General features: G+C 76.5%; 49 protein-coding genes, 1 tRNA gene and 1 pseudogene (2 of these 51 running past the window's edge). 29 read left to right on the top strand and 22 right to left on the bottom strand.

Annotated elements, in window-relative coordinates:
* The 3 genes from ACFVVL_RS12290 to ACFVVL_RS12280 form a co-directional block, all read left to right on the top strand.
* Positions 1-334, top strand: partial view of an RrF2 family transcriptional regulator gene (locus tag ACFVVL_RS12290; protein ID WP_380292105.1) — the 3' portion only. It extends 140 nt beyond the left edge of the window; the window shows 334 of its 474 coding nt (coding positions 141-474); its start codon lies beyond the left edge, outside the window; the stop codon is at positions 332-334.
* Between the two features lie 143 nt (positions 335-477).
* Complete coding sequence (locus tag ACFVVL_RS12285; RefSeq protein WP_387673862.1) at positions 478-1614, top strand: MFS transporter; 1137 nt, start codon at positions 478-480, stop codon at positions 1612-1614.
* Positions 1611-2333, top strand: coding sequence for an HD domain-containing protein (locus ACFVVL_RS12280; protein ID WP_387673860.1), 723 nt, complete (start codon positions 1611-1613; stop codon positions 2331-2333). The genes ACFVVL_RS12285 and ACFVVL_RS12280 overlap by 4 nt, the downstream gene beginning before the upstream one ends.
* A 34-nt stretch (positions 2334-2367) precedes the next feature.
* Here ACFVVL_RS12280 and ACFVVL_RS12275 read toward each other — a convergent pair whose 3' ends face one another.
* Positions 2368-3681: a serine hydrolase domain-containing protein gene (locus ACFVVL_RS12275; RefSeq protein WP_387673857.1), complete on the bottom strand. Its 1314-nt coding sequence runs from the start codon at positions 3679-3681 to the stop codon at positions 2368-2370.
* Between the two features lie 279 nt (positions 3682-3960).
* On the opposite strand from ACFVVL_RS12275, the gene ACFVVL_RS12270 reads away from it, so the two are divergent.
* Positions 3961-5367 carry an MFS transporter gene (locus tag ACFVVL_RS12270; protein WP_387673854.1) on the top strand — a complete coding sequence of 469 codons (1407 nt, stop codon included), beginning with the start codon at positions 3961-3963 and terminating at the stop codon, positions 5365-5367.
* Positions 5368-5650: 283 nt separating this feature from the next.
* Entirely contained in the window at positions 5651-6130 is a 480-nt protein-coding gene (locus ACFVVL_RS12265) for a ricin-type beta-trefoil lectin domain protein (RefSeq protein ID WP_380292095.1), read from the top strand.
* Between the two features lie 27 nt (positions 6131-6157).
* Here ACFVVL_RS12265 and ACFVVL_RS12260 read toward each other — a convergent pair whose 3' ends face one another.
* Together ACFVVL_RS12260 and ACFVVL_RS12255 are read right to left on the bottom strand one after the other, a co-directional pair.
* Complete coding sequence (locus tag ACFVVL_RS12260; RefSeq protein ID WP_387673850.1) at positions 6158-6544, bottom strand: ArsR/SmtB family transcription factor; 387 nt, start codon at positions 6542-6544, stop codon at positions 6158-6160.
* Between the two features lie 133 nt (positions 6545-6677).
* Complete coding sequence (locus tag ACFVVL_RS12255; protein WP_387673847.1) at positions 6678-8204, bottom strand: FAD-binding protein; 1527 nt, start codon at positions 8202-8204, stop codon at positions 6678-6680.
* Between the two features lie 318 nt (positions 8205-8522).
* On the opposite strand from ACFVVL_RS12255, the gene ACFVVL_RS12250 reads away from it, so the two are divergent.
* The 3 genes from ACFVVL_RS12250 to pgm all read left to right on the top strand — a co-directional run bounded on the left by ACFVVL_RS12250 (position 8523) and on the right by pgm (position 10798).
* Positions 8523-8602, top strand: a tRNA-Tyr gene (locus tag ACFVVL_RS12250).
* Positions 8603-8706: 104 nt separating this feature from the next.
* Entirely contained in the window at positions 8707-9006 is a 300-nt protein-coding gene (locus tag ACFVVL_RS12245) for a YciI family protein (RefSeq protein ID WP_387673844.1), read from the top strand.
* Positions 9007-9145: 139 nt separating this feature from the next.
* Positions 9146-10798, top strand: a complete 1653-nt coding sequence (gene pgm, locus ACFVVL_RS12240) for a phosphoglucomutase (alpha-D-glucose-1,6-bisphosphate-dependent) (RefSeq protein WP_380292103.1) — start codon at positions 9146-9148, stop codon at positions 10796-10798.
* A gap of 105 nt (positions 10799-10903) precedes the next feature.
* On the opposite strand, the gene ACFVVL_RS12235 is transcribed toward pgm, so the two are convergent.
* From ACFVVL_RS12235 to ACFVVL_RS12225, 3 genes are all read right to left on the bottom strand, one after another.
* Positions 10904-12415, bottom strand: a complete 1512-nt coding sequence (locus ACFVVL_RS12235; RefSeq protein WP_380298569.1) for an oxidoreductase — start codon at positions 12413-12415, stop codon at positions 10904-10906.
* Between the two features lie 256 nt (positions 12416-12671).
* A complete protein-coding gene (locus tag ACFVVL_RS12230) occupies positions 12672-16373 on the bottom strand; it encodes a tetratricopeptide repeat protein (protein WP_387673840.1) in 3702 nt (1233 codons plus the stop codon).
* 78 nt (positions 16374-16451) lie between these two features.
* A complete protein-coding gene (locus tag ACFVVL_RS12225) occupies positions 16452-16784 on the bottom strand; it encodes a trypco2 family protein (protein WP_387673837.1) in 333 nt (110 codons plus the stop codon).
* 360 nt (positions 16785-17144) lie between these two features.
* Between ACFVVL_RS12225 and ACFVVL_RS12220 the strand changes: the two genes are divergently transcribed.
* On the top strand, positions 17145-17783 hold the full coding sequence (locus ACFVVL_RS12220; protein WP_387673834.1) for a hypothetical protein: 639 nt from the start codon (positions 17145-17147) through the stop codon (positions 17781-17783).
* 63 nt (positions 17784-17846) lie between these two features.
* Here ACFVVL_RS12220 and ACFVVL_RS12215 read toward each other — a convergent pair whose 3' ends face one another.
* The 3 genes from ACFVVL_RS12215 to ACFVVL_RS12205 all read right to left on the bottom strand — a co-directional run bounded on the left by ACFVVL_RS12215 (position 17847) and on the right by ACFVVL_RS12205 (position 22519).
* Positions 17847-20621, bottom strand: coding sequence for a hypothetical protein (locus ACFVVL_RS12215; RefSeq protein WP_387673831.1), 2775 nt, complete (start codon positions 20619-20621; stop codon positions 17847-17849).
* Between the two features lie 65 nt (positions 20622-20686).
* Positions 20687-21499 (bottom strand): hypothetical protein, encoded by an 813-nt coding sequence (locus tag ACFVVL_RS12210; protein ID WP_387673828.1) that lies wholly within the window; start codon positions 21497-21499, stop codon positions 20687-20689.
* Positions 21500-21667: 168 nt separating this feature from the next.
* Positions 21668-22519 carry a hypothetical protein gene (locus ACFVVL_RS12205; RefSeq protein ID WP_387673825.1) on the bottom strand — a complete coding sequence of 284 codons (852 nt, stop codon included), beginning with the start codon at positions 22517-22519 and terminating at the stop codon, positions 21668-21670.
* Between the two features lie 304 nt (positions 22520-22823).
* Here ACFVVL_RS12205 and ACFVVL_RS12200 point away from each other — a divergent pair, with 304 nt between their 5' ends.
* Positions 22824-24488: a phospholipase gene (locus ACFVVL_RS12200; RefSeq protein WP_387673823.1), complete on the top strand. Its 1665-nt coding sequence runs from the start codon at positions 22824-22826 to the stop codon at positions 24486-24488.
* A 196-nt stretch (positions 24489-24684) separates the two neighbouring features.
* On the opposite strand, the gene ACFVVL_RS12195 is transcribed toward ACFVVL_RS12200, so the two are convergent.
* Both ACFVVL_RS12195 and ACFVVL_RS12190 read right to left on the bottom strand, forming a co-directional pair.
* Positions 24685-24948 carry a hypothetical protein gene (locus ACFVVL_RS12195; RefSeq protein ID WP_380298642.1) on the bottom strand — a complete coding sequence of 88 codons (264 nt, stop codon included), beginning with the start codon at positions 24946-24948 and terminating at the stop codon, positions 24685-24687.
* Between the two features lie 171 nt (positions 24949-25119).
* Positions 25120-25998 carry an NAD-dependent epimerase/dehydratase family protein gene (locus tag ACFVVL_RS12190; RefSeq protein ID WP_380298115.1) on the bottom strand — a complete coding sequence of 293 codons (879 nt, stop codon included), beginning with the start codon at positions 25996-25998 and terminating at the stop codon, positions 25120-25122.
* Between the two features lie 97 nt (positions 25999-26095).
* On the opposite strand from ACFVVL_RS12190, the gene ACFVVL_RS12185 reads away from it, so the two are divergent.
* From ACFVVL_RS12185 to ACFVVL_RS12150, 8 genes are all read left to right on the top strand, one after another.
* A complete protein-coding gene (locus tag ACFVVL_RS12185) occupies positions 26096-26629 on the top strand; it encodes a MarR family winged helix-turn-helix transcriptional regulator (protein WP_387673819.1) in 534 nt (177 codons plus the stop codon).
* 294 nt (positions 26630-26923) lie between these two features.
* Complete coding sequence (locus ACFVVL_RS12180) at positions 26924-28153, top strand: Hsp70 family protein (RefSeq protein ID WP_387673816.1); 1230 nt, start codon at positions 26924-26926, stop codon at positions 28151-28153.
* 185 nt (positions 28154-28338) lie between these two features.
* Entirely contained in the window at positions 28339-29235 is an 897-nt protein-coding gene (locus tag ACFVVL_RS12175; RefSeq protein ID WP_387673813.1) for a hypothetical protein, read from the top strand.
* A 142-nt stretch (positions 29236-29377) separates the two neighbouring features.
* Complete coding sequence (locus ACFVVL_RS12170) at positions 29378-30433, top strand: hypothetical protein (protein WP_380298109.1); 1056 nt, start codon at positions 29378-29380, stop codon at positions 30431-30433.
* Positions 30434-30445: 12 nt separating this feature from the next.
* Positions 30446-31960 carry a hypothetical protein gene (locus ACFVVL_RS12165; RefSeq protein ID WP_387673810.1) on the top strand — a complete coding sequence of 505 codons (1515 nt, stop codon included), beginning with the start codon at positions 30446-30448 and terminating at the stop codon, positions 31958-31960.
* Positions 31957-34002: a dynamin family protein gene (locus ACFVVL_RS12160; protein ID WP_387673808.1), complete on the top strand. Its 2046-nt coding sequence runs from the start codon at positions 31957-31959 to the stop codon at positions 34000-34002. The genes ACFVVL_RS12165 and ACFVVL_RS12160 overlap by 4 nt, the downstream gene beginning before the upstream one ends.
* Positions 34003-34006: 4 nt before the next feature.
* Positions 34007-34951 (top strand): hypothetical protein, encoded by a 945-nt coding sequence (locus tag ACFVVL_RS12155; protein WP_387673806.1) that lies wholly within the window; start codon positions 34007-34009, stop codon positions 34949-34951.
* Positions 34948-36423, top strand: a complete 1476-nt coding sequence (locus ACFVVL_RS12150) for a GTPase (RefSeq protein ID WP_387673804.1) — start codon at positions 34948-34950, stop codon at positions 36421-36423. The genes ACFVVL_RS12155 and ACFVVL_RS12150 overlap by 4 nt, the downstream gene beginning before the upstream one ends.
* A gap of 45 nt (positions 36424-36468) precedes the next feature.
* Here ACFVVL_RS12150 and ACFVVL_RS12145 read toward each other — a convergent pair whose 3' ends face one another.
* On the bottom strand, positions 36469-37128 hold the full coding sequence (locus ACFVVL_RS12145; RefSeq protein ID WP_387673802.1) for a hypothetical protein: 660 nt from the start codon (positions 37126-37128) through the stop codon (positions 36469-36471).
* A 486-nt stretch (positions 37129-37614) separates the two neighbouring features.
* Between ACFVVL_RS12145 and ACFVVL_RS12140 the strand changes: the two genes are divergently transcribed.
* On the top strand, positions 37615-38250 hold the full coding sequence (locus tag ACFVVL_RS12140; RefSeq protein ID WP_387673800.1) for a hypothetical protein: 636 nt from the start codon (positions 37615-37617) through the stop codon (positions 38248-38250).
* A 9-nt stretch (positions 38251-38259) separates the two neighbouring features.
* Here ACFVVL_RS12140 and ACFVVL_RS12135 read toward each other — a convergent pair whose 3' ends face one another.
* Both ACFVVL_RS12135 and ACFVVL_RS12130 read right to left on the bottom strand, forming a co-directional pair.
* A complete protein-coding gene (locus tag ACFVVL_RS12135; RefSeq protein ID WP_387673797.1) occupies positions 38260-39447 on the bottom strand; it encodes a hypothetical protein in 1188 nt (395 codons plus the stop codon).
* Positions 39444-40220 carry a Crp/Fnr family transcriptional regulator gene (locus tag ACFVVL_RS12130; protein ID WP_380296989.1) on the bottom strand — a complete coding sequence of 259 codons (777 nt, stop codon included), beginning with the start codon at positions 40218-40220 and terminating at the stop codon, positions 39444-39446. The genes ACFVVL_RS12135 and ACFVVL_RS12130 overlap by 4 nt, the downstream gene beginning before the upstream one ends.
* A gap of 218 nt (positions 40221-40438) precedes the next feature.
* On the opposite strand from ACFVVL_RS12130, the gene ACFVVL_RS12125 reads away from it, so the two are divergent.
* Positions 40439-42016, top strand: coding sequence for a S8 family serine peptidase (locus ACFVVL_RS12125; RefSeq protein ID WP_387673794.1), 1578 nt, complete (start codon positions 40439-40441; stop codon positions 42014-42016).
* Between the two features lie 69 nt (positions 42017-42085).
* On the opposite strand, the gene ACFVVL_RS12120 is transcribed toward ACFVVL_RS12125, so the two are convergent.
* Positions 42086-42988 carry a LysR family transcriptional regulator gene (locus tag ACFVVL_RS12120; RefSeq protein WP_387673791.1) on the bottom strand — a complete coding sequence of 301 codons (903 nt, stop codon included), beginning with the start codon at positions 42986-42988 and terminating at the stop codon, positions 42086-42088.
* Positions 42989-43103: 115 nt separating this feature from the next.
* Between ACFVVL_RS12120 and ACFVVL_RS12115 the strand changes: the two genes are divergently transcribed.
* The 7 genes from ACFVVL_RS12115 (at position 43104) to ACFVVL_RS12085 (ending at position 49620) form a co-directional block, all read left to right on the top strand.
* The gene (locus ACFVVL_RS12115; RefSeq protein ID WP_387673788.1) at positions 43104-44030 is read left to right on the top strand and encodes a pseudouridine-5'-phosphate glycosidase; all 927 of its coding nucleotides are present in this window, start codon (positions 43104-43106) and stop codon (positions 44028-44030) included.
* Positions 44031-44033: 3 nt separating this feature from the next.
* On the top strand, positions 44034-44939 hold the full coding sequence (locus tag ACFVVL_RS12110) for a carbohydrate kinase family protein (RefSeq protein ID WP_387673785.1): 906 nt from the start codon (positions 44034-44036) through the stop codon (positions 44937-44939).
* A gap of 181 nt (positions 44940-45120) precedes the next feature.
* Positions 45121-45354 (top strand): hypothetical protein, encoded by a 234-nt coding sequence (locus ACFVVL_RS12105; RefSeq protein ID WP_387673782.1) that lies wholly within the window; start codon positions 45121-45123, stop codon positions 45352-45354.
* Positions 45355-45683: 329 nt separating this feature from the next.
* On the top strand, positions 45684-46496 hold the full coding sequence (locus ACFVVL_RS12100) for a putative protein N(5)-glutamine methyltransferase (RefSeq protein ID WP_387673779.1): 813 nt from the start codon (positions 45684-45686) through the stop codon (positions 46494-46496).
* Between the two features lie 123 nt (positions 46497-46619).
* A complete protein-coding gene (locus ACFVVL_RS12095; RefSeq protein WP_387673777.1) occupies positions 46620-47483 on the top strand; it encodes an NmrA family transcriptional regulator in 864 nt (287 codons plus the stop codon).
* Between the two features lie 190 nt (positions 47484-47673).
* Positions 47674-48444, top strand: a complete 771-nt coding sequence (locus ACFVVL_RS12090) for an HAD hydrolase family protein (RefSeq protein WP_387673775.1) — start codon at positions 47674-47676, stop codon at positions 48442-48444.
* 78 nt (positions 48445-48522) lie between these two features.
* Positions 48523-49620 (top strand): AraC family transcriptional regulator, encoded by a 1098-nt coding sequence (locus ACFVVL_RS12085; protein ID WP_387673772.1) that lies wholly within the window; start codon positions 48523-48525, stop codon positions 49618-49620.
* Between the two features lie 95 nt (positions 49621-49715).
* Here the strand turns inward: ACFVVL_RS12085 and ACFVVL_RS12080 are convergent, their stop codons facing one another.
* The 6 genes from ACFVVL_RS12080 to ACFVVL_RS12055 all read right to left on the bottom strand — a co-directional run bounded on the left by ACFVVL_RS12080 (position 49716) and on the right by ACFVVL_RS12055 (position 53556).
* Positions 49716-50285 (bottom strand): DUF1772 domain-containing protein, encoded by a 570-nt coding sequence (locus tag ACFVVL_RS12080; protein ID WP_380422955.1) that lies wholly within the window; start codon positions 50283-50285, stop codon positions 49716-49718.
* Positions 50286-50374: 89 nt separating this feature from the next.
* Positions 50375-51058, bottom strand: a complete 684-nt coding sequence (locus ACFVVL_RS12075; protein ID WP_387673769.1) for a histone deacetylase — start codon at positions 51056-51058, stop codon at positions 50375-50377.
* Positions 51059-51140: 82 nt separating this feature from the next.
* Positions 51141-52058, bottom strand: coding sequence for an NUDIX domain-containing protein (locus ACFVVL_RS12070; RefSeq protein ID WP_387673766.1), 918 nt, complete (start codon positions 52056-52058; stop codon positions 51141-51143).
* Positions 52059-52116: 58 nt separating this feature from the next.
* Positions 52117-52605, bottom strand: a complete 489-nt coding sequence (locus tag ACFVVL_RS12065; protein WP_387673764.1) for a GNAT family N-acetyltransferase — start codon at positions 52603-52605, stop codon at positions 52117-52119.
* Between the two features lie 125 nt (positions 52606-52730).
* Complete coding sequence (locus tag ACFVVL_RS12060; RefSeq protein ID WP_387673761.1) at positions 52731-52970, bottom strand: hypothetical protein; 240 nt, start codon at positions 52968-52970, stop codon at positions 52731-52733.
* A gap of 427 nt (positions 52971-53397) precedes the next feature.
* A complete protein-coding gene (locus ACFVVL_RS12055) occupies positions 53398-53556 on the bottom strand; it encodes a hypothetical protein (protein WP_387673758.1) in 159 nt (52 codons plus the stop codon).
* Positions 53557-53597: 41 nt separating this feature from the next.
* On the opposite strand from ACFVVL_RS12055, the pseudogene ACFVVL_RS12050 reads away from it, so the two are divergent.
* Positions 53598-54356: pseudogene (locus tag ACFVVL_RS12050) on the top strand (NmrA family transcriptional regulator); the annotation flags it as partial.
* Positions 54357-54438: 82 nt separating this feature from the next.
* Here ACFVVL_RS12050 and ACFVVL_RS12045 read toward each other — a convergent pair.
* Positions 54439-54831 carry an SH3 domain-containing protein gene (locus tag ACFVVL_RS12045; protein ID WP_380297226.1) on the bottom strand — a complete coding sequence of 131 codons (393 nt, stop codon included), beginning with the start codon at positions 54829-54831 and terminating at the stop codon, positions 54439-54441.
* Positions 54832-55059: 228 nt separating this feature from the next.
* Between ACFVVL_RS12045 and ACFVVL_RS12040 the strand changes: the two genes are divergently transcribed.
* Positions 55060-56656, top strand: partial view of a serine/threonine-protein kinase gene (locus tag ACFVVL_RS12040; RefSeq protein ID WP_387673755.1) — the 5' portion only. 290 nt of this gene lie beyond the right edge of the window; only the first 1597 of its 1887 coding nucleotides appear in the window; the start codon lies at positions 55060-55062; its stop codon lies off the right edge, out of view.

The raw sequence follows: 56656 nt of genomic DNA, 5'->3' as shown, positions 1-56656 counted from the left end.
GGTGCGGGCCGGGGTGCTGGCCTCGGTGGCGGGCGCGCGCGGCGGGTACCGGCTGGGGCGGGCGCCCGAGCGGATCACCCTGATGGACGTCGTCGCGGCCGTCGAGGGGACGACCGAGGCGTTCCGCTGCACCGAGATCCGGCAGCGGGGCGCGGGCGTGGAGGCGCGTGCGGGGGAGTTCGCCGAGCCCTGCGGCGTCGCGGGGGCGATGCGGCGGGCCGAACTCGCCTGGCGACGGGAGCTGGCCGCGCAGACGATCGCCGACCTGCTCGCCGTCAGCCCGGCCGGCGCCCCGGACCGGATCCGCCGGTACCACGAGCGCCTCGGCTCCTGACCGCACGTCGATCACGGGCCCGGCCGGGCGGCCGGGCCCCTTCCGGGAGGGGAATCGGGATGTCCGATGTCTCGTTAGGGTCCGAGGTTCCGTCGAGGGCCGAGGTCCCGCCGAGGTCCGGTGCCGCGCCGAGGGCCGTGCCGGTGCTGGCGCTCGGCACCTTCGCCGTCGGCACCGACGCCTTCGTGGTGGCCGGCTTCCTGCCCGAACTCGCCGTCGACCTCGGCGTTTCCACGGCCACCGCCGGACAGGCCGTCACCGTCTTCGCGGCGGCGTACGCGCTGCTCTCCCCGGTGCTCGCCACCCTGACCGCCCGGCTGCCGCGCCGCCGCCTGCTGGTCGGCGCGCTCCTCGGCCTCGGCGCCGCCAACCTCGCCTCCGCCCTCGCGCCGGACCTCGCCGTGCTGCTCGCCTCCCGCGTCGCCGCCGCGGCCGCCGCGGCGGCGTTCACCCCCAACGCCGGCGCCGTCGCCGCCTTCCTGGTCCGCCCGGAGCGCCGGGCCCGGGCGCTGGCCGCGGTGGTGGGCGGGCTGACCGTGGCCACGGCCCTCGGCGTACCGCTCGGCGGCCTGGCCGGGCAGTGGACGGGCTGGCGCTGGGCGCTCGGCGCGGTGGCGGGGCTGGCGGTGCTGGTCGCGGGGGCCGTCGCCGTGCTGCTGCCGTCCCTGCCGGGCGGCCCGCCCGTCCCCCTGCGCGCACGCCTCGCCGTGCTGCGCCGCCCGGCGGTACGGGCGATCCTGCCGCTGACCGTGCTCGGCATGGCGGCGGCGTACACGGTGTACGCGTACAGCGTCCCGGCCCTGGCGGCGGTCGGCCTGACGGCCGGGGGCGCGTCGTGGGCGCTGGCCCTGTACGGCGTCGGCGCGGTCCTCGGCAACCTCGCGGCCGGCCTCGCCACCGACCGCCTCGGCGGCGTCAGGGTGCTGACGGCGGGCTACCTGGTGATGGCCGGGGGCCTGGCCGGCCTCGGTGCCCTGGCCGCGAGCGGGACGCGCGCACCGGTGCCGGTCGGACTGCTCATGATCGCCTGGGGCGCGGGCAGTTGGTGCCAGACCCCGCCGCAGCAACACCGCCTGATCGCGGCCGCTCCCGGCGAGGCCCCGTTGGTGGTCGCGCTGAACTCCTCGGCGGTCTACGGAGGGATCGGCTCGGGTACGTTGGTCGGCGGCCTGACAGCCGGGCCGGGGGCGACCGCGATGTACGCGACGGCCGCCGGCCTGGCACTCGTCGCCCTTGCCTACCTGCTGCTGACGGCAGGAGAACGGACCCCGAGCTCATGACCGACGACCTGGCGCTCCCGACCACCGGTCTCGCGCGCCGCACCCTGACCTACGCCCGGGGCCTGCTGCCCGCCGCGCTCTTCCACCACAGCGTGCGGACGTACCTCTACGGACGCCTGCTCGGCGAGCGGCGCGGTCTGCGGGCGGACCACGACTACGACGACGAACTGCTCTTCCTGGCCTGCATCCTGCACGACTGCGGGCTCAGCGCGGAGGGCAACGGCGATCAGCGGTTCGAGCTGGACGGCGCCGACCTCGCCGTCCGCTTCCTGACGGGGGAGGGGGTGGCGGCGGACCGCGCGGAGGTGGTGTGGGACGCGATCGCGCTGCACATGGACCGCGAACTCGCCGAGCGGAAGCGCCCGGAGATCGCCCTCGTCGCCGTGGGCGCGGGCTTCGACCTGGGTGGTGCGCCGGAGAAGCTCCCGCCCGGATACGCGGACCGCGTCCACCGGACGTTCCCACGCCTGCACGCGGCGGCGGTCCTGCACGACGCCGTCGTCGGCCAGGCCCGCGAAAACCCCCGGAAGGCCCCGCCGTTCACGATGCAGGGCGAACTCGTCCGGCAAGCGTCCGGCGGGACCTGGCCGAGCTGGGAACAGCTCGCCCGATCGGCGGGGTGGAATGACTACGAGGGCTACCGGTCCGACCCGCCGACCGCGGGCCGGGACCGGGTCCCGGGTGGTTGCGAGCCGCTCGGGCCCGCGCCGCAGCCGTGAGGCTTCTCCCGCCGGCCCGGGGGGCGGGGCGGCGTCAGCGGGTGGCCGGCGTCCGGTCGAGGCGGAGGTCGGGGCCGGTGAGGGGGAGGGGCGGCAGCGACGGCGGGGCCGCGAGGGCGGTCGCGCCGGCCGGCGGGTCGCAGAGGGTCTTGACGATCAGCGAGCCGATCGGCTGACCGCTCGCCGAGGTGTCCTTGCCCAGGAACGGGTTGTGCGACAGGGCGAACTGCCGGCGCCCGTCGCGGCTGCCCAGCAGCAGGGTGCTCCAGCCGGGGAGGCCGCCGTCGTGGCCCCAGGCCGGCTCGCAGCCCTCGCCCAGGTCGAGCCGGAGCACGCCGAGTCCGTACCGGCCGCCGTCGATGGTGGTCGGCACGGTGTCCGTCAGGGCGGCCATCTCGGCCGGGCGCAGCAGCCTGCCGCCGAACAGGGCGGCGTGGAAGCGGTCGAGGTCGGCGGTGGTGGAGATGCCGTTGCCGGCCGCGTCCACGAGGCTGGGGTTGAGCCGGGTGACGTCGGCGGGGCCGGTCGGCATGTCGACGTACGCGTGGGCGTGGGGGCCGCCGAAGCCGGTCCCGGAGCCCGGGAACAGGGTGTCGTCCAGGTGCAGCGGCCGGACGATCCGGCGCTCGACCTCGCGCTGCCAGGTGTGCCCGGTGACCTTCCGGATGATCATGCCGGCGAGGACGTAGTTGGTGTTGGAGTAGTGCCAGCCCGTCCCGGGCGCGAAGTACGGCGGGTGCTCGGCGGAGACCGCGGCCAACTGCTGCGGCTGGTAGTCCCGGTAGCGCCACGTCCCGTACACGAAGTCCTGGAGGTCCGCCTCGCTCCTGATCTGGAAGCGCTCGTCGTCCGTGTAGTTGAACAGGCCGCTGGTGTGGTTGAGCAGCTGCCGGACGGTGATCGCCGCGCCGTTCGGCACGACGCCCGGCAGATGGCGCTCGACCGGGTCGTCCAGCCGGATCCGGCCCTCGCCGACCAGTTGGAGGACGACCGTCGACACGAAGGTCTTGGTCACGCTGCCGATCCGGAATCGGCCGTCCGGCCCGGCCGGCTGCCCGGTGGCCAGGTCGGCGGTCCCGGCGGCGCCGCGCCACGGGGAGCGGCCGGCGATGCGGATCTCGGCGAGCGCGGCGGTCATCCCGCCGTGGTCCACGAGGTCCCGCAGCTCCTGCTGTCCGTCGACGCGCGGACGACGTTCCGCCGTGGACCCGGTTCCGGCGGCCGGGGCGTCCGCCGCCACCGCCGCCGGGGCGAGGGCGAGGACGGTGGCCCCGGCCAGGGCGACGGCGGCGAGCCGCGTCCCCAGCCGGTCGCGCAGGTGCGACGTCCGAGCCTGAACGATGGTCATGGTGCCCGCCCCTTCCCGCCCGGCGGCCCGGGCCGTCGGCACCACGATCGCATCGGCCGCACGCCCCGCGCGTCCTCCTCCGGGGGCCGTCGCCGTGCACCGGCGGGGGAGGTGACGCCGGATCAAATCATCGCCAGGTGGCTTGACTCGGCCGTTCCCGCTGGCAGGGGCGCCGGCCGAGGTGCCGGGACGGACCGGTGTTGCCCGATCGTTCGATCGTACGTGAATATACGTACCGTCAGATGCCGCGGCCTCACCGAGATCGAGGAGTACCTCCGCATGCCCGTGACACCGATCGGTCCCGCCCGCCCGGGCTGGACGCTGTTCCTGCTGGCCCTGGGGCAGACCGTGTTCGCCCTGGACCTCAACATCGTCTTCGTCGCCCTGCCCGAGATCGGCACCGACCTCGGCTTCCCCGGCCAGACCCAGCAACTCGTGGTCAGCGCCTACGTCGTCTTCGCCGGGGGCTTCCTGCTGCTCGGCGGCCGCGCCTGCGATCTGCTCGGGCGGCGGCGGGTGTTCATCGGGGCGCTCGTTCTCTACGCGCTGTCCTCGCTGGCCGGCGGGCTGGCCCGGTCGCCCGAGCTGATCGTGGGCGCCCGCATCGTCCAGGGGGTCGGCGGGGCGCTGCTGCTCCCGTCGATCCTCTCGCTGGTCAACACGCTGTTCGAGGAGGGGCCGCGGCGCAACCGCGCGCTCGCGGTGTGGGGCGGGGCGGGCGCCAGCGGACTGACCCTGGGTGCCCTGCTCGGCGGGGTGCTGACGGAGGGGTTCGGCTGGCCCGCCGTGTTCTTCGTCAACGTGCCGCTCGCCGGGGCCATCGCGATCGCTGCGGTGTTCGTGATCCCGCCCGACCCGGCGCGCGGCGGGCGCCGCCGCTTCGACCTGCCGGGGGCGCTGACCGTGACGGCGGGTGCCACCCTGCTGGTCTTCGCCCTGGTCGAGGGTCCCGAGCGCGGCTGGGCCGATCCGTGGATCCTCGGCACCCTGGCGGCCTCGCTCGTCCTGCTCGCCGCCTTCGGCGTCATCGAGACCCGCAGTGCCGACCCACTGATGCCGTTCCGGCTGTTCCGCAACCGCAGCCTGAGCGCCGGTGCGGCGATCACCTTCCTCTACATGGCCACCTTCGGCGTCCTGCCGTACTTCCTCACCGTCCTCCTGCAGAGCGTGCACGGCTACAGCGCGCTGCAGACCGGGCTCGCCTTCCTCGCCCCCTCGCTGGCCATCGCCGCCGGTACCCAGCTCGGCGAGCGGCTGACCACCCGGGCCGGGCTGCGGCCCACCCTGCTCGGCGGGTTCGCGGTCGGCGCCGCCGGGACCGCGGTGCTGGCCGCGGGGTTCGACGCCGAGGCCGGCTACCTCGCGCTGCTGCCCGGGCTGGTGGTCTCCGGGGTCGGCCAGGGCGTGGTCTGGACGGCCATGTGGATCGCGGCGGCCGCCGGGACCGCCGCCCACGAGCAGGGCATCGCCGGGGGCGCGGCGTCGACCACCATGAACCTCGGCAACGCGATCGGCCTCGCACTGTTCACCGCCGTCGCCGACGCGGGCGCCGACGGGCCGGGCAGCGGGGAGCTGGCCCGCGCCACGGCGGACGGCGGGTTCCTGGTGGTCCTGCTCACGGCGGCGGGGATGCTGCTGGGCCTGCTGCTCGCGCTGACCCTGCGTCCGGCGCGCGCCGCCGGCTGAGCGTCGCCCGTCGCGGAGTGACGATGCGTCAATCATCAACGGCAAGGCCGGTCATGGCCGTGGAGGAAGCAAATCGGCGTCCAGGGCGTCAACCTGACTGACCGTCGGAGTCAGGGTGCGGCGCGGTCCGCCACGCATTCGGATGAACGCGCCGCTCGGATCCGGTCGCCGGCCGGCGATCGGTGCTACCAATGACCGTGCGCTCGGGCCCGAGCCGACGAATCCCCCCTGATGGCGCGTGCGTCGCATGCCCTCCCACCGTGAGAGAACGGAGCCCACCCCCATGGCCGTCGCACTCCGCAAGACCCTCGCCGTCGCCGCGCTGGCGCTGACGGCGTCCTTCCTGCCGACCGGTCAGGCGGGGGCGTCCGACACCGCCACGCCGTCCCCGCGCATCCCCGGCCGCTACTGCCTGGCCGACGCCTGGGGCACCCCGAACGTCTCCACGAAGCCGTGCGACGCCAACGACCAGGGCCAGCACTGGACGCTCGCGGGCCAGCAGATCTCGCTCAGCAATGCGCGGGCCTACTGTCTGGCCAACGCCTGGGGAAGCCCGAACCTCTCGACCAAGCCCTGCGACCCCACCGACCAGGGGCAGTACTGGACCGTCTCGGGCCAGCAGATCTCCCTCACCTTCGCGCCGGCCTACTGCCTGGCCGACGCCTGGGGCACCCCGAACGTCTCGGTGAAGCCGTGCGACGTCAACGACCGCGGTCAGCACTGGGTGGTCTTCAACGACCAGATCAGCCTGGCGCTCGTCTGACACGCCCGCGGGTGGTCCGCGCGCACGTCAGCCGGCGGCGGGGTTCCGGCGTGCCTCGTGCGGTTCGTCCTGCCGTTCCTCCTGGCGTTCCTCCTGGCGTTCGTCCTCGCGGGCGCCGGAGAGGACGGCGTCGAGGAGGCCCGGGTAGCGGGCGTCGAGATCGTCGCGGCGCAGGCGCAGCAGGTTCTCCCGGCCGGAGGGCTGCTGGTGGATGACGCCGCTGTCGCGCAGCACCCGCCAGTGGTGGGTCATCGTCGACTTGGCGGTGATGCCGATCGCGGTGAGCACGCTCCCGCAGTTGTGCGACCCGCCGCCGTCGAGGATGCGGACGGCGGAGAGGCGGACCGGGTTGCCGAGGGCGGTCAGGACGTGTTCGATCCGGATCTGCTCGCGGGCGGGGTGGCGGTAGCTCATGGCCCCACCGTAACGCGAGGGTTGACGGGAGCCCCAGGCCGCCGTCGGCCCGCACCGCCTGGTGCGCCGCCCGTCCGCCGCACCCCCGTGAACCACGGGCGGGGTGCGGCGGACGGGTGTCGGGCGTGCGGGGTCAGGAGTGGATGCCCTGGCCGGGGGTGAGGATCCCGGCCGGGTCGAAGCGGTGCTTGGCGGCCACCGCGCGCCCCCACTGGGCGCCGTAGTGGCGGCGCCACTCGGTGCGCGTGACGTCCGGGATCGCGCCGATCAGGTAGCGCTTGCCGCCCAGCGACACCGCCAGGTCGTACAGCCGGCGGTTGCGCCGCAGCGCGGCGGCGTGGTCGGCGCCCGGGAAGGGGAACGACAGCAGGTCGAAGTGGAAGCCGACCGGCTCCTCCGGCATCACGGTCATCGGCCGGGTGAACACCTCTGTGCGGAACGGGTAGAAGAGCAGCAGGCCGGCGCCCAGGTCCTCCGGCGTCAGCAGCGCGGTGGCCTCGCGCATGAACGCTTCGGTGGTCGACGCGGGCAGGAACAGGCTCAGCCACGGCTTGGGCTGCGACCAGAGCCCGGCCGACTGCAGGTACCCGGCGAAGGCGTCCACCCGGAACGCGTACTCGCGTGCGGTCTGGTCCAGGAACGTGGTGTCGGCCGCCACGCAGCGCAGGCCGCGCACCAGCGCGGCCCGGTCCGGCGCGGCGGTGCCGTCGTAGTGGACGACGCCCTCCACCTTGTAGCGCCAGCCGGTCCCGGCGGCGTTGCGCGAGACATCGCCGACGTGCAGGTCGAAGCGCCGCTCCAGCATCAGCTTCCGCTGGTCCGCGAGGTAGTCGGCCAGGTCGTCGTAGAAGAGGTTGAGCACCAGCGCCCGCTCGTGGGCCCGCACCAGGCGCAGGGTGGCCCGGACGATGAGGCCGGCCTGCCCGCCGCCGCCGAGCACGGCCTCGAACAGCTCGCGGTTGGTGCTCGCCGAGGCCGTCACCAGCCGGCCGGTGCCGGTGACCACGTCCACCGACTCGACCGTGTCCGTCTGGAAGCCGTACCGCTGCACACCGCCGCCGATGCCGCCGACGCTCAGCGTGCCGCCGACCGACAGGTGCAGGTAGTCCGTCAGGGTGGGCGGCATCCAGCCCTGGGCGAGCGCGGCGTCGGTCAGCTGCGCCCAGGTGACGCCCGCCTCGACCACGGCGCGGCCGGGGGTGATCCGGACGATCCGGTTCAGCGCGCGGGCGTCGATCGCGACGCCGCCGCGGGCGGCGGCCTGGCCGTAGCTGGAGTGCGACTCCAGCCCGGTCGCGCCGGTGCCGCTCTGGCCGTTCATCGCGACCGGGATGCGGTGGCGATGGGCGAAGGCGACCAGCGTGGCGACGTCGCCCACCGAGCCCGGGTGCAGGACGGCGCGCGGCGCGGAGGTCACCAGGTGCCCGAAGTCCCCGCCGAACCGGGCGAGCGTCCCGGCGTCGGCCGCCAGGGTCCCGTCCAGCCGGGGCAGTGCGGCGAACGTGGCGTCGGCCGCGCCGGCGGGTGCCCCGGCCGGGGTCTCGGCGGTGCCGGCGTCGGCCGCCCCGACGGCCCAGGAGCGGCCGACGGTGTTCCAGCCGACGACGGTGGCCGCCGCGCCGACGATCACACTGCGGCGGGGCAGGGCTGAGTTGCTCATTACAGAAATCTCCGATCAATCGTCATATGAGCAGTGTTGTATCGCAGGCGGCACGTACACGCGCAATAGGCCCGACCTGAACACTTCGGTGACGGTCCGTCCGGTCCGCCGTCGGGTCGGGGTGGGGAGCGGTCTACACCACGTCGGGCGGTGGGGACAAGATCCGGACACCTCCCGGCCCCGCCCCCGGCGCGGTGGCCAGCGGGAACGGCGGACCGTCCGGGCACGGGCGGACGGGCGCGGTGGCCGGAAATCCGGTTGTCCGGCCCCGGTGATCGAGGGAGAGTGGAGTCGTCGGGATCAAGGAACGACAACCGAGGGCGAGCTGGGCCTGGGAGAGCCCAAGGGCCTGTAAAGCCCCCGCTTCGGCTGTGGTGGTTCGAATCCATCCTCGCCCACCTCGGTGACCGCCCCGGGCCGTACCCACGGCCCGGGGCGGTGCGCTTCCGGCCCCGGGCCGCCACCGGACCGCCCCGGACCGGGACCGGATAGGCTCGGCCGCATGTTCGTCCTGGAGCTGACCTACACCGCGCCGCTGGACCGCATCGACGCGCTGCTGCCCGCCCACGTGGAGTGGCTCGGCCGCCACTACGGGAACGGCACCTTCCTCGCCTCCGGCCGCAAGGTGCCCCGCGACGGCGGCGTCATCCTCGCGGCGGGGGAGGACCGGGCGGCGATCGAGGCGCTCGCGGCCACCGACCCGTTCGCCGTCGAGGGCCTGGTGGCGTACCGGGTGACGGAGTTCCTCGCCACCAGCGTCGCGCCCGCCCTGGAAGCCCACCGGCAGCAGCTCCCCGCCTGAGCACCCGGCCGCCCGCCACCCGGACGGGGCCGCCCCGGTTCGGCGACCGGTCGTGCACTGGCTACGATCGGTGAGCACGGGGCAAGGAAGCGTCGGGCTGCGGGCCGGCGCACGGCGAGAAATCCAGTGGGAGTAGACGATGGCACACGCACGGGCCGGACAGCCGGCGCAGCCGGGCGACCTGGTGGACGTGGCGCGGCTGGTGACGGCGTACTACACGCTGCACCCGGACCCGGAGGAGCCCGGCCAGCGGGTCGCGTTCGGCACCTCCGGCCACCGGGGCTCCTCGCTGGACGCCGCGTTCAACGAGGACCACATCGCCGCCACCACCCAGGCGATCTGCGAGTACCGCGCCGCGGAGGGCATCACCGGCCCGCTGTTCCTCGGCGCCGACACCCACGCGCTGTCGGAGCCCGCGCAGGCCACCGCGGTCGAGGTGCTGGCGGCCAACGGCGTGACCGTCCTGCTGGACAGCGCCGACGGCTACACCCCGACCCCCGCCGTCTCGCACGCGATCCTGACCCACAACCGGCGCAACCCGCACTCGCTCGCCGACGGCATCGTCGTCACCCCCTCGCACAACCCGCCCCGCGACGGCGGCTTCAAGTACAACCCGCCGAGCGGCGGCCCGGCCGGCTCGGAGGCCACCGGCTGGATCCAGGACCGCGCCAACGCCCTGATCCGCGAGGGCCTGCGCGGCGTCAAGCGGGTCCCCTACGCGCGCGCCCTGGCCGCGGCCACCACCGGCCGCCACGACTACCTCACCGCCTACACCGAGGACCTGGTCTCCGTCCTCGACCTGGACGCCGTCCGCGCGGCCGGCCTGCGGATCGGCGCCGACCCGCTCGGCGGCGCCTCCGTCGCCTACTGGGGCCGGATCGCCGAGACCCACCGCCTCGACCTGACCGTCGTCAACCCGGTCACCGACCCGACCTGGCGCTTCATGACGCTGGACTGGGACGGCAAGATCCGGATGGACTGCTCCTCGCCCTCCGCGATGGCCTCGCTGATCTCCCGCCGCGACGAGTACGCCATCGCCACCGGCAACGACGCCGACGCCGACCGGCACGGCATCGTCACCCCGGACGGCGGCCTGATGAACCCCAACCACTACCTCGCGGTCGCCGTCGACTACCTCTACCGCCACCGCGCCGAGTGGCCCGCCGACGCGGCCGTCGGCAAGACGCTGGTGTCCTCCTCGATGCTCGACCGGGTCGCCGCCGACCTGAAGCGCGAGCTGGTCGAGGTGCCGGTGGGCTTCAAGTGGTTCGTCGACGGCCTGCTGGAGGGCTCGATCGCCTTCGGCGGCGAGGAGTCGGCCGGGGCGTCCTTCCTGCGCCGCGACGGCGGGGTGTGGACCACCGACAAGGACGGCATCCTGCTCGCGCTGCTCGCCGCCGAGATCACCGCCGTGACCGGCCGCACTCCCAGCGAGTACTACCGCGACCTCACCGACCGCTTCGGCGCGCCCTCGTACGCCCGGGTGGACGCTCCGGCGGACCGTGAGCAGAAGGCGCTGCTGTCCCGGCTGTCGGCCGAGCAGGTCACGGCCGGGGACCTCGCGGGCGAGCCGGTCACCGCGGTGCTCACCGAGGCCCCGGGCAACGGCGCGGCCATCGGCGGCATCAAGGTGTGCACCGAGAACGCCTGGTTCGCCGCGCGTCCCTCCGGGACCGAGGACGTCTACAAGATCTACGCCGAGTCCTTCCACGGCCCCGAGCACCTGGCCCGGGTCCAGGAGGAGGCCCGCACCCTGGTGAACGGGGTGCTCGCCGGTCCGGCCAACGGCTGACCCGCGCACGCTGCGGCGGCCGCGCCCGGCGGGTGACCCACCCGCCGGGCGCGGCCGGCCCCGGCCCCGGCCCGGGCCCCGGCTTCGGCCGATTGGCCGGCGGCGTCAGGCCCGGTTGAGGGTGCGGCTGATGCCCGCCAGGACCGCCGTCGTGAGCAGCCAGCCGAGGGCGGTCAGCGAGTAGCCGAACCACTGCTGGGCCCCGGTCCAGTACCACGCGGTGCGCTGGCCCAGCCCGCCGATGGGGATGAGCAGGTCGAGGGTGTAGACCAGGGGGCTGAACGGGATGCTCTCGCCGGGCTTGACCTCGTGCGGCGCGCCGTGGCGGAAGACGAGGGTGCCGAGCAGGGCGAGGCCGCCGAGCCACAGCACGGCCTGCCAGGGGCGGTAGCCGTACCCGACGGTGGCGTCCAGCAGCCGGCCCCAGACCCGGCCGGGCAGCCGCAGGGTGCGCCGGCGCCGGCGCTGCTTCTCCAGGAGCACCCGGCGGGCGTCGTCGTCGTGGCCGATCCTCCGGTACCAGGCGGCGAGTTGCTCGTAGGGCTGCGGCGCGTAGCCGGGGAGCGCGGCCAGCCAGGCCAGTCGGCGGGCGACGGGGTCGGGGGCGCCGGTGGAGGTCTGGACGGAGCCGTAGCCGAAGCCGTCGAGGCGGGTGTCGGCCGGCCAGCTGTGGTCGTTGTCGTGCAGGACGACGGTCTGCGCGTCCTGGAGGTCGACGGTGCCGTCCGGGGTGGCGGCCGGCGTGAGCCGGAGGTCCCCGGCGGTCAGCCGCTTGGCGTCCAGGGCCACCGCGCCGCCACCGTCCAGGACGGCGGCGTCGAGCGAGAGCCGGCTGCGGACCGCCGCTCCGGGGAGCCGGACCGCGCCGGTGGCCGTGAAGCCGTCGGCGAGCACGAGGGTGGAGGCGCTGAGGTCGTCGCCGGTGAGCGCGTCGCCGCCGGGGTTGTCGATGCGGGCCCGCTCCATGAACAGTCCGCCGTTGAACCGGGTCCCGACCAGCCGCAGCCCGCCGCGGGCGTGGAAGCCGTGCCGGGCGAAGCAGCCGCCGTCCATCACCAGGCCCCCGGCCCACAGCGCCCAGACGCGCGACGGGTCCGGCTCGCTCCCGTCGAGGAACTCGGTGGCGGTGAGCCGGGCTCCGCTGAGCCGCAGTTCGCCGGTGATGTGCGCGCGGGTGAGGGTGAGCCGCCCGTCGAGGACGGCCTTCTCGAAGAAGAGGTTGCCGTCGACCTTCAGCAGCCACCCGTCGATCCCGGGGACGCGGCAGCCGCTCAGGCTGGTGGAGCGCAGCGTCGCGTCCCGCAGCACCACCTGCTCCTCGAAGTAGCAGCCCTCCAGACGCAGTTCACCGGCGGCCGTCAGCCCGCGCAGGTCGAGCCTCCCGGTGATGCGGGCCCCGGTCAGGTACAGCACGCGCACCGGGCCGGCCGGTCCGGCGTCGCCGAGCAGGGCGGTCGCGATCGCCTCGGCGCGCACCGAGCGTTCCTCGCCCCAGGCCGCGCCGCCGGTCGGATCGTCCTCGGCGGGTGCGCCGCTGCGCAGGTCGACCGGCGCGCCCGTGGCGCAGGCGTCCCACACCCGCTGTTCGGGCCCGGTCAGGTCCTGGTACGTCAGCATCCCGCCCCCCTCGGTCGGTGATCACTCGCGGACCGCAGCCTAGCGTCCGTCGCCGCCGCGTCCTCCCGGGTTTCCTGATGATCCGTTGATCGCAGGGGTCCTCGGCGCCGGAGCTGCCGACCCGCCGTCACGCCGGTGGTGGGTCGACCGGCCGGTCCGGCCGATCCGGCTGATCCGGCCGGCCCGGCGGGGAGCGTCATTCCGAACGTGCCGTGTTCCTCGTGCCGGAGGATTCGGCGGTATCCGTCCTACTCGCCTACGGACCGATCCCCTCAAGCCAGTTGGCCACGGCCAGGGATTGCCGAAGAGCCGGTCCGAAGGAGGCGGGGTCGGCCTCGGCGAGGGCGCGGCGGATGGCGACGGCTTCTTCGACGGCGGCCAGGCTTTCCGCCCGCAGGCCCACCTCGCCGAGCTCGATGGAGAAGCTGTTGAGGGCGCTGGCGAGGCCGGGCAGGTGGGCACCGGGGTCGGTCTCGCCGAGGGCGCGGAAGATGGCGACGGATTCTTCGGCGGCGGCGAGGCCCTCCGCCCGCCGGCCCGCCTCGCCGAGGTCGATGGAGAGGTTGTTGAGGGCGCTGGCGAGGTCGGGCAGGTGGGCACCGGGGTTGGTCCCGCTGAGGGTGCGGAGAATGGCGACGGATTCTTCGACGGCGGCGAGGCCCTCCGCCCGCCGGCCCGCCTCGCCGAGCTCGATGGACAGGCTGTTGAGGGCGCTGGCGAGGCCGGGCAGGTGGGCGTCCGGGCCGGCCTCGGCCAGGACGCGGTAGTGGCCGACGGCTTCCTCGACGGCGGCCAGGCCCTCCGTCCGCCGCCCCAGGGCGCCCAGCCGGACGGAGAGGTTGTTGAGGGCCATGGCGAGGCCGGGCAGGTGGGCGTCGGGGTTGGTCTCGCTGAGGGTGCGGCGGATGGCGACGGCTTCGTCGGCGGCGGCGAGGCCCGCCGCCCGCCGGCCCGCCTCGCCGAGCTCGATGGAGAGGCTGTTGAGGGCGCCGGCGAGGTCGGACAGGTGGGCGTCCGGGTTGGTCTCGCTGAGGGTGCGGAGAATGGCGACGGCTTCTTCGGCGGCGGCCAGGCCCTCCGCCCGCCGCCCCAGGGCGCCCAGCCGGTTGGAGAGGTTGTTGAGGGTGCCGGCGAGGTCGGGCAGGTGGGCGTCCGGGTTGGTCTCGCTGAGGGTGCGGAAGATGGCGACGGATTCGTCGGCGGCGACGAGGCCCTCCGTCCGCCGGCCCGCCTCGCCGAGGTCGATGGAGAGGTTGTTGAGCGCGGTGGCGAGGTCGGGCAGGTGGGCGTCGGGGTTGGTCTCGCTGAGGGTGCGGAAGATGGCGACGGCTTCTTCGGTGGCGGCCAGGCCCTCCGTCCGCCGGCCCACCTCGCCGAGTCGGACGGAGAGGTTGTTGAGGGCCATGGCGAGGTCGGGCAGGTGGGCGTCCGGGGTGGCCTCGGCCAGAGTGCGGCGGATGGCGACGGATTCTTCGACGGCGGCGAGGCCCTCTGCCCGCCGCCCCAGGATGCCCAGCCAGTTGGAGAGGTTGTTGAGGGCGCTGGCGAGGCCGGACAGATGGGCGTTCGGGTCGGCCTCGGCCAGGACGCGGTAGTGGCCGACGGATTCCTCGACGACAACCAGACCCTCTGCCCGCCGCCCCAGGACGCCCAGCCGGCTGGAGAGGTTGTTGAGCGCGGTGGCGAGGCCGGGCAGGTGGGTGTTCGGGTTGGCCTCGGCGAGGGCGCGGCGGATGGCGACGGATTCTTCGGCGGCGGCCAGGCCCTCCGCCGGCCGGCCCACCTCGCCGAGCCGGTTGGAGAGGTTGTTGAGGGCCATGGCGAGGCCGGGCAGGTGGGCGTCCGGGTTCGCCTCGGCCAGGGAGCGACAGTGCTGCGTGATGGTGGTGGCGACGCGGGCCGCGGTGGTGGCGAGGCGGTGGCTGGTGTGGGGGAAGAGATCGTGGAGGGTGTCGAGGGTGTCGAGTGGGGCGGTGGGGTCGGTGGTGAGGGTGTCGAGGGCGGTGATGAGCGGGGCCGGGTGGTCGGTGCGGGTCGCGGTCGTGATGATGTGGACGGCCAGGGCCTCGTGGTGGCGGAGGCAGAGGTCGGTGAGCGGGGTGTCGAGGCGGCCCTGGAAGGAGGGGTGGGCGGCGGCCCGGCTGTAGACGGTGAGGAGTTGCCCGCTCTGGGGGTCGTCGGCGCCGTCGAGGAGACGGTCGGCGAGGGCGGGGTCGGTTTCGAGGACCCGTCCGATGTGGCGTTCGGCGAGGCGGTCCGGCTGCAGCGCGCCCCACGGTGAGCCCGGGACCGTGGTGGGGTAGAGGGCGGTGAGCCAGGCGGTGATCCGGTCACGTCGGTCGCGTGATTGGTCCGCGAGCGCGGGCAGGCGCTGCCAGAGCAGGTCGGCCTGTCCGCGGTCGCCGGCGCCGGTGAGGTGGGCGGCGGCGAGCGCGGTCCTCAGGGTGTCCAGGCTCAGGCCGGGGACGAGGCCGTGGGCGGTGGCGGCGTCACGCCAGTAGCGGGCTTCGTGGCCGAGGAGCCGGTCCTCGACGTCCCGCGCTTCCTCGTTCCCGGTGCGGTCCGCGAGTTCGGTGCGTGCGGTGTCGAGGAGGTCGGCGAGGGCGGTCATGTGGAGGGTGAGCGCGTTGCCGTAGGCGTCGTCCAGGCCGAGCCGCCGGGGCGGCCGCAGGCTCGTGGCGCCCGCGGCCCAGTCGGGCCCGGCGAGGCCCACGACGAAGGGGAGCACGGCCGCGAGGGCGTGGGCGGCGTCGTGGTAGTGGCTGGCGCGCCGGTCCGGGTTGTCCTCCAGCGCGGTGAGGCGGTGGGCGCGGGCAGAGGTGAGGTGGTCCTCGGCCTGCCGGCTGGCGTCGCGGGCCTGCTGCCACCAGTCGCCGGCGGTCCGGGCCAGCAGCAGGAGTTTGAACGGGCTGGTGCCGGGGTGCTCGGCGGCAGCGTCGACGATCGCGCCGAGTTGTTCAGGGCGGGTCTCGGCGTAGTCGAGGACGACCAGCAACGGCCTGGCCGCGCGCCGCAGTTCGCGCAGTTGCTCGGGCCCGGCGCCGGAGCGGGGCCACAGCACCGTCCAGCCCCGGCCGGCGAGCCTGCGGCCGAAGTAGTGGGCGAGGCGGGTCTTGCCCTGCCCGGCCGGGCCGTGCAGCAGCCACGCACCGAACCCGTCCCGTCCGCACCACGCCTCCAGCTCGGCGAGCAGGTCCTCGCGGCCGTGGAAGGGGACGATCTGCCGCCCGGCCTCCAGCAGGGCCGCCGGTGTCACCGGGGCGCGCCGTACCGCGGCGGTGGTGGTGGGGTCGGCGATGTCCTGGAACTCCACCGCCTCCAGCCCGCCCGCAGGGCTTCCGCTGTGCTCGGTGAGGGTGGTGCGGAAGGCGAGGTCGTGGTGGAGGACGTAGGAGGGGACGACGTTGAGGCGGCCGTGGTTGGAGTGGGCGCGGTCGGAGGCGACGACGCCGGTGAGGTAGCGGTCGCAGAACACCGCCGCTCCCGACAGTCCGCCCCACGGCGACGTCCCGTCACCGGGCCATCCCGTACCCGGCGTGCGCAGGTCCATGACGTACTGGTTGCCGACGAAGCCGCTGCCCGGGTTCACCTCCCCGTGGAGGTGCGAGGCCTCGGCGGAGTGGTCGGGGCGCTGGGCCTCGTCCGGGACGCCCCACGTCTCGCACGGGGCACCGGGGCGGGTGGTGTCCGGTCGCCCCCACTGGACGGGTGCGGTGGGTGGCTGCCAGTGCGGGGAGTCGTCGACCAGGACGAGTGCCGCGTCGTCGCGTCCGCCAGGGGTCCCGGCCCAGAGCACGGTTCCGGTCGCGGTGCCGGTGCCGGCCGGGTGGAAGACCGTCACGCCCGTCCCGGCGGGTCCGGTGACGTGGGCGGAGGTCAGGACCAGTCTGCCGCCGACCGCGTACCCGGACCCGCGTCCACCCGGGCCGTCCACCCCGGCCAGCCGTACCCGCTCCACCCGTGCCCCCTACCACTCGTCCTGCTCGCCGCCACGTGGCCGCGACCGGCTCATGTGGGCCGGCCGCAGGTCCGGTTCTCAGTCGCTGAGGCGTCCGGTGCTGTCGCCCGGCCCGTCGGGGCGCTCCTGGGCGGATCGGACCAGAAGGTCGCCGCCCCCTGGGCACCTGGGGGTGAGGGTGAAGGTGACGCGGTGGGTGCGGGCGCGTGAGACGCCGGCCTCGGTCTCGGCGCCGACCGCCCAGAGCTTGAACCCGGCCTTGGCCTTGGCGTCGGCGCGCAGCTCGACCTCGAACTCCATCTCCACCGGCCCGACCGCGAACACCACCTGCGGGTCGTCACCGGCCCGCGCGGCGGCTTCGAGCAGTTCGTCGCGCACCGCCGCGACCGCGTCCGCCAGCGGAACATCCATCAAAGTCCACCCCTTCACGCACCTGACACCGTGCGGTCGTGCCGATGCGGACACCGTAGAGCCCTGGCGTGGGCTCTCGCAGGGAAAGCACGACTTCGGCCGGACGGGCCCGCCCGCGGCGGCAAGGGCCGCCGGTCCGGGGCTGCTGCCGGCTGTTGTACCGTCACCCGGAGGCCGGGGCCTGGAGGTGGACGGTCCGGTCGGTTGCGTCAGCGTCCGCCCGTCGGCGACAGCGTCCGTCGGGCGGGCCGCCGCGTCAGGCCTTGCCGAGGCGCACCTCCAGCGCGCCGGGACGCGGAGTTGATGCACCCGGCGCAACTCCGCATACTTTCGCCACCACTTCTTCACCCGGGGGACCACGTGAGCCAGCCGCCGCCGTACCCGAACGGCGATCCCAACCCGTACCAGCAGCCGCCCCAGCCCCAGCAGCCACCGGCCTACGGCGTCCCGCAGCCGTACCCGGGGCAGCCGTACGCCGGCCAGCCGTATCCGGGCCAGCCGTACCCGGGCCCGGCCCCGGCTGCGCCGTACGCGCCGCCGCGCGCCTCCGGCAGCCCGGTCGGCGCGTTCTTCCTCGGCTTCGCCGCCTCGCTCGTCGTGGCGGCGGTCTACAGCGCGATCTTCGTGTTCACCTTCGACGCGCAGCAGTCCCGGGGCAGCGTGCACACGCTCTACCTGGCGCACGCCTTCGTCAACGGGGCGGTGGTGGGCCTGCTGGTGGGCCTGGTAGGCCGCCGCAGCCCGGGCGCGTGGATCGCGGGCGCCGTGGTGGCCGTGCTCGGTGCCTTCTTCGGTTACGCCAACGCGGTTCCCTTCATGGTCCTCCGTGACAGCGGGGCCGACGGCCTCCAGTTCATGCTGGAGCACGAGCCCTTCGGCCCGGCCAAGGCGTGGTGGGGCGGCTGGGACGGCTCCGAGTGGATCTCGCTGCTGGGCCTGGCGATCGCCGCGCTGGCGGCCTGGGGCACCGCCTTCCTGACGGGCCGCAACCGCCGCTGACCCGGCCGGGCCCCGCCCCGGGTGGGCCGCCCCTCCGGCGGCCCACCCGGGGCACCCGGCCGGCTACGACCTGTCCGACGTCCCGTCCGGCGTCCCGGCCGGCTCGGCGCCGGGCGCGGTGTCGGCGAGGGCCCGCAGCTCCCGGGCGTGGCGCGGCAGACCGTTGACGTCCAGCACCTCGCGCAGGTTGACGTTGAACTCCCAGGCCAGGGTGGAGCCGGCGATCGCGCGGATCACCGTGCGCTGCGCCTCCGTCAGCGGCTCGCCGTCGGTGTACGCCTCGATCGGGAACACGATGTCGAGCAGGGCACCCGCGACGGCGACGGCGTCGATGGCGTTGACCTCGTCCAGCACGGCGCACAGCTCGCCCAGCAGCGGTTCGGCCTGCTCGGACGGCAGGAGCGCGAGGGCGGTGGCGGCGTCGGTGGCCGGGTCGCCCGCCCCGAGGTACAGCTCGTCGAAGCCGGTGACGTCCAGTTCGCCGCGGAGCAGCTCGATCAGCGGCCGGGCGCCCGGGCGGGCGGGGGAGCGGTGGGTGCGCACCCAGGTCAGGGCCGCGCAGAAGCGCAGCAGCGGATCGTCGTCGGCGAGGTGCCGCTCCAGCGCGCGGAGGATGTCGGGGCCGGCCTCGTGCAGGGCCAGGCCGAGCAGGATCTCCGCACGGATCCCGGGTTCGGGTTCCAGGGCGAGGCGCTCGTGCAGCGCCCCGGCCGCCACCCCGCCCGGCGCGGCGGCGAGCAGGGCGACGGCCGCGCGCCGGATCCGGGCGTCCGGATCGGCGGCCTGGCCGGCCCAGACCGGCACCGCGTCGGCGAGGGACCGGTAGATCTCGTGGTAGGCGGGCTCGGCGCCGCTGTCGGCGAAGTGCTCCTCCGGACCGGTGTCGCCGTCGGCGCCGACGGCGTCGGCGTCGGGGAGGGCCGCGAGGATGCCCTTGAGCTCGTGCGCGGCGTCGAGGCTGCCGTCGCGCGTCGCGATGTCGGCCAGGAAACTCAGCAGCGCGGCCCGGGCGTCGGCCGGCTCGACCCGGTCGACCAGCGCGCTCATGGACCGGAACGCCGGCCCGGTGGCCTCCGCGACGGTGTGCTGGTGCAGCAGCATCACCGACAGCTGCCCCAGCGCCAGGGAGAACGCCCCGAGGCCGGGGAGCGCCAGCCCCTTGAGCAGGAACGGCACGTGCTCCGGGCGGCCGAAGAACGTCTCCAGCTCGCCCCACGGCACCGTCCCGGCGTCGCGCAGCCCGGCCGGCACGGGCGCCGTGTGCCAGGCGTGCAGGGTGCGGGCGGCCTCGCCGAGGTCCTCGTCGCGGGCGAGGTCCAGGCCCGCGAAGGTCACGCTCCCCGGCCCGGCCGCGCCGGTGCCGTGCACGTGCCAGGTCCCGACCGGGCCGCCGCCGACACCGGGCTCGACGTACCCCTCGGCGATCAGTGCCCCGTCCGCGTCCCGGGCGCGCCACCGTTCGACGGCTGCCCCCTCGATCGTGACGTCGGTGGGTACGACGTCCGCCGTCAGGGTGCCGTCGGCGCCGTACCAGTGCTCGGTGAGGAGGGTGCCGTCGCGTTCGGTGCGCTCGACCCGCAGGGAGCCGTCCTCGTGGAACCGCCGGTGGACGGTGGTGCCGTCGTCGGGCCACTCGCGCTCGCGCGCGGGCGCCCCGTCCTTGTAGTCGCGCCGCGACCGCGGCCGGCCGTCCGGCCGGTAGCGGTCCACCCGGTAGAGGGTGCGCGAGCCCAGGTACGTCCTGCGCTCCACCGGCCTGTCGTCGGCGAAGTCGGTCTCCTCGTACCCGTGGTAGAAGCTGTCGGGGCGGTCGTACTCCGGCCCCTTGGTGTCGGAGGTGCTCTCCCAGGCCTGCTTCCACAGCCGCCACGTCCCGGTGGCGGCCCCGGTCCCGCCGTCGAGGTCGCCGGTGACGAACGCGAGCAGGCCCGCCACCCACACCGCGTCCTCGGGCACGCCGGCGGACGGCACCGCGGGCGGGGTCCGCACCTCGGCCGGCTCCGCCGTCGCGGGCGGCTCCGACCGGAGCAGCCGCAGCGCCAGCTCCGGCAGCCCCTCGTAGGCGGCGAACCGCGCCGCGCCCGGCGAGGCGCCGAGGCCGGCCGCCAGGCACAGGTCGACGGACGCGGCGTCGCCGTCGCGGGCCGCCTCGATCAGCGGGTCGGGCCCGGCGTCACCGCGCGGGAAGCGGGCGACCTCGTCGCCCGCCCGGTTGTGGACCAGCCGGTCGGCGGCGCCGTCGGCGGTCCAGTGCCGGGCCACGCCCATGAGCCGGCCGTCCTTCCCCCAGCGCGGCGCCGACCACTGGCCGGTCGGCCAGAAGGTGGCGATCTCCGGCACACCGGCCGGGCGTTCGGGCACGGGCTCGCCCTCGGCGGTCACCTCGGTGCCGTCGGCGGCGAAGCAGGCCTGACGGATCCGGACGCCCTGCTCGTCGTATGCGTGGACCGCCGAGCGCAGGACCTCCGGCAGGCCGTCGAACGAGAACGGGTCGCGGCTCGGGCGGTCGCTGCGGTGGCCGGTGACGACGACCGGTGTGCCGTGGCGGTGCTCGGCACGCACCGCCAGGGTGCCGTCGTCGTGGTAGCGCAGCAGCGTCCCGTGGCGCCGGCCGTCGTGCCAGCCGCTCTCCTCCAGCAGCGTCCCGTCGGGGCGCCACAGCCGCCACGGGCCGGTGGGCGCGCCGTCCCGGCGCGCTCCGGCCGCCCAGACCGGCCACGTCGGCCCGCCGTCGGCGAGCTCCCACTCCTGGAGGTACTCCGCGTCCGCGGGCACGCCCGTGGGCCGGCCGGCCGCGGGGTCCGAAGTCCCCGCCCTCACCTGCTGATCGTCAGACATGCCCCGTATGCAAGCACCCTCCACCGACAGGGTGCACCCGGGGGTCCGTCCGGTCTGATGCCGCGTCAATCCATCGGTGTGCGCGGATGTCCGTCGGCGATCCGGGGTGCCGTGGCGTCCGGGCGGGACGAAGCCGCTCCCGGGCCCGTGCCGAGGACCAGGACCACCGCGACGAGCGCCAGGGCGAGTGCCAGGGCGAGTGCCGCCAGCAGGGCCAGTGCCAGGGCCCCGCAGCCGCCGCCGGGTCGGCCGGCGGCTGGGCCGGCGGGCTGCGGCGGGGCCGGGGACGGCGGCCCGCCGTCGAGGCCCCGCGCGGTCCCGCTCCCGTCCCGCGCGCGCCCGTCCTCGGCACCCCCGGGCCGCTCGGGCCGCTCGGGCACGTCCACCGCGAACGCGGCGCAGGCCGCGCCCTGGTGGGCCGCGAGCGCGACCACCCGCAGGGCCACCCCGAGCCGCACGTGCGGCGTGCCGTGCACCCGCCCCGCCGCCCCGGCCCCGGGGACGCCGAACCGGGAGGCGATGTCCGGGCCCGCCCCGGCGAGGACCGGCGGCAGCGTGCAGCGCAGTTCGATCCGGCGGGTCGCCCCGGCGGGCAGCGGCTCCTCGACGGCCCGCCGGTCGAAGTCCAGCCGGCCTTTGAGGGGTTCGACGGGTTCGAGGCGGAAGCCGGTCGGGTGCGGCCCCTCGTTGTGGACGAGCAGGTCCAGGGTGACGGTGCCGCCGGCGGTCCCGAACCGGCGCGGCGGCTCGCACCAGGCCCGGACGGCCGCGTCCGGCCCGGCCCGCAGATCGGTGCCGCAGTACTCGCCCGGGCAGTAGCGGCCGAGCCGCTCGGCCCCGTCCGTGCTGCTGCCGCACAGTTCGCAGTAGAGCGCCATGCTCCCGCCTCCGTCCCGCCCCGGGGTTACCCGGCCGCCTGCCGCGGCAACCGCCGCCGCCCGGACCGGAACCGCCCCGTGACCGTCGTGCGCCCCGGGCCGTGGTCCGTCCGCCGTGGTCCGTCCGCGGGGTCCGTCCGCGGGGTCCGTCCGCCGGGGCGGGCGCGGTCAGGGCGCCGCGTCGGCGGGGGCGGGTTGTTCGGCGTCCCCGAAGCGGGCGAGGGTGAGGGCCCCGCACACCGCTGCCGCGAAGCCCGCGACCGCGAGCGGTTCGAGGTCGTGGCGGGTGTGGTCGCCGAGCAGCAGCACACCGACCACGGCCGGTCCCAGCGTCTCGCCGAGCACCATGGCCGCCGTCGCGGCCGTGACCGACCCGTTCTGCATCGCCCAGGTGAGCGCGGCGAAGCCGGCCAGCCCGGCGCACGCGATCGCGTAGGCGGCCGGTTCGGTCAGCAGGTCCGGCAGCCGGGGGTCCGGCAGGACCCGCACGGCGACGCCGACCACGCCGAACTGAAGACCGGCGACCAGCCCCAGCAGCGGTGCCCGCCGGCTCCCGCCGAACCGTACGACCGCCCAGCCCGCACCGGCCAGCAGGGCCGCGACGAGCAGCGTGCCGAGCCGCAGCGCCGGGGTGCCGTGCCCGGGCCCGTCGCGTCCGGCGCTGACGGCGAGCACGCACAGCCCCGCGCACACCGCCGCCACCCCGGCCCACTCGCTGCGCCGCAGCCGCACGTGCAGCACCCGGGCCGCGCCGACGGCCGTCACCGCGAGCGCCGAGGCGAGCACCGCCTCCACCTCGTACAGCGGCAGCCGCTCCAGCGCCAGGAGTTCGGCGCCGAAGCCGAGCATGTCCATCCCGACCCCCGCGAGGAACGGCCACTGCCGCAAGGTCCCCGCCAGCGCGGCCGCCCCGCCGGGCCGCTGCCCGGCGGCGGCCCGACGCGCCCCGACCGCCTGCAGCACGGTGGCGGATCCGGTGAGCAGGGCGGCGGCCAGCGCCGCGAGCAGGCCGAAGGACATGCGCCGACCGTACGGGCCCGCGCCGCCCCGGGCCCGGTCCGGCACGCCGGGCCGGTCGTCGGCGCCGGGCTCCACCGTGCCGTCGGCGCGGCGGAGGTCCGCCGGGTCCTGCCGCTGCCCGCCTGGCGGGCCCGACGCGCCTGGCGGGCGTGCCCGGCGAACGGCGGGGGCCGGTCGGCGGGTGCGATTCAGGCCCGGTGGCTGATTGGCATGCACAAATTGGACCGGATATTACTTGTGGGTAATGTTGCGGCGTCCGGCGGGTGAACGACCCGCCGCCCGCTCTTCGCTGAAGGAACATCACGTGTCCCGACCCGGCTCCCGCCGCTCCGGTCGCGCGCTGCGCACCGCTCTCGCCGCCGCCGCGGCCACCACCCTGCTCGCCGTCGCCCCGGCCGCCCCCGCCCACGCGGACTCCGCCGCGGCCGCCGGGGCGACGGCCGGCCCGGCCGCCCCGCACCTCGACGCCGTCGAACGCGTCCTGCGGGAGGTGTCCCCCGGGCTGGAGGGCACCGTGTGGGAGCGCACCGAGGGCAACGGCCTCGCCGGAGCCGCGAATCCCGCCGGCCCGGCCGGCTGGCTGCTCCAGACGCCCGGCTGCTGGGGCGACGCCAGCTGCGCCGACCGCCCCGGCACCCGGGCGCTGCTCGCCGGGATCGCCGCCGACGTCTCCGCCGCCACCCGCACCGTCGACCTCTCCACCCTCGCGCCGTTCCCCGACGGCGGCTTCCAGGACGCCCTGGTCGCCGGTCTCAAGGCCTCCGTCGCGGCCGGCCACCGCCCCGTGGTGCGCATCCTGGCCGGCGCCGCGCCGGTCTACCACTCCACCGTGCTGCCCTCCCGGTACCGGGACGAGCTCGTCTCCCGGCTGGGCTCCGCGGCCGGGTCGGTCAGCCTCACCGTCGCCTCGATGACGGCCTCGCGCACCGCCTTCTCCTGGAACCACTCCAAGCTGCTCGTCGTCGACGGACGCACCGTCATGTCCGGTGGCATCAACGGCTGGAAGGGCGACTACCTCGACACCGCCCACCCCGTCTCGGACGTCGACCTCGCGCTGGCCGGCCCCGCCGCGACCTCCGCCGCCCGCTACCTGGACACCCTCTGGGAGTGGACCTGCGCCCGCACCGGGGTGTTCGACAACGCCTGGTTCGCCTCCTCCGACGGCAGCGCCTGCCGCCCGTCGGCCGAGCGCGAGCTCAACCCGCCGGCCCCCGCCGCGGGCACCGTCCCGGTGATCGCCGTCGGCGGTCTCGGCGTCGGGATCAAGGACGCCGACCCCGGCTCCGCCTACCGCCCCGGATCCGTCCCCGGGGCCGCGGACGCCCGGTGCAGCGCGCTCGCGCTGCACGACAACACCAACGCCGACCGCGACTACGAGACGGTCAACCCCGAGGAGAACGCCCTGCGCGCCCTCGTCGGCAGCGCCCGCCGGCACGTCGAGATTTCCCAGCAGGACCTCAACGCCACCTGCCCGCCCCTCGCCCGCTACGACGCCCGCCTCTACGACACGCTCGCCGCCAAGCTCGCCGACGGCGTGAAGGTGCGGATCGTGGTCAGCGACCCGGCGAACCGGGGCGCGATCGGCAGCGGCGGCTACTCGCAGATCAAGTCGCTCGCCGAGATCGGCGATCTGCTCAAGGCCCGCCTCACCGCCCTCACCGGCGACGGCGGCCGGGCGGGCGCCGCGCTGTGCGGCAACCTCCAGCTCGCCACCTTCCGTGCCGCCCCCGCCGCCACCTGGGCCGACGGCCACCCGTACGCGCTGCACCACAAGCTGGTCGCGGTGGACGACGAGGCGTTCTACATCGGCTCGAAGAACCTCTACCCGGCCTGGCTCCAGGACTACGGCCACCTCGTGGAGGACCGGGGCGCCGCCGCCCAGCTGGACCGGGAACTGCTCGGCCCCGAGTGGCAGTACTCCCGCGCCACGGCCACCGTCGACTGGACCACCGGCCTCTGCCGCGCCTAGCCGGGCCCGGCTCCGAACCCCCGCCTCCCGGCCGACGCACCCCCCGCCCGGCGGCCGGGAGGCGCCCCCGCCTCCGCACCGCCGATGCACGCGCCCGGACGCGGCCCGGACGCCGCCCGGGCCGCCCTCCGGGCGGACGAGGGGCGACGGGGGTTCGAAGCCGGGCCCCGGGAACGGGCCCCGGCACTCCCGCCGGTCAGTCGTCCAGCGGCGAGGGCCCGGTGGCCGCGGAGCGGTCCCGGGTGCGCTCGCGGGCGGCGCGGCAGGGGAGGTGACGGGTGAGGGCGTCGCTGCAGTTGGCGGCGGCCATCCGTTGCAGCAGGGTGGCCAGGCGGGTGACGAGCGGGCGCAGCCGGGCCCTCAGAGCGGCGTCCGCGCGCGCGTCGAGGCGCTCGATGGCGGAGCAGAGCCGGGTGACGAGATGTGCGGTACCACGGACGGCGCGGCGGAGGTGCTTCACGCGAGTGCAACCGGTCCGTCACCCGGCCGGTTCCGGCCGGGGGCCGGGTGGCCGATGGCAGAGACCGGGCCGCGCGCCGGGCGCGCCCGGTCCGCGCCCGCGTGGGCGCCGCGCCGCCCGGCGGGCCCTTCGCCCGTGGAGGAACGACGGGCCCGCCGGCCGGTCGGGCGGTCAGTACGAGCCCGACACCAGCTCGGCCACCGCGCCCTGCCGCTGCGGCTTCCAACCGAGCGCGGCGCGGGCGGCGGCGCCGCTGACGCTCTGGTCGAGGGCGAGCGCGCCCGCGAAGAGCGGGCCGAACACCTCGCCGGCCTGCTCCAGCGGCACCAGCTCCGGGGCGCCGGGCACCCCGGCCGCTCGGCCGGCGGCCCGGGCGAGCTCGCGCACCGGGACGGCCGACTCGCCGACGCCGTGCCAGAGGGTGCCGGCCTCGGCCCGCTCGACGGCGGTCACGAACAGGTCGGCGAGGTCGTCCACGTGGACGGTCGGCCAGCGCACGCCCTCCTCGCCGTAGTACTCCGGAGCCCCCTGCCGGCGGGCCCGGTCGACCAGGACGGCGGGGATGCCGCCGCCGCGGCCGTACACGATGCCGGGCCGCACGACGACCGCGCGCACGCCCTCGGCGGCCTCGGCCAGGACGCGCTGCTCGATCCGCGGGCGGTAGCCGACGATGTCGATCGGGTCGGTCGGGGCCTCCTCGTCGACCTCCTGGGCCTCGCCGGTGGCGCCGAGCACCCAGACGCCGCTGGTGTAGACGAAGGGGCGGCCGGTGCCGCGCAGCGGAGCGGTGAGCGCCCCGATGACGGCGGTGTCGACGTCGACGTCGCCGCTCGGGGGAGCCAGGTGGATCACGCCCTCGATGTCGGGGGTCACCGCGCCGGCCAGCGAGGCCGGGTCGGCGGTGTCGCCGACCACCTGGGCGTGCCAGCCCCGGTCGGGCTGCGGCTCGGGGTTGCGGGTGAGCGCGACGACCTGGTGGCCGGCGGCGGCGAGGTGCTCGGCGACGGCGGAGCCGATGTAGCCGGTGGCGCCGGTGAGCAGGATCTTCATGACATTCCACCTCTGTCGAAAATTTCGATATCGAAACTATAGGCACGCTGGATCCGCACTGTCAAACATTTCCACGTCGAACTGTTAGACTCGCCGCATGACGGAACAGCAGCCGCAGCAGCACGACGGCGTCGACCGCATCACCGCCCAGTGGCGCGCGGTCCGCCCCGACCTGGACGCCTCCCCGATGGCGGTGATCGGCCGCATCTCCCGCGCCTCGCGCCTGCTGGAGCGCGGGATCAAGGACAACCTCGCCGTCCACGGCATCGAACCCTGGGAGTTCGACGTCCTGGCGACCCTGCTGCGCTCCGGCCCGCCGCACGTCCTCAACGCCGGTGAGCTGAGCTCGGCCGCGATGGTCAGCTCCGCGGCGCTCACCAACCGCATCGACCGCCTCGTGGAGAAGGGCCTGGTCGACCGGGCCGTCGACCCCGCCCACCGCCGGCGGGTGCTGATCTCGCTGACCGGTGCCGGTGAGGAGCTGGCCAACCGCCTCGTCGAGCACCACCTCGTCGGCGAGGAGCGCCAGCTCGCCGGGCTCACCGCCGCCGAGCGCGAGCAGCTCGCCGGTCTGCTGCGCCGGGTCCTCCTCGCGCTCGGCGACCACGTCGAGGACTCGGCCGAGGGGTAGCCGTTCGGCGGGGAGCCGCCGGGAAGGCGCGCGGATTCGGTCACCTGACGGTGTTTCGGCCGGGCGCCGGGCCGAGACTGGTCGCGGCGCCCCGGTCCGGGGGAGCGGGGCGCCGCCCGAGGGGCGGCTGCGGAGGGCACGCGACCGGCAATGGCCATGCCATTGTTACAAGATGTGCTGAGTTTCTCCACCGTTGCCCCCGGGGCCCTACCATCCTGCGCGGGGGCGCCGGAGTTCCGGCTTCCGGTGCCCGCCCGTGCGCCCCGTGACGCCGCAACTCCCTTGTGAGGAAACGTGTCTGACTGGTCGTTGGCGATCGACTTCGGTACCTGCTTCACCACCGCGGCCGTGCGCGTCGAGCAGGCCGGTGCGGCGGAACCGGGGGCGGCGGGGCCCGGGGCGGTGACGGCCGTCGAGATCGAGAACAGCCGCTGTCTGCCGTCCCTGGTCTGCCTGGACGACGACGGCCGGCTGCTCACCGGGCGGGCCGCCGTCCAGCTCGCCGCCCAGCGCCCGGAACGCGCCGAGCAGCACCCCAAACGGGCGCTGCTGCGGCAGCCGGCCGTGCTGCTGGACGACCGCGAGGTGGCCACCGTCGACCTCGCCGCCGCCGTGCTGGCCCGGGCGGCGCGCGAGGCCCGGGCGCGGCGCGGCGGCACGGAGCCGGCGCGCACCGTGCTCACCCACCCCGCCGACTGGTCGCCGGGGGACCTCGACCGGCTGGTCGAGGCCGCCCGACGGGCCGGACTGGACGCGCCGGAACTGCTGCCGGAACCGGTGGCGGCCGCCCGCTTCCACGCGGCCGACGCCGCCCCGGCGGACGGCGGCGCGCCGATCGCCGTCTACGACCTCGGTGGCGGCACCGTGGACATCGCCGTGCTCCGCCGGGAGGCGGACGGCTTCCGGGCCGTCGCGGTGGCCGGCGACCCCGACTTCGGAGGTCGTGACCTCGACCAGGCCCTGTTCGAACTGCTCCGCGACCGTGCGCTGGACCTCGACCCCGAGCCGTGGCAGCGGCTCTGGTCCGACCCGGCGCCCGCCGCCGCTCACCAACGGGCCCAGCTCGCACGCGAGGTGACCCTGGCGAAGGAATCCCTGTCGCAGACCGGCACCGTGTACCTCGCGGTGCCCGGCTACCCGGATCCCTTCGTGGTCCAGGGCGGTGAGTACCGGGCGGCCGTCACCCCCGCGCTCACCGCCTCGGTGGGGCTGCTGGAGCGGACCGTCACCCGCGCCGGGCTGACCCCGGACGGGCTGGGGGCCGTGGTGCTCAGCGGGGCCGCCAGCCTGACGCCGCCGGTCGCCGACCTGGTCGCCGCCTGGCTGGGCCGGATGCCCGACCTGGCCGCCGATCCCAAGGCCGCCGTGGCCCTCGGCGCGCTCACCGACCCGCCCGCGCCGCCCGCCCAGGGCGGTTCCGACACCGACGCCGGCTCCGACGGGGCGGGCGCCGAGGAGCCGGCCGCCCGCCGCTGGAGCGTCACCCACTACCCGGACGAGGTCGATCCCGAGCTCTGGTTCTGAGCCGCCGGCGCTCCTGCCTCGTCCCCGACCCGTCACCCCGTCACCCCGTCACCGTCACGCCGTCACCGTCACGCCGTCACCGTCACGCCGCCGCCGTCGTCGAGCCGCGCCGTGCCCCGCCCTGCCCTGCCCTGCCCGAAAGCGCACCACCCGCCCGAGGACCCGCGAGAACCGCGAGGAACCGCATGGACATCGTGATGCTCGGCCACAGCGCGGCCGGGAAGACCAGCTACCTCTCCCTGATGTACGCCGCCATGTGCGACGGCGTCGAGGGCATGACCCTGCGCACCGCCGACCGCGACGCCCACCGCTCGCTGCTGGCCGACGCCCGCGCCATCCTGCGCGGTCGCTACCCGAGGGCCAGCGACCGGCCGCACCGCTACGAGTTCGTGCTCTGCCACGACGGCGACGAGATCTTCCCGTTCCGCTGGACCGACCACCGCGGCGGCGCACTCACCGAACACCGCCGCTCCAGCCCGCAGGCCGCCCGTCTGCACGACGACCTGGTCGCCGCCGACGGCATCGTGCTCTTCGTCGACGCCCTGCGCCTGGACACCGACCCCGAGGCCGCGGAGGACGTCCGCCGGCTCGTCGTCCGCGTCCACCAGGCCGTCGCCGACCGGGAGGAGAGCGTGACCCCGCTGGTGATCGCCCTCACCAAGACCGACCTCGTCGACCTCGGCGCGCCCGACGCGGAGGAGCGCTTCGTCGGACCGTTCATGCCGCTGATCGAGGCCGTCCAGGAGACCCGGCACATCCAGGGGGCGTTCATCCCGCTGGTCTGCGGGCCGGAGCCGGAGGGCGTGGCGCTGCCGGTGCTCTGGACGCTCCGGTTCGGGATCATCGGCCGCGCGATGGAGCTGTCCGCCTCGATCGACAGCCTGATGGCCTCCGCCCGCTTCGCCGACCAGCGCGACACCCTGTGGGACCGGCTCAGCAGCTGGTGGGAGGACGAACCGTCCTGGGCCTCCATCCGCGACCGCGACCGCGCCCGGGCCGCCGCCGAACTGGCGCGCCTGGAACCGCTGGTGGCACCGGCCGACCGGCTGGGCGAACTGCTGGAGGACGTCCTCGCGTTCTGAGCGCCCCGATCCCTCCCGACCACCGCCGACGAACAGCGCCACCACGCACCGGCGTTGCCCCGCACCGGCGTTGCCACGCGGCAGTGCCACCGGGCAACGACGTCACCGACGACCGACCTTACGAGACGAAGGACACCGCACGATGACGGTCCCCACCCTCACCCTCACCCTGCTCGGAGCCAGCGGCTCGGGCAAGACGGCCTACCTGCACGGCATGTACAACCGGCTCTCCATGGGCGTGCAGGGCTACTACCTCTACACGACCGACCCCGACCTCGACCTCGACCTCGCCGAGGACTGGGCCCGGCTGCGCCGTACCGGCACGATGCCCAAGGCCACCTCGGACCGGCCGATCTCCTACGAGTTCGTGTTCCGCCGGGGCATGCGCGACCTCATGACCATCGACTGCGTGGACTTCCGCGGCAACGCCGCCCTGGACCGGCGCGGCGCCGCCGAGGACGTCGCGCTGCTGGAGGACCGGCTGATGCGGTCCGACAGCATCATCCTGGCGCTGGACTCCGAGCACGTGGCCGAGTGGATCAAGCACGGCGCGCCCGGCAACCTCGACCGGGACGACGACCCGATGGAGATCTCCCGGTTCAGCCGCGCGATCTCCCGGGTGTTCAGCGCGCGCCTGGCGGACGGTGACCCGGTCCCCGGCGTCACCGTCCTGCTCACCAAGGCGGACCTGCTGGCGGAGCGCACCGGCATGCGGCCCGCCGAGGCGCTCCAGACGGCCGGCCGGAACTTCGCCAAGCTGGTCCCGGTCCTCGGCGGCGACGACGCCGAGGGCGTCACGGTGGCGCTCTGCGCCGTCCAGCTCGGCAACTTCGGCGCGGCGGCCCAGGCCACCGTGGACGCCAGCCGGATCGCCCCGAAGAACCTCCACCTGCCGATCATCTTCAGCCTCCGCCACTACCTCAGCGAGGGCATCGTGCGGAACCGGCAGGAGATGTCCAGGCTCGCCGGCAGCCTCGACGCCTCGCGCGGCGAACTGGCCGCGCTCAGCCAGGGGTTGTTCGGCGGGCTGTTCAAGGGGGCGCAGAAGAACAGCGCCCGGCAGGAGATCGACCGGCTGCTCGCCAGCAGCTCGGCGACCTCGGCCGACCTGCAGCGCGCCCAGGAGCGCTGCCGGGAGCTGGACGAGGAGCTGCGGGGGGTCGCGATCTTCCGCGACGGCCGGCTGCTCACGGACTGAGGGGCGGACGCCATGACGAGGAGCACGACCGACGGGCCCGGGCCCGGGAACGCCGACGGCTGGTCGGCGGTGGTCTACGGCCGCACCCTGCGGGTCGACCAGTGGTGGCGGGCGCTGCCCGCCGGGGTCGACCGGCAGGGACCGGTGGGGGACGCCGTGCGCGCCGCCGTGGCCGGCGGGAGCCGGCTGGAGCACGGCCCGCGCTTCCTGCTGCACCGTGACGACCGAGGGGTCCTGGTCGGCGCCGCCTGCGAGCTGGACCTGATCAGCCGGGTGATGGTGCAGGACCGGTTCGGCCGTCCGCTGTACGGCTTCGTGGGCTGGTACCGGCCCGCGTCGGCCGGCAGCGGCGGGCGGGTCCCCGCGCTCGCCGAGCTGGCCGGCCACCTGGCCGACTGGGCCGGACCGGTCTACGCCGAGTGGATCGCGCAGACCTGGGAGGCGGTGGGGCGGGAGGAGGCCGAGCCGCGGACCACCCGGGCGGTCGCCGCGCCGTGGCCGGAGCGGGCACCGCTCGCGGCCGGGGCGGCGCCGCAGCCGGCGGCATGGCGGCCCGCCCTTCCGGCCGGGTGCCACCTGCTGCCCGAGGCGGACGCGCCCGGACTCTGGGCGGCCGCCGCGGCCGGGCCGGGCCGGTGCGTGCTGGTCACCGGCTGGCGCCGCCGCGCGGACGCCGACGCGGACCGGCTCACCCATCTGACCAGCGCGGACTGCCACGGCTACGAGCTGCTGCGGCCCCCACCGCCCCCGCCGCCGCCCCGTCCCGTACCGCCGCCGCCCGTACCCACGCGGTCCGGTCCCCCGCGGTCCGGTCCCGCGCCCGCGGCCGAATCCGGTCCCGGTGCGACGCCGGGGCCGAGGCCCGGTCCGCGACCCGGACCGTCCGGATGGGGGAGGGCCGCACGCAGAATCGGGAAGGCCATGGCCGACGCCTTCTGGTCGGAGGAACCCGAGCAGCAGGAGACCGGGCGCAGCGAACCCGGGCGCAGCGAAGCCGGACGGAGCCAACCCGGGCGGAGCGAACCCGGGCGTCCGGAGGCCGCACCGAAGCGCTGGGGCCGGGCGGAGACCGACCGGCCGGCCCCCGGGAAGCGGTCGGGGGACGAGCCCCGGCCCGGCCGCGACCCGTACGACGGCCTGGGCGAGCCGTTGCCCGGGCCGCGGCGCCCGGAGCGCCCGGCGCCGCCCGCACCGGAACCCTTCCACCCCGCCGCGCCTGGATCCGCCGCGCCTGGATCCGCCGCGCCAGGATCCGCCGTGCCCGGCTCCGCCCCGCCGCCCGTGGCCGGCCCGCCCCGGCCGTCCGCGGACGAGCCGCCGCGCTGGCGGACCCGGGCAGTCGACCCGCGCCAGGCCGACCTGTCCGGCATGTTCGGCGAGTTCGACGACGACCCCGAACCGCCGCCGCCCGCCCCGCCGACCGGTCCCGCCGCGCCCGCCGCGCCGACGACCGCCCCCGCCCCGCCGAAGAGCCCCTCCGGCGACCCGGGCGCCCGGACCGACCCCGCCACGGGAGAACCCTCATGACCCCGCCCCGCCCCGAAGCCCCCTCCCACGCCCGCGTCCTCGACTTCGCGGCCCGCACCGCCGGCCTCCTCGAACGCGCCGCCCGCACCGCCGCCGCCGAGGCCCCCGGCGACGACCGGTCGGCCGGTGCCGCCGGCGGCGCCCGGCGCGTGCGCACGGAGGCCGCCCGGGCCGCCGGCGGCGCCGCCTCCCTGGTCGTCGTCGGCGAGAAGAAGCGCGGCAAGAGCTCCACCATCAACAGCCTGGTCGGCGTCTGGGACCTCCTCCCGGTCGACGCCGACGTCGCCACCGGCGTGCACGTCGTCGTCCGGCACGGCGAGCGCCCGCGCGCCGAGGCCTTCCTGCTGCCCGGCACCGTCGCCCGTGGCACCGCCGGCACCCCCGACACCGCGCCGCACCCGGAGCCGATCCCGCTGGAGCGGATCGCCGAGTACGCCGCCGTCGACCCGGTCACCGGCCGCCCGCACCGCCTCGACGTCCACCACGTCGAGGTCGAACTGCCCGTCCCGCTGCTCGCCGCCGGCCTGGAACTCGTCGACACCCCCGGCGTCGGCGGCCTGGTCAGCGGCCACGCCCAACTCGCCCTGGCCGCCCTGGAGAACGCCGACGCGCTGGTCTTCGTCGTCGACGGCTCCAGCGAACTCACCCGCTCCGAGCTGGACTTCCTCGCCCGTGCGACCGAGCGCACCGCCGAGACGGTGTTCGTGCTCACCAAGACCGACAGCCACGACGCCTGGCCCGCCGTTCTCGAACGCAACCGCGAACTGCTCGCCCGCCACGCACCCCGGCACACCGGGGCCCCCTGGTTCCCGGTCAGCAACCGGGCCCGCCGGGACGCCGCCGACGCCGCCGACGCCGGCCGGCTCCAGGACGCCGCAGAACTGTTGGACGAGAGCGGATTCGAGCCGCTGGACGCCCTGCTGCGCCGCCGGATCGCCGCCCGTGGCGCCGAGCTGCGCCTGGCCAACGTGGTGCACGTCGCCCTTGCCGCGCTCGCCGCCCCGCTGGCCGACCAGGAACTGGGCCTGCGCTCGCTCCAGCAGGACCCGACCCTGGCCGCCGAGGTCGAGCGCGCCGAGGAGGCGCTGCGCCTGCTCCAGCCGGACAGCGCCCAGTGGCGGCGTGCCCTGACGGCCGGCGCCCGCGATCTCAAGAACACCCTCCAGCTCGGCTTCCGGCGCAGCCTCAACGACGTCCGCCAGCAGGCCGAGGCGAAGATCGCCACCTCCGAACCGGCCGCGCTGGCCGAGGAGTTCCCGGCCGAGCTGGAGGCCCAGGTGGAGGCGGTCTGGCTGCAGCTGGACAACGCCGCCCGACGCGGCCTGGCCGTCCTGGAGGAGCGGGTCCGGCGCGAGTGCGCCACGGTCCTGGACACCGGCCGGACGGACGCCGGGCGGACGGACGCCGGGCGCGGCGGCGCGGAGCTCGCCGTGGTGGACGACGGCGCCGTCATCCGCGCCGAACGCGGCGTCGCCCTCCCGGAGATGGTGCTCTCCACGCACCGCGACGGCGGCGCCCTGGGCATGATCGAGAACGTCATCCCGTCGGTCGGCACCGCCGCCACCTTCGGCACCGTGGTCGCCCTGGTCACCAGCAGCGTGCTGCTGCCCGCCGTGGCCAGCTACGCGATGCTGGCCGTGCTCACCCGCCGCCGTCGCCAGCGCGCCGAACTCGGCCGGGTGCGCGGCGACGCCACCCGTCACCTCAACCGGGTGCTCACCGAGCTGAGCACCGAGATCCCCGCCCAGATCACCGCGCACGTCGACGAGCTGACCGACCGGCTCGCCCTCGCGCTCGACCAGGCGATCGCCGACGAGCGGCTCCGGCTGGAGCGCCAACTCGCCGACCACCGGCGGAACCTCGCCACCGAGGCGGCCGACCTGGCCGCCGCCCGGGACCGCGCCAGGCGCCGGATCGGCTCCCTCACCGCCCTGCGTGACGAGGGGATCGCCCTCGCCCACGCCCTCGGTGCCACCCCCGCCGCCCCCGGCGCTCCCGGCGCTCCCACCGATCCTGCCGCCTCCGACCCGGAGCGGAGCTGACCGCATGGACCTGACCAACCTGCGCGTGGTCGCCCTCGGCCACTCCAGCGCCGGCAAGAGCACCTACCTCGCCGCGATGTACACCCACCTCGCCGCCGGCCGCAAGGGCTTCCGGCTGGTCACCGCCGACCGCGCGGCCTCCGCACACCTCATCGCCACCGGAAAGCAGTTGGGCAAGGGGATCTACCCTCCGCCGACCTCCCGGAGCACCGACCTCCAAGCCGGACTGGAGCACGGCCGCAAGGAGGTCATGGGCTTCCACTGGACGGACTACCGGGGCGGCGCGCTCACCAGCTCGGCCGCCGACGACCCGGAGACCGCCCAGCTGCTGGCGCGGCTCACCGGCGCGGACGCGGTGGTCGTCTTCGCCGACGCCCACCGCCTCGCCACCGACCCCGACTCCCACGACGAGGTGCGGCGCACCGTCGTGCTGCTGCACCGCGCCGTCGGCGACCAGTCCACCCCGCTGCCGATCGTCCTCGCCTACACCAAGTCCGACCTGCTCACCGACCCCGCCGGCTGGGCCCGGGCCCGGGCCGCCACCGCCCCGCTGGAGGAACTGCTCGCCGGCGGCGGACGGGTCCGCGGCACGACGGTCGCGCTCTCCTGCGGCCGCTCGCCGCGCGGGGTCGCCGTGCCGGTCCTGTGGTGCCTGTCCACCCTGCTCGACCACCGGGCGCGACAGGCGCAGGACAGCCTGGAGACGGCGAAGGACTTCGTCAAGGACCTGCGCAAGGAGGCCAACGGGATCGACAGCCTGGTCTCCTGGTTCAAGGGCGTGGAGAGCGCGGCCAAGCGGCTCAAGTACTGGGAGGAACAGCTGCGCGAGAGCAAGGAGGAGGTGGCCGCGCTGCGCCGCCCCGCCCAGCGCCTGGCGAGACTGCTGGAGCGCGAGCAGCGCGGCACCGCCCCGCCGGCCGGCGCCACCGCCCCGGCGGCGACGCGGTGACCGTCCCGCCGCCCGGCGCCGAACTCGCCCCGGTGGTGGCCGGATTCTGCGCCGAGCTGGCGGGCCGGATGCCATCCGGCCCGCCGGCCGACGCGGTGCGCGCCGTCCAGGAGCGGCTGGCCGGGCGCACCCTGCGGATCGCCGTCGGCGGCCGGATGAACGCGGGCAAGTCCACCCTGGTGAACGCCCTGCTCGGCCGCCGGCTCGCCGCCTCGGCGGCCACCGAGTGCACCACCGTGGTCGCCTGGTTCCGGCCCGGCCGGCTCAACCGGCTGGAGGTCCGGCTGCGGGACGGCAGCGTCCACCGGCGGCCCGGCGGCCTGCCGCGCGACCCCCGGGACCTCGGGGTCAGCGCCGACCTGGTCGCCGAGGTCGTCGTCGAGGCCGCCGGGCTGCGGCCCGCCGGGGACTGCGTGCTCGTCGACACCCCCGGCCTGGACTCGCTCAGCGGCCTCGACGGGCCGGCGCTCGACGCCCTGGCCCGCGCCGACGCGATGATCTACGTCATGCCGCACCCCGGCGCGGGTGACGCCGAGGCCCTGGGCGCCCTGCGCGCCCAGGCCGACGGCCGGATGACCGCGCTCAACGCCGTCGGCGTGCTCAGCCGGATCGACCTGCTCGGCGAGGGCCACGGCGACCCCTGGCCGCGCGCCCGGCAGGTCGCCGCGACCAACGCCGGCCGGCTCGCCGGACTGGTCGACGCGGTGCTCCCGGTGGTCGGCCTGCTCGCCCAGACCGCCCTCGGCGACGACTTCACCGAACCGGACGCGGCCCTGGTCCGCCGGCTCGCCGAGGCCCCCGCCGCCGACCTGCGCCGCGCCCTCTACTCCGGCCGGCGCTTCCTCGACTGGGACGGCGCGCCGCTCACCCGCCCCGAGCGGCAGCGGCTGTTCGGCCTGCTCGGCGTCTACGGCATCGACACCGCCCTGACGGCCGCCCGCCGGGCCCGCGCCGGGGGCCGCCCGGCCGGGGCCGCCGCCCTGCTCGCCGAGTTCCGGGCGGCCTCCGGCATCGGCGCCGTCGTCGAGCACCTGCGGGTGCGCTTCGTCGACGCCGCCGACGCGCTGCGCTCGGCCGCCGCGCTGGGCGCCGTCGAGGCGGCCCTCGGCACCGGCGAGGGCGTGCCCGCCGATGTCCTGCGGTGGGCGCGCACCCGGATCGGCGAACTGCGCCGGCACCCGGAACTGCGCCGCCATGAACTCGCCCGCGCCCTGGCCGCGGTGGCCGGGCAGCGGCTCGAACTCGACGAGGACACCTCCGCCGCCCTGATCGCCCTCGCCACCGGCCGCACGCCCGCCGCCCGGCTGCGCCTGCCCGCCGGCACCCCGCCCGCCGACCTGCGCCGGGCGGCGGCGCGGGCGGCCCGGGAGTGGCGCCGCCTGGAGGACGGCCCGCTGCGTGACGTCGGGCGTTACGCCCGGATCGCCCGTGAGGTGTGCGAGGGGATCTACTTCGCCCTCCCGCCGTCCTGACCTCCACCGGGGGTCAGGACGGCGGGAGGGCGGCCGCGGTGCCGGTCAGAGCCCGGTGGGCGTGGGGGTGGGGACCCCCGGGCCGGTCGGGGGCGTGGTCGGCCGGGGCATGCAGGGCTTGGTGGAGGTCGGCGCCGGCACGCCGGGCGTGGGGGTGGGGAACTCGCACTCGTTCGGGTACATCGGCCCGATCATCTGGACGCGGCTGACCTGGTACGGCGCCTGCCCGTACCAGCCGTGGAAGGTGACGGTCACCTGCTGGGAGTCGCCGATCTGGAGGGTCGTGGCCAGTGACTTCATGGCCGGCCCGCTGTCCCAGAGCGTCACCTCGCCGGTGCCGGTTCCGGTCCCGGAGATGGTCACGAAGGTGTAGGGGCCGGACATGTACGCCGAGAACTGGTAGCGGGTGCCGGGTACGACCGTGACCGACTGCGTGCAGCCGGCGTAGTCCGTTCCACTGGGGCGGCCTTCGACCGTCTGGCCGTTCTGGACGAACTCGCCCTGGCAGTTCCAGCCCAGGGCGAGCGGGTAGCGGAAGTCGCCGTTCTTGATCCAGTCCAGTGGTGCGGGCTGGGCGGTGGCGGCGCCGTTCGCGGCGAGCGCGGCCGTGCCGGCCAGCAGGAGGACGCCGAGGGCGGCACCGAGCGGGCTTGCGGCGCGGGCGTGCCGGGGGCCGGGGCGTGATCCGGGGCGGGGTGAGCGCATGTCGTCTCCGAGGTGGGGGGCGGTCGTCCGTCAGGGGATGTACGTGCGCCGGCAGGTGGGGGACGGCCCGGTTCGAAGCCGGGGCCGATGAAGGACACCCGCCCCACGTCGTGGGCCGCCTGCTCGTACCGGCCGTGGAAGTGGACGGTCGGCTCGGAGGTGTTCGACGGACAGACCGCGGCGCGCTCCTCGGCGGCCGGGTCGGGGGTGGAGGGGTGCACGCATGCCGTCGCTCCGGGTGGGGGGAGTGCCGATGGGGGGCAGCAGTGCGAGGGAGTGGTCCACACCATGCTGGATGCGGACCACCACCGTCAAGGGGAGGAGAAGGCTCCGAGAACACGCCGTCGCATCGCCATGGCGGTTCGGGGAAAAGGTGGTTGACGATCGGTCAGGCCCCCGGATCGGCCCGGTCCCGGGGCGTCCGGCATGATGGGTGCCGTACGAAGCGTCCGGACGGGGCGCGGACGGAACGGGGAGGGTGGGCCGATGAGGCGTCCGGCGACGGCGGCGGCCGTGGGTGTGCTGGCGGTGGTGGTGGCGGTGACCGGCTGCGGAAGCGTGCGGAGCACCGGTGCCGACGGGACGCCGGCGGCCGGTGGCGCCGCCGCGTCGTCCGCCGCGCTGCCGGACCCCGCCGAGCAGGTGCGGAAGGGCGTCGCCGAGCACGACCGGCTCTTCCCCCAGGTGGCGGCGCTGGGCTGCGCGTCGGCGCGGCCGAGCACCCCGGCCGGCGGACCGGGCGCCACGTCGGCCGTCCCGGCCGAGCCGGTCGATCCCTGGGTGGCCAAGCACGCCGAGAACTCGATGTACAAGCAGATGGCGCTGCTCGGTGCGGAGGACCGCTGCCGGGGCGAGGCGCACAGCCGGCGCATCTCCGAGGCCGTCAAGGCGCGGACCGCGACGGCGCCGCCGACCCAGGACGCGGTGCGCGGCATCCTGGAGTCGCTGGGCTACCCGCGCACCGCCGTGCAGATCTCGGCCTACGGCAGCGAGGTCTCCTTCGAGCTCACCGTCCCGGGCGCGGGCCCCTGCGTCGCCGGGCGGATCGGTGCCTCCGTCACCGTCGAGGCCCACGGGTACTACCTGGAGGGCGGCTGCACCGAGCCGAAGGGCGGCCACTGACCCGCGGCCTCAGTGGTGCGGGCCGTGCCACCCGTGGTCCGGCGAGCCGTCGTACCCGGAGCCGTCGTACCCGGAGCCGTCGTACCCGGAGCCGTCGTACCCGGAGCCGTCGTACCCGGCGCCGGCGCCGTACGGGTCGTGGGTGTCGTGACCGTGGAGGTGCCCGTCGTGGGCGTGCGGGTCGTCGTACGGGGTGCCGGTGTCCTCGTGGTGCGGGTCGTGGTGGTGCGGGTCGGCGGCCCAGGCGTCGGTGTCGTGGCCGTCGTGGTGCGGCCACTGGTCGTCGTGGTGGTGGTCCGGCCCTCCGTCCGCCGCTTGGTCCGCCGCTCGGTCCGTCCCGTGCTCCGGCTGATGCTCGGCGTGCTCCCCGTGATGGTCCCCGTGGTGCTCCTCGTGGTGCCCGTGGTGCTCCTCGTGGTGCCCGTGCCCGTGCCCGTGCCCGTGGTGCCCCTCGTGGTGCTGCGGCGGGTCGTCGTGGCCGTGGTGCGGCGGGGTCGCGCCGAGGGCGGCGCCGGCCAGGGCGTCGCCGAGGCCGCGCAGCAGCGCCGAACCCGCCGCCCGGCGGCGGGAACCGGACGGGGCGGGTGACGGCAGGGCCACCAGCGCACCCGGGCGGGGGGTGCCGATCCAGGCGCGCGCCTCGAAGCGTTTGGCCGGGAGGGCCACGGTGATCCTGGTGAACTCCTCCACCGGCACGCCGCCCCCGCCCGTCGCGAAGCCGTCGGCGAACAGGTCGTCGGCGACCACCACCGCGAGGTCGGTGTCCGGTGCGGCCTTGAGTGCGGCCCGCGCCTGCTGGCAGTCGAGCAGCCGGCAGGCCGTCTCCACCGAACGCGCCACGAAGCCCAGCGCCGCCCGCTGCACCCCGCCCTGGGCGAGGGCGGCCCGCACCCGCAGCCGTCCGGCGGTGCCCGGCGCCCGGTTGAGCGTGTGCAGCGCGTCGCGCAGGCCGAGGACCAGGCCCGGCAGCGCCTTCGCCTCGTCGGCGTCGGGCGGCAGCAGGAGCAGCTGGCCGTCGCCCCGGTCCTGGGCCTCGCAGCGCGTCCGGTCGACCCCGGCCCGGGCGCAGGCGTGGTCCAGCGCGCGGTCCAGCCGCTCCTGCACCTTCTGCTGCACCCGGTAGGGCCGGCCGCTGTACGCCTCGATGTCGACGACCAGGCAGATCCGGCGCAGCCGCGGGGCCACCGCGCCGCTCACGCCCGGCCACCGCCGTCCGGCCGGTGCGGGGGCGGGAGCGCGACGCCGGCCGCCTCGGCCAGCAGGGCCCGGTCGCGGACGACGAGTTCGCGGTAGCTGGTGCGCACGGCGCCCTGGTCCCGCAGGGTGCGCAGCGAGCGTTCGACGCTGGCGGGGGAGAGCCGGGCGAGCGCGGCCAGGTCGGCGTGGCTGAGCGGGATGTCGATCCGCAGGCCGTCCTCGCCGGGGGTGCCGTAGGTGCCGAGCAGGGTGTGCAGGGTACGGGCGAGCCGGGCGAGGCCGGTGCCGTGGCCGGCGTCGACCCGGTGGCGGGTGGCCGAGCGCAGCTTGCGGGTGACCGAGCGCTGGACGGCGAGGGCGGCGGCGGGCCGGTCGGCGAGGAAGTCGAGGAAGGCCGCCGCACCGATCTCCCGGGTGGTGCTGGTGCGCACCGCGAGGACGCTGGCCGAGCGCGGCTCGCCGTCCAGCACGGCCAGCTCGCCCAGGAGTTCACCTGGCAGTCGGACGGCGAGCAGGGCCTCGCCGCCGTCCTCGGTGGCGGCGACCACCTTGACGCAGCCGGTCAGCAGCAGCGCGGCCCGGTCGCCCGGCTCGCCCTCGATCATCAGGGCCTCACCCGGCGCGTAGACCCGCCGGGTGCCGAGCCGCCCGAGTTCCCGCAGGTCGGCCGCGTCGAGCCCGCTGAACGGACCGCGCGGGAAGGGGACGGGCGGGGCGCCGGCGGGTCTGCCCGGCCCCCTGTCCGGTCCGGTGACGCCGTGCGCGCTGTGCATGGTGCCTGCCCCCACCCCGGTCGGCAATCCCGCCCCAACAGGACGATTCCGTACGGAAGATAGCGCACCGCCCGGCGCGGTGTCAGTCCCGGAGCGCCGCGTGCCACCGGTCCGCCCGGGCCGGGGACCGGTCGTCGGCGAAGCACAACGGCCCATGGTTGCGATCGATGTGACGATCCGTCAGGCTCGTCGGTACGTCGACACCGGAGGGGGGCCGGATGATGGCTCCAGGGCAACGCCTGCGCAGGATCTGCGCGGTACTCGGCACGGCCGCGGTCCTGACGATCGGCGCCGGCGGGGTGCTCCCCGCCTCGGCGGCGGTCCCGGAGGGGGTGGTGCAGGGCGAGGGCTCGCCGGCCGCCGTCCCCGGAAGCTACCTGGTGGTGCTCGAACCCGGCGCGGCGAAGGCGGGTTCGGTCGCGGACGGCGCGGCGTCGCTGGCCCGCGCCTACGGCGGCACGGTGCGCCGCAGCTACGACGCCGCGCTGCGCGGCTTCTCCGCCGACCTCACCGTGCGCCAGGCCCGCCGGCTGGCCGCCGACCCGTCGGTGGCGATCGTCTCGCAGAACCGCCGGGTGCGTGCCGACGGCGTGCAGAACTCGCCGAACTCCTGGGGCCTGGACCGGATCGACCAGCGCCGCTTCCCCTACGACGACCGCTACTCCTCCCCGGACGCGGGCGGCGCCGGGGTGACGGCGTACATCGTGGACACCGGCGTGCGGATCACCTCGGAGGAGTTCGGCGGGCGGGCCTCGTACGGCTACGACGCGATCGACGGCGACACCGTGGCGGACGACGGTCACGGCCACGGCACGCACGTCGCGGGGACGGTGGCCAGCGCGTCCTTCGGCGTCGCCAAGGCCGCGAAGATCGTCGCGGTGCGGGTGCTGAACGACGAGGGCGAGGGCACCACGGAGCAGGTGGTCGCGGGCATCGACTGGGTCACCCGGCACGCCGTCCGCCCGGCCGTGGTCAACATGAGCCTGGGCAGTGAGCCGGACCCGGTGACCGACGCGGCGGTCGCGGGCTCGATCGCCGCGGGCCTGACCTACACGGTCGCCGCCGGCAACCAGGGCATCGACGCGAGCGGGCACTCCCCGGCCCGGGTGCCGAGCGCGATCACCGTCGGCGCGACCGACCGCGACGACGCCCAGGCCTCGTTCTCCAACTACGGTTCCCTGGTGGACCTCTACGCGCCGGGCGTGGACATCACCTCGGTGTGGCACGTGGTCGACTACGAGGGCATCGGCATCGACATGTCGGGCACCTCGATGGCCGCCCCGCACGCGGCCGGCGCCGCCGCGCTGTACCTGGCCTCGCACCCCGCCGCCACCCCCGCGCAGGTGGCCGCGGCGCTGACCTCGGCGGCGACCACCGGCTCGCTGCGCGACCTCGGCGCGGGCTCCCCGGACCGGCTGCTGTACACCGGCACGGTGCCGAACCGCCCGCCCGGCCCGCGGTTCGCCGCTGCGTCCCCGGTGCCGTTCGACGGGGTCGGCACGGTGGAGTCGCCCGTCACCGTCACCGGTGTCCCCGGCAGGGCGCCGCGCGATCTCGACGTCGCCGTGGACATCTCCTACTGGTGGTCCGGCGACCTGAAGGTCGAACTCGTTGCCCCGGACGGGGCGGTGTTCCTGCTGCACGGCACGGACCTCGGCGAGGCCCGGACGGACATCACCGCCGTCTACGGGGTGGATGCCTCCGCGCACACCGCGGCCGGAGTCTGGCGGCTGCGGGTGACCGACGTCGGCGGCTACTTCCCCGGCACGGTCAACAGCTGGTCGCTCCGGTTCTGAGGTCCGCTCCGACGCCTGCTCCGACGTCCGCTCCGACGTCCGTTCCCGGGGCGGGCCCGGGAACGGCCGTCAGAGTGCCTCCAGGGCGGCCGCCTCCTCGCGCACCAGCTCGCGCAGCGCCGCGAGCGCGGGGCGGCGGTCGTCCAGGCGCCACTGCAGCTCCAGCGGCAGGGTGGCCCGCCCGGCCAGCCGCACGGTGACCACGTCCCCGGTGAGGTGGCCGGTCATCGAGGCGGGCACCAGCGAGAACGCCCGGCTCTGCGCCAGCAGGTAGAGCCGGGAGCCGACGATCCGGGCCGGGCCGACCAGCACCGGCGGCTCGACCCCGCGCTCGGCGCACAGCGCCAGCACGTGGTCGTAGTAGCGCGGGCTCTGCTCGCGCGGCCACAACAGCAGTGGCAGGTCGCCGAGTTCGTCCAGCCGCACGGCGCCGCGCCCGGCCAGCGGGTGGTCGCGGCTGAGCGCGACCCGCACCGGCTCGTCGGCGATCCGCTCCCGCCGGTAGCCGGGCACGTCGTCGAGGAACCGGCCGAGGCCGAGGTCGGCGAGCTCGGCGGCCAGCGTCGGGGAGACCCGCCCGGTGTCCACGGACAGTTCGGACAGCAGCAGGTCCGGCAGCTCCCGTTCGGCACGGCTGACCACGGCCGGCAGCAGCCGGTTGACCACGGTGGGGGAGGCGACGATCCGCGCCGTGCCGAGCCTGGTCTCCTCGTGCAGCCGCACCCGGGCGAGCAGCGCGTCGGCCCGGGCCAGCAGGCCGGCGGACTCGGCGGCCATCACCTCCCCGGCCGGGGTCAGCCGCACCGCCCGCCGGCTGCGGTCGAACAGCTCCACCCCGACGGTCCGCTCCAGCCGGGCCACCTCCTGGCTGACCGTCGGCTGCGAGATGTGCAGCCGCTCGGCGGCCCGGCCGAAGTGCAGGGTGTCCGCCACCGTGAGGAAGACCTCCAGCTGGCGCAGGGTGAGACTCATAGGCCGGAGTCTATGAGAAGGGCCGGTATTCATTCTGGATCCCGATCCGAGCCCTCCCTACGCTGAAGCCACCGCTGCCACACCGTGGTGGCAGCCTCACAGGGAGCACACCGCCATGACCGGACTGCCCATCCGCATCTCCGAGGAAGTCGCCGAGGCCGTCGCCGCCGGCGCGCCCGTCGTCGCCCTGGAGTCGACGATCTTCACCCACGGGCTGCCCCGGCCGCGCAACCTGGAGGTCGCGCTGGAGGCGGAGGAGCGGCTGCGGTCCACCGGCGTCGTCCCGGCCACCATCGGCGTCTTCGCGGGCGTGCCCACGGTGGGCCTGTCGGCCGGTCAGATCAAGGAGCTGTCCGAGGCCGGCGACCTCGACAAGGCCAGCCTCCGCGACCTGCCGGTGGTCGCCGCGCTCGGCCGCCACGGCGGCACCACCGTCGCCGCCACCGCCTTCCTCGCGCACCGCGCCGGTATCCGGGTCTTCTCCACCGGCGGCCTCGGCGGCGTGCACTTCGGCGCCTCCGAGAGCTTCGACGAGTCCGCGGACCTCACCACCCTGGCGGCCACCCCGGTCACCGTGATCAGCGCCGGCGTGAAGTCGATCCTCGACATCCGGGCCACCCTGGAGCGCTTCGAGACCCTCAACATCCCGGTCATCGGCTACCGCACCCGTCACTACCCCGGCTTCTACGTCACCGATTCCGGCCACACCGTCGGCTACCAGGTCGACACCCCCGAGCAGGCGGCCCGGGTGATCGAGGCGCGCGACGGCCTGGAGCTGCCGCAGGCCGTGCTGATCGCCAACCCGGTCGACCCGGCCAAGCAGCTCCCGCCGCAGGAGCTGGACGCGCTGCTCACCCGCGCCTGGGCCGAGGCCGAGCGGCAGGGCATCACCGGCAACGCCTCCACGCCGTTCCTGCTCGACTTCATCCAGCGCGACACCGAGGGCCGCAGCCTGGAGGTGAACGTCGAGGTCTACCGGGGCAACGTCCGGCTGGGCGGCGAGATCGCCACCGCGCTGGCCGCCGCCCGAAGCGAGGGCTGACCGGTGCTCGGCGTGCTCGGCGACCTCGTCGAGGACATCGTCGTCTGGGTGGCGGGCCCGCTGCGGCACGGCACCGACTCCGCCGCCCGGGTCTTCCGGCAGCGCGGCGGCAGCGCCGCGAACGTCGCCGCCTTCGCGGCCGGCCAGTGCCCCACCCGGTTCCTCGGCTGCGTCGGCGACGACCCGGCCGGGCACGGCCTGACCGCCGAACTGGCGGGCCACGGCGTGGACGTCCGGGTCGCGCGGCGCGGCACGACCGGCAGCATCGTCGTCCTCATCGACGAGGCGGGCGAGCGCACCATGCTCCCCGACCGGGGCGCGGCCACCCTGCTGGAGAGCGTTCCGGACCCGTGGCTGGACGGACTCACCCATCTGCACGTGCCCGCCTACTCCTTCGACGGGGAGCCGGTCGGCACGGCGGCCGTCGACGCCCTGCGCCGGGTGCGCGCCGGCGGCGGCACCACCTCGCTGGACGCCTCCTCGACCGGCATGCTGGAGGGCTTCGGCCGCGAGCGCTTCCTCGCGCTCGCCACCGGGCTCGCGCCCACCCTGCTGTTCGCCAACCGCGCGGAGGCCGCCTACCTGGGGCTGCTCACCGACGGGCGCCCCGGGCCGGAACGGGCCCGGCTCGCGGCGACCACGGTGGTCACCAAGTCGGGCGCCGAGGCCACCACCGTCGACGTGCCGGGGGAGCGGCCGTTCACCGTGCCGGTGCCGCCGGTCGGCGAGGTCCGCGACCTCACCGGCGCGGGCGACGCCTTCGCGGCCGGCTTCCTCGCCGCCTTCCTGGACGGCCGGCTGACCGGCACCGGGCTGGGGGAGCCCGGGCTGCGGGAGGCCGCCGCGCGCGGGCACCGCTGCGCGGCGCGGGTGCTGGCCTCGCCCGGGGCGTCCTGCCCGCCGGACTGAGCCACCCGGGGCCGGGACCGCGCCGGGACCGCGCCGGGGCCCGCGCGGGGACCGGCGCGGGGACGCCCGTGGGGGCGCACGGGGACACGCTCACCGACGGCGCAGCGTCCGGCCGGCGGGGCGGTGCGTGCGGTAGTCAGTGGCTGGTCCGATCCCCCCACCTGACAAGGGGTCAGCCGTCATGACATTCACCGGATCCGCAGCTCGCGCGATCGGCTCCGCGCTGCTGCTCGCCGCCGTACTGCTCGCCGTTCCGCTCACCGCCGCCCAGCCGGCCGCCGCCCAGGGACCGCGCAACGAGAAGGAGGCGGCCGTCTGCCGTCACGTCCTCGGCACCCTGCTCGCCTTCGCCGGCCGGCACGTCACCGAGGCCTGCGCCGTCCAGCCGCAGGCCGCCGCCCCCACCGCCGGCTGACGCCCGGCACCGGGCGCCGCCCCGCCCTCCCGCACGGGAGGGCGGGGCGAAGCCTTTCCGGTGGTCCGGCGGGGCGCGGCCGCGTGGCGGGTGCGGTAGGGTGACGGGCGCCGCAGCAGTACGCGTAGAAACGGGGAGGTGAGAACCCATGACCGCTGTGCCGGAACGGGTGCTCCCCGGCCGCGACCGCGACACCCTCGTGCAGGACCACGCCAGGCCGTAGCGCCGGTGGGCGTCCGGAGCGCGCGGGACCGTCCGCCGTCCGGTGACGCTTGCGCGGGAGCCCCGGGTCGGACGACGTCCTCCCACCTGTGCTCCGAGGGGTTCCCTTGCCTGTCCACCCGTCCGCCTCCCTCCGCTCCGCCGTCACCTCCCGGCTGCGCGCCGCCGGTTGCGTCTTCGCCGAGGACGAGGCGCGCATCCTGCTCTCCGCCGCCACGACGCCCGCCGAACTCGCCGCCATGGTCCGCGACCGCGCCGCCGGCCGCCCGCTCGAACACGTCGCCGGCTGGGCCGAGTTCGCCGGCCTGCGGATCGCCGTCGACCCCGGCGTCTTCGTGCCCCGGCGGCGCAGCGAGTTCCTGGCCCGCCGCGCCTCCGCGCTGGTCCGCGCGGACGCGCTGGTGGTCGACCTGTGCTGCGGCACCGGCGCCCTCGGCGCGGCACTCGCCGCCACCGCCGGGCACCGCGTCCGGCTGTACGCCTCCGACCTGGATCCGGCCGCCGTCCGCTGCGCCCGCCGCAACCTCGCCGCGACCGGCGCCGAGGTGTCCGAGGGCGACCTCTTCGCCGCCCTGCCGGCCGCCCTGCGCGGCCGGGTGGACGTGCTGATCGCCAACGTCCCGTACGTGCCGACCGCCGACCTCGCGCTGCTGCCGGCCGAGGCCCGGCTGCACGAGGCCCGTCCGGCGCTGGACGGCGGGGCCGACGGCCTCGACGTGCTGCGCCGGGTGGCCGCCGACGCCCCGCACTGGCTGGCCCCGGGCGGCGCCCTGCTCTTCGAGACCAGCGACCAGCAGGCCGGCGCCGCCCTCGGAGTGGCCACCGCCGCCGGCCTGACCGCCGCGCTCGCGCACGACGACGACCTGGAGGCCACCGTGGTCACCGCCACCCGCCCGTCCGGCGCGACCGCCCGGCGGTAGGACCCGCCCCGGCCTCTCCTCCGCCTCGGCTCCGGCCCGGGCCCCGCGGCCGTGGACGCGCGCACATGCGGCTGAGCGCGACGACCATGTCCGGGCGCCGGCGCGCGGAGTTGACTGATGCCCATGACCGAGAACACCACCAGCGTCCAGCAGTCCAGCACCTCCACCACCGCGGCCGCCGCTCGGACCGTCCTGGTCACCGGCGGGACCGGCAAGACCGGCCGGCGCGTGGCCGAGCGCCTCACCGCGCTCGGCCGCACCGCCCGGATCGGCTCGCGCACCGCGCCGGTCCCGTTCGACTGGGCCGACGACTCCACCTGGGACGCCGCCCTCGACGGCGTCACCGCCGCCTACCTCGCCTACTACCCCGACCTCGCCCTGCCCGGCGCCGTCGGGACCGTCGAGGCCTTCGCCCACCGCGCCGCCAAGGCCGGCGTCGAGCACCTGGTGCTGCTGTCCGGCCGTGGCGAGGAGGCCGCGCAGGCCGCCGAGGCCGCGGTCGCCGCGGCCGGCACCGGCTGGACCGTGGTCCGCTGCGCCTGGTTCTCGCAGAACTTCTCCGAGAGCTTCTTCCTGGAGCCGGTGCTCTCCGGCGAGTTGGCGCTGCCGACCGGCATCGCCGTCGAGCCGTTCGTCGACGCGGACGACATCGCGGACGTCGCCGTGGCGGCGCTCACCGAGGACGGCCACCACGGCGAGGTCTACGAGCTGACCGGCCCGCGGCTGCTCTCCTTCGCGGACGTCGCCGCCGAGCTGTCCGCGGCGACCGGGCGGCGGATCCGCTTCACCCCGGTCACCGTCGAGGAGTACCGCGCGGTGCTGGAGACGGTCGGCCTGCCGGGGGAGTTCGCCGACCTGTTCACGATGGTCCTGGACGGCCGCAACGCCCATCTGGCGGACGGCGTCCGGCGGGCGCTCGGCCGGGAGCCGCGGGACTTCGCCGACTACGCCCGCGCCGCCGCGGCGACCGGCGTCTGGAACGTCTGAACCACTCCGCCGCACCCGGCGGTCGCCGCGCGGCCCGGGATCCGCGCGTCACCCGCGGATCCCGGGGCCGCCGGCCCGACCACCCCGGGCGCCCGCCCACGTCCACCGGAACCGCCGCCGGAACCGCCACCGCCACCACCGCCGCCACCGCTGGGCCTGACGGGTCTGACGGGCTCGATACGATCACCCGATGATCATTTCCAGCGCCCGCACCACGGTCTTCGACATCGACGGCACGCTCTGCTTCGACGGAAGGACGATCGACGGCCGGATCCTCGCGGCCCTCGCCGCCTGCGAACGCGCCGGCCACCGGCTGGTCTTCGCCTCCGCCCGGCCGGTCCGCGACCTCCTGCCCGTCCTGGACGGCGCCTTCCCGGCGGCCACGCTGATCGGCGGCAACGGCAGCCTGGTGTCCGTCGACGGCCGGGTCCGGGCGCGGGCCGCGTTCGACGCCGGTGACCTCGGCAAGCTGCTGGTCGAGGCCGAGCGGTACCGGGCGGGCTACCTCGCCGACGGCCCCTGGGACTACGCCTACACCGGGCCGGCCGGCCACCCGATCCTCGGCCGCGTCGACCAGGGCCGCCTCGCCCGCCGGGTGGACCTCGCCGACCTCCCCGCCGTCGTGAAGTTCCTCGTCGTCGACGCCACCGACCCGGCCGCCCTCGCCGAGGCGGGCCGCGTGCTCGGGATGACCGTCAACCACCACCTCGACGAGTCGATCATCGACTTCGCTCCCGGTGCCACCACCAAGTGGGAGGCCCTGGCCTCGCTGGGCATCGACCGGTACGACGCCTTCGGCAACGACATCAACGACCTCGACCTGCTGCGCCACGCGCGCCACGGCGTCCGGGTCGGCGCCCACCCGGGCCTGGACGGCGTCGCCGCCGTCACCGTCGCACCCGACCCGGCCGCCGTCGCCGCCGAGATCCTCCGGCTGGCCGGGGCGACGCCCGCGGCCTGACCCGCCCCCGCCGTGCGGCGGCCCCCGCCCGCGCCCGTCGTTGATCGCCCGGGCCGGCGGTTCGTAGGCTTGTCGGCCATGGACACCCTGACCGGGCTGCTCGACGGCCCCAAGGCCCGGGGCGCGTTCGTGCTCCGTTCCGTCCTCAGCACGCCGTGGGCGCTGCGGATCGAGGACCGCGCGCCGCTGTCGCTGATCACCATGCTGGACGGCGACGCGTGGATCCTGCCCGACGGCGGACAGCCGGTGCTGGTGCGGCCGGGGGACCTGGCGCTGCTGCGCGGACCCGACGCCTACACCCTCGCCGACGACCTGCGGACGGAGCCGGAGATCGTCATCGGCCCGGGGCAGATCTGCTCCAAGGACGGCGTCAGCGTCGCCACTTCGATGGCCCTCGGGGTGCGGACCTGGGGCGAGACCCGGCCCGGAGACGAACGCCCGTCGGTGATGCTGACCGGCACCTACCTGGCCGAGCACGAGATCGGCCGCCGGCTGCTGGCCCACCTGCCGACCCTGCTGGTGCGGCCGGCCGGGGCCGACACCACCGAGGACACCCTGGTCCGGCTGCTCGCCACCGAGGTCACCCGGGCCGAGCCCGGCCAGGAACTGGTGCTGGACCGGCTGTTGGACCTGCTGGTGGTCGGTGTGCTGCGGGGCTGGCTGGCCGCCCCGGACGCCGATGCGCCCGGCTGGCTGCGGGCCCAGACCGACGACGTGGTCGGCCCGGCGCTGCGGCTGCTGCACGACGATCCGGCCCGGCCGTGGACGGTGGCGGCGCTCGCCGCCGAGGTCGGGGTCTCCCGGGCGGGGCTGGCCCGGCGGTTCAGCACGCTGGTCGGCGAGCCGCCGATGGCCTACCTGGCGAACTGGCGGCTGGCGGTGGCGGCCGACCTGCTGCGCGATCCGGGGCTGACCGTCGCGGCGGTGGCCCGGCGGGTCGGCTACGGCGACGCGTTCGCGCTCAGCACCGCGTTCAAGCGGGTGCGGGGGCTGACCCCGCAGGAACACCGCCGGCTGGCCGCCTCGGCGGACGGGCCGGCGGTCGACGGCACGGTGGCCGAGGGCCTGGCCGCCGGCGAGGCGGCGGCCGCCCGGGCGGCCGCCGGGGAGGCGGTGGCGGGAGGCGCTGCGGCGAGTGTGCCCGGGCCGACCACGGTGGTGCTGGCGGCGGGCTGAAACACCGTCGACACGGCGTCGGCGCCTCCCCGGCCAGGGCGGCCGCGGCCGGCGCTTCCCCGGACGCCGCCCGCCCCGCGGGCCCCGGTCCGGCCTCAGTTCGGCCCGACGTTGCTGTGCATCACCAGTGCCCAGCAGAGGCAGCCGAGCGCCGCCGTGGACAGCAGCGCCCGCGCCGCGCTCCACCGCATCCGCCGGGCCCCGGACGGGGCGTCCGGCTCCGCGTACTCCGGCCGGCCCGGCTCGCCCGCCTCCGCCAGCGCCTGGCTCAGCGGCAGGTTGACCACCCTGGTCGCCACCAGGGAACCGGTGTAGCAGACCAGCGCCCCGACCACCGCCGGCAGCACCCGGTGCCCGTCGCTCGGCAGGTGCAGCACGACCGCCAGGCCGGTGAAGACCAGCGTGCCGACGAAGCCCAGCAGGTACCACCCGTTGAGGACCGCCACGTTGAGCCGCTGCATCACCTGGACGACGACCAGGCTGTCGGCGGTGCGCAGCCCCGGTGTCACCGAGGCGTAGGTGTAGAAGAGTCCGGAGGTCAGTCCGGTGGTGACGGTCGCCGCCACCAGTGCGAAGACCCGCATCGCCTCCATGCCGTCCTGCCCCCGTCCGCTCGGCCGGTGCCGCCCGGTCGAAGCGGCCCCGCGCTGCCGATCATCCGTCATCGAACGGCCGCTTGCCCACCGAATTGGCCGATAGGGCAATGAGGATGACGAATGGTCATGGCTCGGCGGCCGGAACCCGCCGCGGAGGGTCAGCCTCCGGTGCGCCCGGCGAGCGCGGCGAGCAGGGCGTCGACGGTCCAGTGCCCGGCGGCGCCCGGACGGGTGCTCAGATAGGCGGCCGTGCGGCGCGGCGACCAGCCGTGCGCGTCGGTCAGTCCGGCGGCGAGATTGCGCAGATACCGGGCACGCGGGGCGTTCAGCCGGGCCTCGGCCAGCGTCCACGGGGCGGTGAAGGTCACCACGGGCACGTCGTCCAGCGTTCCGGGGCACACCAGGGTCTGGTACCGGCCGGGCCCCTGCGGGTCGCGGCCGGTCCGCAGCACGGCGGCCAGATCGAGGTCGGCGCCCGGCCCGTCGCCCATCTCCTGGGCGGCGATGTCGCTGAACTGCCCGATGGTCAGCAGATAGGCCCGGGCCGGGGCGGAACCGCGCCGACGGGGGTCGTAGAAGGCCATCCCGCCGCCCCAGGTCCGGGACTCCAGGGCGAAGTAGAGCAGCCCGGGCAGGCGCACCGGCGCCGATCGCTCCGGCAGGCGGGCGTCCCGGCAGCCGGGGTAGTCCCGCTCGCCCTCGGCGGGCCGCCCGCCGTGCAGGTAGCAGGCCAGCCGCTCGGCGTGCATGTTCGAGCCGTACGCGGCGTACCAGATCAGCGGCGGTACGGCCGGCGCGCGACCGGGCGGCGGCGGGCCGGCGAACGGTCGGATCTCCTCCACGGCCGGTGACGCTACCCGACGCGCCCCTCCGCACCGGCCCGGACACCCGGCGACCTGCCCACCCGGTCGGTCGCCGGTCCGGTCAGTGCGCTGCCCCCGCTGCCCCCGGCGGCCGCGGCGGGCAGGCGGCGGTGACGGTGCGTCCGGCCGCGCGGGCCGCGAGCGCCCGCCGCGCCGCGTACCCCCGGTCCGGGCCGGCGGCGGCGTCCAGCTCCTCGTCCGGGTGGAACCAGGCCCAGTCGGTGATCTCCCCGTCCGGGCAGCCGAGCCGGACCACGGCGGGGTCGGCGGTACCGAAGTCGTGGAAGAACTGCACGATGGGGTGGTCCGCGCCCGGAGCCGGATGCTGCCAGACCACCGCGAGCAGCGGCCCGGCCGGCCGGTCGAGTCCGGTCTCCTCGCGCAGCTCGCGGGCGGCCCCGGTCGGCGAGTCCTCGTGGGTGTCGAGCACGCCGCCGGGGAAGTTCCACCGCCCGGCGTCCGGCCGCCGGTCCGGCTCCCGGACCCGTGGCTTGACCATCAGCAGCCGCCCGTCCGGCGCGGTCACCACGGCGGCCGTGCACAGCCACGCGCGCGGCGTGGTCGCGAGCCACTGGGAGCGCGGCAGATGCGGGCGGGCCGGCGCGTGCGCCCGCAGGAAGCGCACGGTGGCGGGGGAGAGGCCGGGCAGGTTGTCGGTGAAGAACCAGGCGTGCGTGGCGTGCCGGGGGAGGACGAGTCGGTCCATCGCGCCGGGCGCGTACGCGGACAGCGCGTACACGTGCCGTCGCGCCGGCCGCGCGCCCTCCTCGAACACCCCGACCGGTCGCACCGCGCCGGCGGCCACCCCGCACGCCTCGGCCAGCGCGCGCACGGCCGCCGCCTGCGGCTCCTCGGCCGGGCGCACGACGGCGGACGGCAACTCCCAGCAGCCGTCCGGCCGGCGCAGCAGCAGCACCCGGCCCGGCACGTCCGTGACGAGCATGACGGCGAGCGGCGGGGGACAGGACGAACGCTCCACCCGGGGGGCCTCCTTCGGCGAGGGGAACGACGGGGCACGGGCGCGGTGCCGGGACGGCTCAGCGGCCACCGCCGAGGTCCAGCCGTGCGTACCCGTCCACCGCGCCGTAGCCGAGCCCCCGGTGGAGCGCCGCCCCGTCCCCGGTGGCCCGCAGCCCGGCCGGGCCGCAGCCGGCCGCCGCGAGCGCCTCGACCGACGCGGCCGTGACGGCCCGGCCGGGCCCCCGCCGCCGGTGCGCCGGATCCGTGACCGCGGTGTGGATCCGCCCCCACCGTCCCGTCGGGCGGCTCGGCCCCCGGTTGCCGTGGTGGACGCTGCCGATCGCGCAGGCCGCCGGCCCGCGGCCGCCGCCGGCCGGAACCACGAAGGCGAGCAGGTGCGGATCGCGGCCCGGCCGGGCCCGCAGGTCGTCGCGGAAGGCGGCCCGCCACCGCTCGTCCAGCGGCGCGCCGTCCAGCACCGCGACCCGCAGCCTCAGCCGCAGCCGCTCGTTCGCGTCGCCCGGCCGGGCGGCCCGCACCCCGCCGCCCACCGCGTCCTCGCCCACCGGCGCCACCTCCGTCCGCCCCGCCCCGCCGCTTCCGGTGCGGGCCCCCCTACCCGCCCGCACCCGCCCCGGAACCTCCGCCGGACCTCGGCCGCCGCCCGGCCGAGGGCCCCGGCGGAGTGCCGTTACCAGCCGGACTCGACGAGGACGCAGGCCTCCGGGGTGAGGCGGTGGGTCCGGCCGGAGTGGCCGACGATCCGGCAGCGGTTCTGCACCACCGGCCGCCAACCGGTGGCGGTCCGGCCCTCCGGCCGGTCGGTGCGGTCCTCCGCCGGCCGGATGCCGAAGCCCCCGTCCATGCCGGGCACGCTGAAGCCCAGGGCGGGGTCCGCCGGTTCGGTCAGCACGCCGACCTGCGGGAGCACCAGGGCCGCTGGTCCGCCTCCCGCACCGGGTGCAGCGGTTGCGGCTCCGGCAGCGGGAGCAGGGCGTCGCGTCCGAGACGGGTGGCGAGGTCGACGGGGCGCTCGCCGTCCTTGGAGCGCAGGGTGCGCGAGGCGCGCGGCCGGCAGCCGGTGGACCACCTCGGCCGGGGCGTCGTGCCAGGCGGCCCGGTGCAGCGGCGCCCAGCCGCTGCGACCTCCCACCCGCTGGGCGTTGGCCAGGCCCGGCGACCGTTCCACGGCGGCCGGCACCCCGCCCGGTCGCCCCGGCGCGCGGCATCGGACAGCCGGTCACGCTCCGCCCGGTGCGCCTCCTTGTCGAGGCCGCGTTCCCCCGCGCCGTCCCCCTCGGCCATGCCCGTCCCCCTCCGCCCCGGTGCCGCGCATCGTCGTGTAGGGCGCCGCCGCGTCACGCCCCCGGTGCCGGGCGGAGCACCCGGCGGACGGCGGCCCGCAGCCACTGGTGGGCGCCGTCGGCGGTGTGGCGGGGGTGCCAGGTGTGCGAGCCGACGACCACCTCGACCCGTCCGCGCACGGCGTCGCTGAGGCGGGCGGGATCGCGGACCACGACGCGCAACGCTCTCCGCGCGCGGGCGCGGGCGCGGCCTCGACCACGGCGACGCGGCGACCGTCGAGCGTGCCTTCGCCGGCGCCGACGCCGTCTTCCGGCTGGTGCCCCCGGACGGCTCGCGCACGCCCGAGCAGGCCTACAGCGGCTTCACCCGCCCCGCCGCGCGGGCGTTCGCCGCCCACGGCGCCGCCCACGTCGTCCGCGTCTCGGCGCCCGGCCGCGGCACCCCGCAGGCCGCCCGGGCCGGGTTGGTCACCGCCTCCCTGGCCATGGACGACCTGATCGCCGGATCCGGCGTCGCCCACCGGGCCCTCGCCAACCCGTCCTTCTACGAGAACCTGTTGGAGGAGACCGCCTCGATCCGCGAGCACGGGGTGTTCGGCGACACCGCCGCCGCGGACCGCCGGGCCCCGCCGGTGGCCGCCGCCGACATCGCCGCGGCGGCGGCCGGGCTGCTGCTGGACCGCTCCTGGAGCGGCGTCGACAGCGTCCCGGTGCTCGGCCCGCAGGAGCTGTCGCCCGACGACCTGGCCCGCACCATGACCGAGGAGCCGGGCCGTCCGGTCCGCCACCGGCGGCAGCCGCTGGACGAGCTGCGCTCCGAACTGCTCGGCCACGGCCTCGACGCGGCGTTCGTCGAGGCCGTGGCCGACATGAAGCGCGCCCAGGACCAGGGTCCGGACGCGGGCGCCGTCCGCCCGGCGCAGGCGGGCCCGGCCACCGGATCCGCCGAGTGGTGCGCGCGGACCCTCGGGCCCGCCGTCCTCGCCGCCCCGGAGGCGGCCGACGCCCGCTGACCGTGCCGGGGACCTGCGGACGGCGGGCGCCGGCCGCCCGGCCCGGAGTCCGGCCCGGACAGCGCCGTCGCGGCGGCCCGGGTCACTGGACGTCGGGCGGCGGCGTCGGGCAGGCGGCGGCCCGGCCGGGCGGGGCCGGGTGGCTGAGCAGGGACCAGAGGACCCAGCCCGTCAGACCGCTGGGCGCGATCACGATCCGGCTCCACCGGGTGCCCAGCGGGGAGATCCAGGTGTCGACGATCTCGGCCGGCTCCCCGCACCGGGCCAGACCCAGCACCGCGCCGTCGACCGAGTGCTCGCGCCGGACGTTGGCCGCGCTCGCGGCGACGACCCAGCCGGCCCGGGCCTCCGGCGGGGGAGGTCCGGGAGGCCGTTCCGGGGGCGGACGGTGGTCGGTCTCCACGGCCACCACCAGGAGGGTGACGACCAGCAGGGACAGTGCGGCCCAGGTGGCCCTTGCGACGTGTACGGACATGCCGGGCACAACGAGCCGGCCCCGCGGTGCGGCCCGCGGCCGGCCCAGGGCCACCCGGAAGGCCCTTCCCACCTCGTCCGGGCGGGTGGCGGCCGCGTCCGGGTGCCGCAGACCCGGGCCCCCGCTCCGCGCCACGAGGCCGACTCCGGTGCGGACGGGGTGTCACGGACCCTGCGGCCACCCGGGCGGCCGGGGCACCTGTCCATGGTGGCCCCTACGATGTCCGGCATGAACACTGGGGCGCCGGAGACGCGGCTCATCGACAACCGCTTCGAACTCATGGAACGCCTCGGCGGCGGGGGCATGGGCCTGGTCTGGCGCGCCCGCGACACCATGCTGCACCGCGAGGTCGCGCTCAAGGAGGTCCGCCCGCCGGACCCGGCCATGGCCGCGGCCGACCCCACCGCCGCCGACGAACTGCGTGAGCGGGTGCTGCGCGAGGCCCGGGCGCTCGCCCGCCTCCAGCACCCGAACGTCGCGGTGATCCACCACATCGTCGACACCCCCGGCCACCCGCACCCCTGGCTGGTCATGGAGCTGGTCACCGGCGGCAGCCTCGCCGACCGGATAGCCCGCGGCCCGCTCTCCGTCCCCGAGGCCGCCCGGATCGGCCGCGGCGTGCTCGCCGCGCTGCGCGCCGCCCACGAGGCCGGCATCCAGCACCGCGACGTCAAGCCCGGCAACGTGCTGCTGCGCGCCGACGGCACCCCCGTCCTCACCGACTTCGGCATCGCCGCGATGCAGGACGCCACCGCGCTCACCGCCACCGGCGCGCTGATCGGCTCGCCCGAGTACATCGCTCCGGAGCGGATCCGCGGCGAGGAGGGCAACCCGTCCTCCGACCTGTGGTCGCTCGGCATGCTGCTGTACGTCGCCGTCGAGGGCCACCACCCGCTGCGCCGCGCCACCACGCTGGCCACCCTCGCGGCCGTCCTCGACGAGCCGCTGCCCCCGCCGACCCGCTGCGGGCCGCTGGGTCCGGTGCTGGCGGCGCTGCTGGCCCGCGACCCCGCGGTGCGGCCGGACGCCGCACAGCTCGACCGGGCGCTCGCGGCGGCCGAAGCGGGCGCGGTGGGCGCGGCGGGCATGGGTCCCGGAGGGCCGCAGCCGTCCTGGGCGCCGGCCCCGCCGCCCGCCGCGCAGCCGCCCGCCGCGCAGCCGCCCGCCGCGCAGCCGCCCTCCGGGTCGTACCCGGGCCCGCCCTCCGGGTCGTACCCGCACCCGTACGCCGGCGCTTACCCGGGCCCGTACGCGGAGCCGTCCTCGGGCACGTTCGTGGAGCACTCCTCGGGCACGGCGTACCTCCCCGGGCCCGTCGACGACACCGGGACCCAGTTCCTCGGCGCGACCGGCCCCGCCACGACGCCCCCGCCGCCCGCCCGCCGCCGGACCGGTGCCACGGTCACCCTCGCCGTCGCCGGGGTCGCCCTGGCGAGCGTGCTCGCCTGGACGCTGCGCCCGGACGGGACGGGCGACGCGGTGGACCCGGCCGCCGCCCCGACCGGGACGTCGGCCCCCGCGGCCGGGGGCGGCGCCCCGACGGCCCCGGCCGCAGCCGCGTCCACCGGCCCGGCCGCCGCACCGTCCGGGACCGCGTCCCTCGCGCCGCCCGCCGCCGGCACCGCGGCTGCCGGTACCACCTCCGCCGCGCCGACCGTCAAGCCGCCGGCGAAGCCGTCCAAGGACCTGCTGACCCCGGACGGCGTGCGCACCGCCGTCGCGGCGATCACCGCCCAGAGCGGCGGCACGAAGGTCAAGGCGCTCAACGTCTACGGGACCTACGCGAACGCCCAGGTGCCCACGGCCGACGGCCGGAACTATGACT

Source organism: Kitasatospora sp. NPDC058115 (assembly GCF_042884635.1).
Taxonomy (GTDB): domain Bacteria; phylum Actinomycetota; class Actinomycetes; order Streptomycetales; family Streptomycetaceae; genus Kitasatospora.
The sequence above is the reverse complement of the archived record's forward strand: the minus strand, read 5'-3'. Positions and strand labels throughout refer to the sequence as shown.

Bases quoted from the DNA above. Each gene is read 5' to 3' on its own strand.
- ACFVVL_RS12105 (WP_387673782.1), top strand. From the start codon at position 45,121: ATGACATTCACCGGATCCGCAGCTCGCGCGATCGGCTCCGCGCTGCTG.
- ACFVVL_RS12160 (WP_387673808.1), top strand. From the start codon at position 31,957: ATGACCCCGCCCCGCCCCGAAGCCCCCTCCCACGCCCGCGTCCTCGAC.
- ACFVVL_RS12155 (WP_387673806.1), top strand. From the start codon at position 34,007: ATGGACCTGACCAACCTGCGCGTGGTCGCCCTCGGCCACTCCAGCGCC.
- ACFVVL_RS12045 (WP_380297226.1), bottom strand. From the start codon at position 54,831: ATGTCCGTACACGTCGCAAGGGCCACCTGGGCCGCACTGTCCCTGCTG.
- ACFVVL_RS12190 (WP_380298115.1), bottom strand. From the start codon at position 25,998: ATGAAGATCCTGCTCACCGGCGCCACCGGCTACATCGGCTCCGCCGTC.
- ACFVVL_RS12175 (WP_387673813.1), top strand. From the start codon at position 28,339: ATGGACATCGTGATGCTCGGCCACAGCGCGGCCGGGAAGACCAGCTAC.
- ACFVVL_RS12270 (WP_387673854.1), top strand. From the start codon at position 3,961: ATGCCCGTGACACCGATCGGTCCCGCCCGCCCGGGCTGGACGCTGTTC.
- ACFVVL_RS12090 (WP_387673775.1), top strand. From the start codon at position 47,674: ATGATCATTTCCAGCGCCCGCACCACGGTCTTCGACATCGACGGCACG.
- ACFVVL_RS12225 (WP_387673837.1), bottom strand. From the start codon at position 16,784: ATGGATGTTCCGCTGGCGGACGCGGTCGCGGCGGTGCGCGACGAACTG.
- ACFVVL_RS12140 (WP_387673800.1), top strand. From the start codon at position 37,615: ATGAGGCGTCCGGCGACGGCGGCGGCCGTGGGTGTGCTGGCGGTGGTG.
- ACFVVL_RS12095 (WP_387673777.1), top strand. From the start codon at position 46,620: ATGACCGAGAACACCACCAGCGTCCAGCAGTCCAGCACCTCCACCACC.
- ACFVVL_RS12255 (WP_387673847.1), bottom strand. From the start codon at position 8,204: ATGAGCAACTCAGCCCTGCCCCGCCGCAGTGTGATCGTCGGCGCGGCG.
- ACFVVL_RS12115 (WP_387673788.1), top strand. From the start codon at position 43,104: ATGACCGGACTGCCCATCCGCATCTCCGAGGAAGTCGCCGAGGCCGTC.
- ACFVVL_RS12280 (WP_387673860.1), top strand. From the start codon at position 1,611: ATGACCGACGACCTGGCGCTCCCGACCACCGGTCTCGCGCGCCGCACC.
- ACFVVL_RS12205 (WP_387673825.1), bottom strand. From the start codon at position 22,519: ATGTCCTTCGGCCTGCTCGCGGCGCTGGCCGCCGCCCTGCTCACCGGA.
- ACFVVL_RS12145 (WP_387673802.1), bottom strand. From the start codon at position 37,128: ATGCGCTCACCCCGCCCCGGATCACGCCCCGGCCCCCGGCACGCCCGC.
- ACFVVL_RS12125 (WP_387673794.1), top strand. From the start codon at position 40,439: ATGATGGCTCCAGGGCAACGCCTGCGCAGGATCTGCGCGGTACTCGGC.
- ACFVVL_RS12265 (WP_380292095.1), top strand. From the start codon at position 5,651: ATGGCCGTCGCACTCCGCAAGACCCTCGCCGTCGCCGCGCTGGCGCTG.
- ACFVVL_RS12215 (WP_387673831.1), bottom strand. From the start codon at position 20,621: ATGTCTGACGATCAGCAGGTGAGGGCGGGGACTTCGGACCCCGCGGCC.
- ACFVVL_RS12170 (WP_380298109.1), top strand. From the start codon at position 29,378: ATGACGGTCCCCACCCTCACCCTCACCCTGCTCGGAGCCAGCGGCTCG.
- ACFVVL_RS12165 (WP_387673810.1), top strand. From the start codon at position 30,446: ATGACGAGGAGCACGACCGACGGGCCCGGGCCCGGGAACGCCGACGGC.
- ACFVVL_RS12260 (WP_387673850.1), bottom strand. From the start codon at position 6,544: ATGAGCTACCGCCACCCCGCCCGCGAGCAGATCCGGATCGAACACGTC.
- ACFVVL_RS12120 (WP_387673791.1), bottom strand. From the start codon at position 42,988: ATGAGTCTCACCCTGCGCCAGCTGGAGGTCTTCCTCACGGTGGCGGAC.
- ACFVVL_RS12185 (WP_387673819.1), top strand. From the start codon at position 26,096: ATGACGGAACAGCAGCCGCAGCAGCACGACGGCGTCGACCGCATCACC.
- ACFVVL_RS12275 (WP_387673857.1), bottom strand. From the start codon at position 3,681: ATGACCATCGTTCAGGCTCGGACGTCGCACCTGCGCGACCGGCTGGGG.
- ACFVVL_RS12080 (WP_380422955.1), bottom strand. From the start codon at position 50,285: ATGACGGATGATCGGCAGCGCGGGGCCGCTTCGACCGGGCGGCACCGG.
- ACFVVL_RS12245 (WP_387673844.1), top strand. From the start codon at position 8,707: ATGTTCGTCCTGGAGCTGACCTACACCGCGCCGCTGGACCGCATCGAC.
- pgm (WP_380292103.1), top strand. From the start codon at position 9,146: ATGGCACACGCACGGGCCGGACAGCCGGCGCAGCCGGGCGACCTGGTG.
- ACFVVL_RS12085 (WP_387673772.1), top strand. From the start codon at position 48,523: ATGGACACCCTGACCGGGCTGCTCGACGGCCCCAAGGCCCGGGGCGCG.
- ACFVVL_RS12130 (WP_380296989.1), bottom strand. From the start codon at position 40,220: ATGCACAGCGCGCACGGCGTCACCGGACCGGACAGGGGGCCGGGCAGA.
- ACFVVL_RS12235 (WP_380298569.1), bottom strand. From the start codon at position 12,415: ATGCTGACGTACCAGGACCTGACCGGGCCCGAACAGCGGGTGTGGGAC.
- ACFVVL_RS12210 (WP_387673828.1), bottom strand. From the start codon at position 21,499: ATGGCGCTCTACTGCGAACTGTGCGGCAGCAGCACGGACGGGGCCGAG.